This is a genomic window from Winogradskyella aurantiaca (assembly GCF_003362725.1).
GTDB lineage: Bacteria > Bacteroidota > Bacteroidia > Flavobacteriales > Flavobacteriaceae > Winogradskyella_A > Winogradskyella_A aurantiaca.
Window position 1 is genome coordinate 115344 of sequence record NZ_QKTV01000007.1, and the last position, 57671, is coordinate 173014.

The 57671-nt window shown below is 37.1% G+C and carries 46 protein-coding genes (2 of these 46 cut by a window edge); 29 read left to right on the forward strand and 17 right to left on the reverse strand.

Annotated features, from left to right (window positions below; translation table 11 throughout):
- Positions 1-267, forward strand: partial view of a metal-dependent transcriptional regulator gene (locus tag DN064_RS12065; protein WP_115462916.1) — the 3' end only. It extends 390 nt beyond the left edge of the window; 267 of the gene's 657 nt are visible here — the last part of the coding sequence; its start codon lies beyond the left edge, outside the window; the stop codon is at positions 265-267.
- On the opposite strand, the gene DN064_RS12070 is transcribed toward DN064_RS12065, so the two are convergent.
- From DN064_RS12070 to DN064_RS12095, 6 genes are all read right to left on the reverse strand, one after another.
- Complete coding sequence (locus DN064_RS12070) at positions 264-1262, reverse strand: PorP/SprF family type IX secretion system membrane protein (RefSeq protein ID WP_115462917.1); 999 nt, start codon at positions 1260-1262, stop codon at positions 264-266. The genes DN064_RS12065 and DN064_RS12070 overlap by 4 nt on opposite strands.
- A 19-nt stretch (positions 1263-1281) precedes the next feature.
- The gene (locus tag DN064_RS12075; RefSeq protein WP_115462918.1) at positions 1282-9423 is read right to left on the reverse strand and encodes a T9SS type B sorting domain-containing protein; all 8142 of its coding nucleotides are present in this window, start codon (positions 9421-9423) and stop codon (positions 1282-1284) included.
- A gap of 62 nt (positions 9424-9485) precedes the next feature.
- Positions 9486-12080 (reverse strand): PorP/SprF family type IX secretion system membrane protein, encoded by a 2595-nt coding sequence (locus tag DN064_RS12080; protein ID WP_115462919.1) that lies wholly within the window; start codon positions 12078-12080, stop codon positions 9486-9488.
- Positions 12081-13520 (reverse strand): T9SS type B sorting domain-containing protein, encoded by a 1440-nt coding sequence (locus DN064_RS12085; RefSeq protein WP_115462920.1) that lies wholly within the window; start codon positions 13518-13520, stop codon positions 12081-12083. It lies immediately after the preceding gene.
- A gap of 179 nt (positions 13521-13699) precedes the next feature.
- On the reverse strand, positions 13700-14968 hold the full coding sequence (locus DN064_RS12090) for a hypothetical protein (protein WP_232827486.1): 1269 nt from the start codon (positions 14966-14968) through the stop codon (positions 13700-13702).
- A gap of 283 nt (positions 14969-15251) precedes the next feature.
- Complete coding sequence (locus DN064_RS12095) at positions 15252-15701, reverse strand: hypothetical protein (protein WP_115462922.1); 450 nt, start codon at positions 15699-15701, stop codon at positions 15252-15254.
- 204 nt (positions 15702-15905) lie between these two features.
- On the opposite strand from DN064_RS12095, the gene DN064_RS12100 reads away from it, so the two are divergent.
- Positions 15906-16517 carry a hypothetical protein gene (locus tag DN064_RS12100; protein ID WP_115462923.1) on the forward strand — a complete coding sequence of 204 codons (612 nt, stop codon included), beginning with the start codon at positions 15906-15908 and terminating at the stop codon, positions 16515-16517.
- 303 nt (positions 16518-16820) lie between these two features.
- Positions 16821-17399: a DUF4136 domain-containing protein gene (locus tag DN064_RS12105; RefSeq protein ID WP_157962308.1), complete on the forward strand. Its 579-nt coding sequence runs from the start codon at positions 16821-16823 to the stop codon at positions 17397-17399.
- Between the two features lie 24 nt (positions 17400-17423).
- Here the strand turns inward: DN064_RS12105 and mnmE are convergent, their stop codons facing one another.
- Positions 17424-18812, reverse strand: a complete 1389-nt coding sequence (mnmE, locus tag DN064_RS12110) for a tRNA uridine-5-carboxymethylaminomethyl(34) synthesis GTPase MnmE (protein WP_115462925.1) — start codon at positions 18810-18812, stop codon at positions 17424-17426.
- A gap of 132 nt (positions 18813-18944) precedes the next feature.
- Here mnmE and DN064_RS12115 point away from each other — a divergent pair, with 132 nt between their 5' ends.
- Complete coding sequence (locus DN064_RS12115; protein ID WP_115462926.1) at positions 18945-20105, forward strand: TlpA disulfide reductase family protein; 1161 nt, start codon at positions 18945-18947, stop codon at positions 20103-20105.
- Here DN064_RS12115 and DN064_RS12120 read toward each other — a convergent pair.
- Complete coding sequence (locus DN064_RS12120) at positions 20102-20755, reverse strand: rhomboid family intramembrane serine protease (RefSeq protein WP_115462927.1); 654 nt, start codon at positions 20753-20755, stop codon at positions 20102-20104. The genes DN064_RS12115 and DN064_RS12120 overlap by 4 nt on opposite strands.
- A gap of 59 nt (positions 20756-20814) precedes the next feature.
- Between DN064_RS12120 and DN064_RS12125 the strand changes: the two genes are divergently transcribed.
- Positions 20815-21711 carry a lysophospholipid acyltransferase family protein gene (locus DN064_RS12125; protein WP_115462928.1) on the forward strand — a complete coding sequence of 299 codons (897 nt, stop codon included), beginning with the start codon at positions 20815-20817 and terminating at the stop codon, positions 21709-21711.
- Here DN064_RS12125 and DN064_RS12130 read toward each other — a convergent pair.
- Together DN064_RS12130 and glmM are read right to left on the reverse strand one after the other, a co-directional pair.
- Complete coding sequence (locus DN064_RS12130; RefSeq protein ID WP_115462929.1) at positions 21708-23204, reverse strand: aminotransferase class V-fold PLP-dependent enzyme; 1497 nt, start codon at positions 23202-23204, stop codon at positions 21708-21710. The genes DN064_RS12125 and DN064_RS12130 overlap by 4 nt on opposite strands.
- Before the next feature lie 34 nt (positions 23205-23238).
- Positions 23239-24627: a phosphoglucosamine mutase gene (gene glmM / locus DN064_RS12135; RefSeq protein ID WP_115462930.1), complete on the reverse strand. Its 1389-nt coding sequence runs from the start codon at positions 24625-24627 to the stop codon at positions 23239-23241.
- A 68-nt stretch (positions 24628-24695) separates the two neighbouring features.
- On the opposite strand from glmM, the gene DN064_RS12140 reads away from it, so the two are divergent.
- Genes DN064_RS12140 through DN064_RS12165 form a run of 6 tightly spaced genes read left to right on the forward strand, consistent with a single transcriptional unit; the run spans position 24696 to position 32594 of the window.
- A complete protein-coding gene (locus DN064_RS12140) occupies positions 24696-25295 on the forward strand; it encodes an acyl carrier protein phosphodiesterase (protein WP_115462931.1) in 600 nt (199 codons plus the stop codon).
- Positions 25292-26986: a gamma-glutamyltransferase gene (ggt, locus tag DN064_RS12145; protein ID WP_115462932.1), complete on the forward strand. Its 1695-nt coding sequence runs from the start codon at positions 25292-25294 to the stop codon at positions 26984-26986. Before DN064_RS12140 ends, ggt begins: the two co-directional genes overlap by 4 nt.
- A gap of 54 nt (positions 26987-27040) precedes the next feature.
- Complete coding sequence (locus DN064_RS12150; RefSeq protein ID WP_115462933.1) at positions 27041-30280, forward strand: S41 family peptidase; 3240 nt, start codon at positions 27041-27043, stop codon at positions 30278-30280.
- A gap of 40 nt (positions 30281-30320) precedes the next feature.
- Complete coding sequence (locus DN064_RS12155) at positions 30321-30989, forward strand: DNA alkylation repair protein (protein ID WP_157962309.1); 669 nt, start codon at positions 30321-30323, stop codon at positions 30987-30989.
- Positions 30986-31885 (forward strand): ATP-grasp domain-containing protein, encoded by a 900-nt coding sequence (locus tag DN064_RS12160; RefSeq protein WP_115462935.1) that lies wholly within the window; start codon positions 30986-30988, stop codon positions 31883-31885. Before DN064_RS12155 ends, DN064_RS12160 begins: the two co-directional genes overlap by 4 nt.
- On the forward strand, positions 31875-32594 hold the full coding sequence (locus DN064_RS12165) for a hypothetical protein (protein ID WP_115462936.1): 720 nt from the start codon (positions 31875-31877) through the stop codon (positions 32592-32594). Before DN064_RS12160 ends, DN064_RS12165 begins: the two co-directional genes overlap by 11 nt.
- Here the strand turns inward: DN064_RS12165 and DN064_RS14180 are convergent.
- The gene (locus tag DN064_RS14180) at positions 32589-32771 is read right to left on the reverse strand and encodes a hypothetical protein (protein ID WP_157962310.1); all 183 of its coding nucleotides are present in this window, start codon (positions 32769-32771) and stop codon (positions 32589-32591) included. The genes DN064_RS12165 and DN064_RS14180 overlap by 6 nt on opposite strands.
- Before the next feature lie 53 nt (positions 32772-32824).
- Entirely contained in the window at positions 32825-33349 is a 525-nt protein-coding gene (locus DN064_RS12170; RefSeq protein WP_115462937.1) for a hypothetical protein, read from the reverse strand.
- Positions 33350-33671: 322 nt separating this feature from the next.
- Here DN064_RS12170 and DN064_RS12175 point away from each other — a divergent pair, with 322 nt between their 5' ends.
- From DN064_RS12175 to DN064_RS12260, 18 genes are all read left to right on the forward strand, one after another.
- Complete coding sequence (locus DN064_RS12175) at positions 33672-34019, forward strand: hypothetical protein (RefSeq protein ID WP_115462938.1); 348 nt, start codon at positions 33672-33674, stop codon at positions 34017-34019.
- A gap of 143 nt (positions 34020-34162) precedes the next feature.
- Positions 34163-36991, forward strand: a complete 2829-nt coding sequence (gene uvrA, locus DN064_RS12180) for an excinuclease ABC subunit UvrA (RefSeq protein WP_115462939.1) — start codon at positions 34163-34165, stop codon at positions 36989-36991.
- 4 nt (positions 36992-36995) lie between these two features.
- Entirely contained in the window at positions 36996-37682 is a 687-nt protein-coding gene (locus DN064_RS12185; RefSeq protein WP_115462940.1) for an LOG family protein, read from the forward strand.
- A gap of 4 nt (positions 37683-37686) precedes the next feature.
- Entirely contained in the window at positions 37687-38964 is a 1278-nt protein-coding gene (locus tag DN064_RS12190; protein WP_157962311.1) for a hypothetical protein, read from the forward strand.
- A complete protein-coding gene (locus DN064_RS12195; RefSeq protein WP_115462942.1) occupies positions 38961-41792 on the forward strand; it encodes a gluzincin family metallopeptidase in 2832 nt (943 codons plus the stop codon). The genes DN064_RS12190 and DN064_RS12195 overlap by 4 nt, the downstream gene beginning before the upstream one ends.
- Before the next feature lie 150 nt (positions 41793-41942).
- Positions 41943-44354 (forward strand): alpha-ketoacid dehydrogenase subunit alpha/beta, encoded by a 2412-nt coding sequence (locus DN064_RS12200; RefSeq protein ID WP_115462943.1) that lies wholly within the window; start codon positions 41943-41945, stop codon positions 44352-44354.
- A 109-nt stretch (positions 44355-44463) separates the two neighbouring features.
- Positions 44464-45318: a polyphosphate kinase 2 gene (gene ppk2 / locus DN064_RS12205; protein ID WP_115462944.1), complete on the forward strand. Its 855-nt coding sequence runs from the start codon at positions 44464-44466 to the stop codon at positions 45316-45318.
- Positions 45315-46151, forward strand: a complete 837-nt coding sequence (ppk2, locus tag DN064_RS12210) for a polyphosphate kinase 2 (protein WP_232827487.1) — start codon at positions 45315-45317, stop codon at positions 46149-46151. Before ppk2 (DN064_RS12205) ends, ppk2 (DN064_RS12210) begins: the two co-directional genes overlap by 4 nt.
- Positions 46152-46476: 325 nt before the next feature.
- The gene (locus DN064_RS12215) at positions 46477-47382 is read left to right on the forward strand and encodes a helix-turn-helix domain-containing protein (protein WP_232827488.1); all 906 of its coding nucleotides are present in this window, start codon (positions 46477-46479) and stop codon (positions 47380-47382) included.
- A gap of 100 nt (positions 47383-47482) precedes the next feature.
- Complete coding sequence (locus DN064_RS12220) at positions 47483-47980, forward strand: DoxX family protein (RefSeq protein ID WP_115462946.1); 498 nt, start codon at positions 47483-47485, stop codon at positions 47978-47980.
- A 4-nt stretch (positions 47981-47984) separates the two neighbouring features.
- Positions 47985-48374, forward strand: coding sequence for a hypothetical protein (locus DN064_RS12225; protein ID WP_157962312.1), 390 nt, complete (start codon positions 47985-47987; stop codon positions 48372-48374).
- A 3-nt stretch (positions 48375-48377) separates the two neighbouring features.
- The gene (locus DN064_RS12230) at positions 48378-49274 is read left to right on the forward strand and encodes a GIN domain-containing protein (RefSeq protein WP_115462948.1); all 897 of its coding nucleotides are present in this window, start codon (positions 48378-48380) and stop codon (positions 49272-49274) included.
- 165 nt (positions 49275-49439) lie between these two features.
- Complete coding sequence (locus DN064_RS12235) at positions 49440-50096, forward strand: hypothetical protein (RefSeq protein WP_115462949.1); 657 nt, start codon at positions 49440-49442, stop codon at positions 50094-50096.
- A complete protein-coding gene (locus DN064_RS12240) occupies positions 50083-51150 on the forward strand; it encodes a sensor histidine kinase (RefSeq protein WP_115462950.1) in 1068 nt (355 codons plus the stop codon). Before DN064_RS12235 ends, DN064_RS12240 begins: the two co-directional genes overlap by 14 nt.
- Positions 51147-51839 (forward strand): LytR/AlgR family response regulator transcription factor, encoded by a 693-nt coding sequence (locus DN064_RS12245; protein ID WP_115462951.1) that lies wholly within the window; start codon positions 51147-51149, stop codon positions 51837-51839. Before DN064_RS12240 ends, DN064_RS12245 begins: the two co-directional genes overlap by 4 nt.
- On the forward strand, positions 51839-52327 hold the full coding sequence (locus DN064_RS12250; RefSeq protein ID WP_115462952.1) for a hypothetical protein: 489 nt from the start codon (positions 51839-51841) through the stop codon (positions 52325-52327). Before DN064_RS12245 ends, DN064_RS12250 begins: the two co-directional genes overlap by 1 nt.
- Entirely contained in the window at positions 52324-52908 is a 585-nt protein-coding gene (locus DN064_RS12255) for an outer membrane beta-barrel protein (protein ID WP_115462953.1), read from the forward strand. Before DN064_RS12250 ends, DN064_RS12255 begins: the two co-directional genes overlap by 4 nt.
- The gene (locus DN064_RS12260; RefSeq protein WP_115462954.1) at positions 52908-53375 is read left to right on the forward strand and encodes a nuclear transport factor 2 family protein; all 468 of its coding nucleotides are present in this window, start codon (positions 52908-52910) and stop codon (positions 53373-53375) included. Before DN064_RS12255 ends, DN064_RS12260 begins: the two co-directional genes overlap by 1 nt.
- A 102-nt stretch (positions 53376-53477) precedes the next feature.
- On the opposite strand, the gene DN064_RS12265 is transcribed toward DN064_RS12260, so the two are convergent.
- From DN064_RS12265 to DN064_RS12285, 5 genes are all read right to left on the reverse strand, one after another.
- Positions 53478-54026 (reverse strand): 1-acyl-sn-glycerol-3-phosphate acyltransferase, encoded by a 549-nt coding sequence (locus DN064_RS12265; protein WP_115462955.1) that lies wholly within the window; start codon positions 54024-54026, stop codon positions 53478-53480.
- Position 54027: 1 nt separating this feature from the next.
- On the reverse strand, positions 54028-55110 hold the full coding sequence (locus DN064_RS12270; protein WP_232827489.1) for an iron-containing alcohol dehydrogenase family protein: 1083 nt from the start codon (positions 55108-55110) through the stop codon (positions 54028-54030).
- A 77-nt stretch (positions 55111-55187) separates the two neighbouring features.
- On the reverse strand, positions 55188-55892 hold the full coding sequence (locus tag DN064_RS12275; RefSeq protein ID WP_115462956.1) for an HAD family hydrolase: 705 nt from the start codon (positions 55890-55892) through the stop codon (positions 55188-55190).
- Positions 55883-56611 carry a 3-deoxy-manno-octulosonate cytidylyltransferase gene (kdsB, locus tag DN064_RS12280; RefSeq protein WP_115462957.1) on the reverse strand — a complete coding sequence of 243 codons (729 nt, stop codon included), beginning with the start codon at positions 56609-56611 and terminating at the stop codon, positions 55883-55885. Before kdsB ends, DN064_RS12275 begins: the two co-directional genes overlap by 10 nt.
- Before the next feature lie 32 nt (positions 56612-56643).
- Positions 56644-57671, reverse strand: the 3' portion of a protein-coding gene (locus DN064_RS12285; protein WP_115462958.1) for an ATP-dependent DNA helicase. Its footprint extends 403 nt past the window's final position; the window shows 1028 of its 1431 coding nt (coding positions 404-1431); its start codon lies off the right edge, out of view; the stop codon is at positions 56644-56646.

The following is a 57671-nucleotide window of genomic DNA, read 5'->3' on the forward strand; positions in this document are numbered from 1 at the left end:
CCAGATTCTAATGGCCAATGGACCACTGTTGAAAAAAAACTATTATCTGAGTGTCATGAAAATGATGAAGGCTCAATTATCGGTGTAAAAGATTCATCTGCTGATTTTCTTCAATTACTTGATAAACGTGAAATCGCCATAGGATCTCGTTTTGAAATCCAAAGTATAGAAAGTTTTGACGGGTCCATTAACATTTTAATGGATGGAAAGCCAATGCTTCTTACCAATCAATTAGCAAACAACTTATTTGCATCCGTTAGTAACTAGTATTTACTGCGTGATCTTGTACAAGGACAATTACTAATATTACGTAACAGGTTAATACCAATAGTTACCGAATGTGTTCCTGAATTATAACCAGCCAAATCATTTGTGGTAAATTGATAAGCATAAGCAAAGTAGAACCAATCCTTACTTACTCCTAACATTGGACCAATATTAAGCGGTGTAAACAGTTGATCATTTAAAAATCGATATGAGATTCCACCCCAGAAGTAGTTATCGTTTCTCATAAATTTTCGAATCTTAAAGTTTAAATCTGTGGCAGACCTACCATCACTAGCAAAAAGTTGATAGAATATTGAAGGTTCATACTCCACTCCATATTTTTTGTTCGTTCCAAACGTATACCCTGAATACAACTGAACATTTAGCAAGAGATTAGGTTCAAGAACCCTTAAGGCTTCATCAAAATTTTTATCCAAAATATTATTGGCATTAAAACTTAAGAAAAAGGCTTTCCAACGGTATAAAAAACCAGCATCAAAATTGACATTGGTTGTGCTTCTGTTATCAGTCACATAAGGATCTATAACAGGGTTTTCGATGGTTGTATTAAAATTTTCAATGGCAATTCTAAAACTATTTAAGTTCACCGATAATCCTAAAGACAAGTACTGTTCTGTAATTTCGTCAAGTGTCAAGTGGTAGGCATAACTAATTTTACCTCCACTTTGCTTGGTATTACCATTACTATCAGTATAAAGAGAAAGTCCAACTCCCATCTGATTTCCAACTCTAAAATCGCCATAAAAGGCAGAATTATCAGGAGCGCCTTTAATACCAACCCATTGGGTTAGTCCATTAACTCTAATTTTTAAATAATCACCAATACCTGCAAATGTGGGTGACACAACAAAATTATTGTCAGCCAGGTACTGTGTAAATACTGGAAGGTTAAGCTCTTGAGCACTTATTTTTGGTCCGGCTATCAAGAACCCAAGCAATACCAGTGTTTTGGGTTTAAGTAGGTTATTAAACATGGTTCTGGGGTTTTATATTTTATCTGTATAGGGTAAAATGCCCTACAAAATCTCTGTCATCATTACTATCGTTTAAACGGACAACATACCAGTAATCGCCAGTTGGTAACTCTCGACCATCATAAGTACCGTCCCATTTTTGGTTTACATTTAAACTAGCCACTTTACGGCCATATCTATCGAAAATATCAAATTCCAAGTTTTGGTATTGAGAGGCACAACCTGGCCCCCATTCATCTTGAACGTTATCACCATTTGGGGTAAAATAGTTGGGGATACAGATATCTACATACTCAATGGAAATGGTAGCACTCACTTCACAGCCATAACTATCTCTTACCGAAACAGTGTAAACCCCAGATTCATAGACAATAAAGGTATTTGTGCTACCATATGATTCTCCATTTAAGTAATATTCATAAATTCCTGAGCCTCCTTCTACAGAAGCAATTATTTCGTTGGTGTCACCTTCTTCCAATGCTATTTCAAGCGGCATAATTTCGTCAATATTGAAAAACGGTGTGGATTGCACACATCCGTTAGTGTGTCTAATATCTATATATTGATCCCTACCAATTCCAACATTTGTAAATACTGGATCCGTTTGGAAAGGCCCGCCATTAAGTGAAAAATCCAATTCGCTCATGTCTACATTAGAATTCTCAAGAGACACGGTTACGATATTCCCAACTGAATTATTGTCACAATTAATAACCACATCTACTAATGGATTGATAATAGCCGGTTCTGGAAAAGTGATGTTCCATTCTGAGGTACAACCGGCGGCATCCATGACATAGACTAAATGATCACCTCCGGCAAGATCTGTAAAGTCAAATTCTGTTTGGGTGGGAGCCCCAGTAAGGAAAGGGCCATCAGGATTATCGAGACTTACACTGTATGGTAATGAACCACCCGATATTTCAATACTAAATTCTCCGTTTTCATCACCAGAACAAATTTCTGGGAATATTGAATTGGGAACAATCGATAAAATTACAGGCTCTGGATTTACAATAGTTGCATCCAATAGCTCAAAACAACCCAGTTCGTCTTGCACAATAATTTGATAGTCGCCAGGTTCTAAATTATCAAATACCGGCTCATCAAAAAACTGATCTAATTGCGGAGATATGGCATATTTTATAATACCTGTTCCTCCATTAGCTGTAATCTCTATTATACCATCATTTAAACCACTACAAGTAATATTAGAAACATTGGTATTGGCTACTAAAGCATTATCAGGTTCTTGTATATCTACTGGAATTGATACAGTCTGACAATCACCACTAGATACATAAATTTGATAAATGCCTGCTGGCAGTTCTGTAAAGACACCTGGTGCTGCTATAGTACCCGCTGAAATAGCATTTCCTGCGGCATCCTGAAGTTCATAAGTATAGTTACCCAATCCCCCTTCGGCCGTAGCAATGATTGCGCCAGTACTGTCACCTGCGCAATTAACCGCGGAATTAGTGGTATCGAGCACAACCTGAAGCGGCACCAATTCGTCTATTGTAATTTCATTTGATGCACTGGCAACACAACCATTGGCATCACGAACAAAATATTGATAGGTTCCCGGTGTAGCATCAAAACTCACTGAATTTGAAAATGTACCTAGTACATTACTAAAAGAAGCATCATTACTGTACTCATATGTTCCGGTTCCACCTGTAGCACTTAATGTTAACTCAGTGTCTGTAGAACAAGTTTGTCCTCTGGAAACAATTAAATTAGACATCAATTGATTTGGTTGATCAATTACGATATCAATAGATTGATAAACACAATTATAAGCATCTGAAACTAGTACCTGATACGTGCCAGCGGACAGATTTGAGAATACTGGAGTGGTTTGCGGACCTGAAGAACTTATGGTTGGTGACAGCATATTTAGAGTGTAGGAGTAATTGCTCCCCTGACCACCAGTTACATTAGTAATTTCAACAACTCCATTGTCATCGTTATAACATGACAGCAAATTAGAATTTGCCGCCACATCAGCAGATATTGCAGGTGGTACATTTAAAGTTATTTGATCGGTCGCCGTACACCCTTGAGCATCCCTAACCGTAACGGTATAAGTTCCCGATGTTAAATTGCTAAAGGTTCCATTTGCAGAATAAGGCGCAGATACTGGACCAGAAAGTTCATATTCATAGTCTGTTGTTCCACCTGATGCTATTGCCACAATGGTTCCACTATCGTTATAACAGGATACTGAAGAGGTCTCCTGTAAATTTAAAATCACAGCCGATGGTGGAGAACTTATGATTACTGTTTCATTAGTAGAACAGAACGGACTTTGGGTTTCAGTCATTACTACCTGGTAAGTTCCAGCTTCTAATCCTGAAATCAATTGTGGGTTAGTTGTAGTACTCACTGATACTGGACCAAGAATAGAGGCATTACTTGAATCGTATAACTCGTATATATAAGTCCCAGAATACCCAGATACGGACAATTCCAAACTACCATCCAAACCAGCAAAACAACTTACTGGATTAGGATTTAATTGTATAGCAGGGTCTTGAGCTTCAGGCATAACAATTTCCGTAAAGGATGTACAGCCAGTATCCAGATCGTTTATATTGATGGTATAGACTCCAGAAGGCACACCAGAAAACACATTGGCCGAAATTGTTATGGATGGATTTGCTGGACTAATAGTATAACTATAATTCCCACTTCCCCCGTTAGTTGTAACTACTATAATTCCATCATCATTATTACAAGTTGTTCTATTTGTAACTTCAGGAATAAACTCTAATGGCACATCGATATCAATACTTTGAAGATTGGTACACCCATTAGCATCTCTTATTTCAACAGAATGAGAACCTGAATTAAGGTCTGATATAATGTACGGTAATGTTACATTTACAAATGCTCCACTGTCTAAACTTATTTGATATGGACCTACTCCAGAACTTACCAAACTCACTTCAACTTCAAATTCACCGTCATTTACTAAACAATTATCAAGTGTTGTTAGAGCAAATTGGGGTTCTGGATCTGAATTAACAGATTGATTCAATCGAACCTCACAACCATTAGCATCCATCACAACTATATCCCAATCTGTTGAAACCATGGGATCAACTAATAGGGTATTTTGATTACTAAAATCAGCAGGTACAGGACTAAATCCTGGAAGTCCAACAGCATAGTTATAAGGTGCCGTTCCACCATTTGCACTAATAGTTACCAGAGCATCATTTAAACAATTGGCGTTTACAGTACCTGAGACAGCTGCTAATAAGGCTTGTATTGGTTGACGAATAACAAATGGTAATGAAGTGGTACATTGTGTACCATCATCTTCTCTAATCATTAACGTATAGGTTCCAGCGGCTAGTCCACCTAAGGAAGCAGAAATGTTTGATCCTGACAATCCATTTGCAGTGCCTGTTACTGCTGGAACAAGTGATGTATTACTGAGACCATCAAGGATTTCATAGGTAATGCTAGTAACAGAGGGATCATAATTGGTGATTGTAAAATCAACTGCCCCGTCCATACTACCAAAACAACTAACATCAGTAATCGTATTTGCTGAAACATCAATAGGTGATAAGACTGGTGTTGTAACTTCTATAATTGAAAAACAACCTCCAGCATCTTCAACCTGAAATTGATATGTGACACCATGATCTAAACCAGTAAACGTTTGAGTGGTATTAGGGGTTGGCCCAACGGTTGTTGCTGGTTGTCCATAAATCATATAAATAAATGGCCCTACACCAGATACTACTTCTATCTCAACATTGGCACCAGCTATACAGGTTCCAGAGGATGTATTCCCTAATAAGGAGATATTTGGAGGAGTTTCAATTCTAAGAAGGTTACTCAGAAACTCACAACCATTGGCATCAACAATAGAGATATAATAATCACCAAAGTTTAAATTATTGAATGTATGACTTGTATTACTATTATTATTAGAGCTGTTTATTGGATTAAATGCAGCATCTAATATGGTATAATTAAAAGGAGAAACACCACCAGAGTTAATTGTAACATCAATACTGCCAGGTATGTTAGAATTACATTGAATTGGATTACTTACAATGCTCGCATCTATAGGTGTAGGGTTGTTTAATACAATTGAACCACTAGCCTCACATTGGTTGGCATCTCTAACAATATAATTATATGTATTGGCATCTAACCCTGAAAATATATTGGTACTTACAAATGTTGATCCTCCATCTAAACTATACTCAAAAGGCGCTTGACCTGTTAAGGTATTTAAAACAATAACACCATTAGAATCATCAGTACAATTTGGGTCTTGAGCATCAATAGATAAGGTAACCTGTTCTAAAACATCAATCACGACAGTTTGAGTAGTCGCGATGCAACCATTACTATCTGTAATTTCAAACTGATAGGTGCCACTTCCTGAAGACGTATAACTAAAAGTTGATCCTGTAGTTCCTAAATTGGTATATGTCCCACCATTAACTGATACGGCATAAGTATAGGGCGAGGAACCACCAGTAATGGCTCCATCAATCACTGCATCAGGAGAAACTGAACAGTCCAAAGACTTGTTTAAAACACTGCTAGCAGAAAGCTCTGGTAGAGGAAGAATCGTGTAGGATTCTATATATGTACAATCATTAGCATCTCTCACCTGGATGCTGTAAGTTCCTGGAACTAAGCCAGTGAAAATATTTGAAGATTGATAGGAGGTTGCATAACCAGAAGGACTAGTGATCTGGTATTCAAGTGGTGCCACCCCACCTACCGTATTAGTTACGGTTAAGTCAATTGTATTAGACGGACACAGTAATGGACTATTTGAAAACTCCATATCTGTTGGAGGGTCTAACGGGTCAAGAGTAATATCACCAACTATTTGAGCACATCCTGTTGCATCCTGTACCCATACTTCATAGAATCCTGCATTTAAGCCAGAAAATATTGTACCTGCTTGGAAGTTGACACCATCCAAACTATAACTATACGGTGCTGAGCCACCAGAAACAGATGAAACCGAAATAACCCCATCTGTAAGACAACTGTAAGAACTAGTTAAATCAATTGCTGCTGTAATTGGGTCTGGTATACCTATGGTAATAATATCCGTATTGGAATCACAGAATGAACCATCGATACTGGACTGAACAATAACCTCATAATCACCAGCTGAAAGACCCGTAAAAACATTACTATCAACGAAGGTCAAGCCGCCATCAATACTGAACTGAAGCGAATTACCATTAGCGTTAGTAACGTTAATAGAAATGGTTCCTATTGGTGAGCCTGAACAGTCTAAATTTGTCGATGAGATTGTATATTCTGGAGGTAAGATTGGATCAATAGCAATACTCGTTACAGTACTACAGTTATTCGCATCAACTACCTCAACCGAATAAGTTCCAGCTGTAGAAACTTGAATAATAGGGTCTGTTTGAAAATCGCCATTCCCATTGACAAAATAAAAATAAGGAGGCGTTCCGCCTTGTGCATACACAGTTAATTCACCATCCGTACAATTTAAAGGCTCAGTTATGGCCATTGTGGCATCCAATGTAGGTGGTTGAATAATTTCAATATCCTCATTGGCCATACAACCATCCTCAGTTGACACATTAACAGTGTAGATACCGGGTGACAAATTCTGGAATGTATAGTCATTTTCATTGATAGGCCCAACAGAATTAACCAATGTAGCCCCTTGATAAATTGAAAAGAAATACTGCGGTCTTACCTCATTAGCTGCGAGATAAATACTTCCAAAATCGTTATAACATAATGGCTGTTCAACGGTTGAGGACATGCTAAAGTCTTTATCCAAAATCTGAATATCTGGAACGGTAAACACACATGGACTATTAAGCACACCTATTTGTCTGATATAAACCGTATAAAGCCCTGCTACTGAAATTGGGAAAATAGGACTGGATTGGTAAGAAAGTCCATCAAGACTGTATTCATATCCAGAAGGAACTCCCCCTACTGCAATTTCACCTAGTGTGTCACAATAAATATCTCTAGAAGTAGCATTAGGATTCAAAAGGTTTTGATAAACATTGAAGTAAAACTGATTAAAACACCCACCTTCATAATTTAAGGTTAGCCTAAACTGACCTGATGTATCAATTGTAAAATCAGGTCCAGTACCTACTTGATTCCAGGTACAGGCCCCATCTTCATTAGCACATTGAGAATTTAGAACTGCAGGACATGAAGTCTCATCCAACTGCTCCCATATCATTGAGGTTGTATCAGTTATGCCAGTAGCAATTGATCTAATATCGTTAGCACCACAAAGAAAAATATAGGGTAATTCCTTACCATCATTAGGACAAACCACCACCTGATCTGCAAAAGGAATTAAAGGGTTGGTGACACCAGCTCCAAATGTAATGACGTCAAATTCCTGAACAATTGACTGACAAGGAGCGATTGCGGTATTAAACGAATAATATGTTCCTGGACTAGTAACTGTGAATGTTTGACCTGTACCAAGTACAGGGGAGCCTGTGGAACTATTTGACCAACTATAAGAATCATAACCATCTGCTGCTGTAATGGAAACACTATCACCACATAGAATAATTTCTTCACTAAATACACAATCATCAAGATCTGCAAGAAAATTTGTTGCCTGCGGTGATATGAGACATCCCGTATTTGAATTTAAACTTGGATCATCAGTAATCTGAAAGTTTGGATTATAAAAACCATTATAGGTTGCAAATGCTTGGTTATTAATAATATTGGAACAGGCATCTGCTAACTGCTGACAGGTTTCAACCGTTTGCGCTTCAATTCTAATACTGTATAAAGGGTCATTTTCTTCAACTAAAGAATCATCAATAGCAAATATCAATTCTCTCGTTACTGGATTATAGCTTGACACCGTCACACCATCAGGAAGGACAAGATCATTGGGATGATCGTAAATAATATTTATGGGTAGGATATCTCTAATTTGAAAATTAGTGGCATTATCATTTCCAACGTTTTGAAAACTTATAACATAATTTAGGGGTTGATTAAGTCCAACTTCCTGCCCCCCAATATCAGTTCCTGTTTCATCTTCAACGATTTTGGTAAGAACAATATCCGGTTCAATAATATCAACAGCAAAAGCGAAGAAATATGGAAAATAAGTATCACCTTCGGTCTCAAGTGTAATAGTGGCCGAAGTGGCATCATTTGCAATTACGGTATTGCCAGGATTAGGCACAGCAATCACACCAGTATCAAATCCTAAGGTGTTAGCACTGTTGGGGGCTCTATCATCTACAGGTAAGGCACTTAATTGTGTAACCGAACTATTGAAAAAATTGGTCTCTGGTCGATCAGCTGTGGAAAGATTAAGCCCGTTAAGTTTTAGCTGATCTCCCAATATTGGACTATCCCCTTCTAAAGTGGCAAAAGCAAAATTAGCACGCACTGGGGCAGGTGCAGGTACGGTTCTAAACCCATCAACAGGAATATCCAAAGTAGGGTTATTACCTGCCACACTTATGGCACTAAAACCATCAAAACTTGTTATGGACTTTCCTGGTAAAGTTGGATCTTCAAAGACAATGAACAAAGACCATCCCGCTGATTCACCAGTTCCATTATAAGGATCATAGGTAGCTGATTCACCCTGAGCAGAGGACACATTAGCTACTGTATAGGTACCAAGATCATTATTAAATCCTGTAACAATGTTAGTCACATCAGCAAAACAGGCATATGAAAAACTATTTCCCCCATCGACCGAAGATCCATTAGCATCATAAATAACTGTTCCCTGTATGTCAACATAACCTCCCTCAGGCCCTTTAAATTTGATGTCTGTAATAGGTTCATCACCAGGGTTGACGGCACCCCAATATAGTCCGGCATAAATAATCCGATAACAATTTGGATTAGGAATGGTCAAGTCTGCGCTGGACGAACTAAATGTTGAGGCGTCAGTGTCTATATCAATGTATTGCATATCTACATTGTGATTATAAACAGAGAGGTCATTAAAGGCATTATTATCTGGTCCTAAAATGTTGTTACCAATTAAGATAATATCACCTTTTACATCCTGATTAAATCGAGGAGTAAATGGCTCGTAGTTTTGTCCTTTGGCCTGAAAGACAGTTACGAGTAATATTACGAGGCTAATAATAGCCTTAAAAGTAGGTTTGTTCATGGTCGATTTGTTTTTACAATAACAGTTCATTCGGGGCAGAATTACTACGTCATTTGCTTAACTTATTTCATTGATTTATTTTCAATTTTTATCATTGATAAATTCTTATTTAAACTCGTCTCATTATTACCTGCCATTGCTTCATTCGCATCCTTAAGATTTGAAAACTTCTTACTGTATATATAGTACTTACTGGTGTTTACATCATAAAAGAAACTAATATTCTTTTCTCCGCTTTTAATAGCAGCCCTTAGAAATTCGTCTCGTTTGTTCTTATCTGAGTGAACAGCCATAACCAAATAATACCCATCTTCATTGTGCTTGACATCCTTCAATATTTTTATAGTTCCACCGTTGGTTTCACCATAATCCAACGGATCGTTACTATTCGCTTCTAAGTCAATTCTTGTACTCTCTTTAATACGTCTTAGGTCCGCCATATCCTTAGCATAGCGATCCTCTTGATTATCAAAGGCCGCACGCTTAATGCGTCTTTTGCGTTCTATTTCGGTAGCTTGCTTAATTGAATCCAATTCAAACATCAAGGCCTTTTTGACTTCTTCGGCTTTCCTTTTCGATTTTTGAACGATTAAAATTTCATCCAGATAAATCATATTCATCTCATCATCATCTGATGAATATTCCTTCTTGCGCTCATCGTACAATTTTTGAAGCTCGACCAATCGCTGTTCTTGAGCAGCGATGGTTTTATCGATTTCAAATGTTAGCGACTCTAGTTGAGCATTTTGTTCAGAAGTACTTTTAAATGGTTTTGGAGCTTTATATATTCCTTGCTCACTTAAATCGTTTTCTTCTTTTAAATCTGCCAGATCTTGTTTTCTATTATCAACTGTAGCTTCTAATTGAGATAAAAGATTTTCCTGTTCATCTGATATTTGCTTGCTAACAGTTTCCACCTCATTTTTCATTTCATCCGGAGTCATGCCCGGAGCCAAATCAGATTTGGTCTTGCTTTCTTCTGCTTCAGCGGCTAATAGGGCAGCCATGGCTTTTTGCTGACGTTCTACTCTTTCTGCTTTTAACCTTTCTAACCTCTTGGCTTCTTCTGCTTTGGCTATTGCCGCTAAGTCTTGTGCCTCCTGCTCTGCTCTTTGTCTTTCTAGTTCAGCTATTCTTTCCTCCTCTTGTCTTCTTTCTTCGGCCTCAGCAGCAGCAAGAATTGCTAAAGCTTCTTTACGACGCTTTTCTTCATTCTCTTTTAAGCGTGCTAGTCTGGCCGCTTCCTGCGCTGATTCTTCCTCAGCTCTAATTCTGGCCTGTTCTTCGGCCAATCGACGTGCTTCGTCTTTGCGCTTTTCTTCTCTTAATCTGTTTTCCTCAGCTTCCGCTGCTGCTAATGCAGCCAGAGCCTCCTGACGACGTTGTTCTTCAGTAGCTTTCAACTGAGCCAAACGTTGTTCCTCTTCCTCCTTAAGTTGTTTGGCTTTAAGTTTGGCAAGAGCTTCTGCCTCAGCCTTTTCCTTTGCCAGCTCTTCTGCTTTTTGTTTAGCAGCTTCTATTTCCAATTGACGCTGGTTAATAGTGTTTTCTTCAATAGAATCAGTAGTACTGATGGCTGTTGTCGTTAATTCGGTAGTTTCAGTTAAAGCCGCCTCACGTTGTTGTTGGCGTGCTTTAGCCCTTGCCGCTATTCTTGCCCTAGTGGCCTCGTCCGTCTTATGATATTTAACCCGTTTTCGTTCCGGGATAATAGAAGACATTTGCATGTCATCACTGTATGAATAACGATTTTTATTTTTAAAACGATAGGCCAAAGTGATCTCATGAGAACTACCGAGATTTATTGAATTGGTAATTCCATTTTCATAATTATATTCAATAGCAATACCTTTTAAAAGATTTGCACCAATACCAACAGAAATACCATTTTGAGAATGATAACCTAATTGACCCCAGATTCCTTTTGGAACCGTAAGCATCACCAACCCTGAAAGAACTACGTCTGAATTCTTAAATTCGGACCTTACTAGTCCTGAGAATCTTGAGTTGTCAAAGAAGCCTCCACTCTGCAAAAATCCAGTATACATTAAGTGAGCCTGGAGTCCCTGCTCAGGGTCGTCCTCAACTAAGTTTGAATTAGTGAAATTATATAAGGTGTAATTTCTTAAGGTAAGACCCACATCAAGAAATCGAGTACCATAATTAATCGATGGATTAAATGTCATTAGAAAATTGGAGGGAACATTGTTCAATGAAGGATCAGGCAATGTTGAAATAACGTTACCTGTATTAATTCCACTTTGATAAAACGCAAGATTGGCACCAAAGGTCAAATTATTATCATATGACAGTGGAACATTGTATGCGTAATTTAATACACCACCAAATGTTGTTAAAATCCCATAATTTCTTTGGAACAGTGAGATGCCAGCAGCAGATCGTTCATTAATTCGACCGCTGTAACCAAATACATATGAAACTGGTACATTCTCAAACTGCACCCATTCACGCTTATTTGTAAAGCTAAGGGTTTTGTTTTCTTCTCTAACGAACGTAAAAGTTGGACTTAAAGCAAATCTGTTAAAAGTCAAGGAATTTCGTACTGGTAAACTATAAGACACAACACCATCACCTTGGGACCATACAATCCCTGGAATAAATAAAATTATGATGATATGTAATAGCTGTGTTCGCATCTATTTTATAATCGTAATAGTCCCTTTTCTGGACGATTGACCTGTTGGTGTAATAATATAATAATAGACAGGGTTGACCTCTTTAAATTCAATGGGTTCTAAGGGCCAATTATTCTGATAATCATTAGTCTCAAACACAAGTTTTCCCACAGGGTCAAGAATCTGAACCAGTGTATTTGTGCCAGTTGTATATTGCAGAGGAATTATCCAGGTATCATTAACACCGTCACTATTGGGACTAATTAGATTAGGAATGGCATCTACATCTGGAAAGGCCTCCATCACCGTAAATTGAAATTGTTTTGTAGCATTACAATTTTGAGTTTGAGTAATCTCTACGGAATACACCCCTGTTTGGCTTATTTCTATAAATTCTGAAACTTCGTCTAAAATTGGCTCCCCATTTAAAGTCCATTTGAATTCGGGATTAAGAGCATCTGTTGTTACGGTTACCCATATATTCTCATCTTCCTCGAGAACAACAAATTCTTCTGTATCGATTGTAGCATTGAACCCAGAGGCTTCGAGTTCAATTGTAGCATCAGCACTACACTCCCCTAGATTAACATTCACAGAATAGGTGCCTGATCCATCGGTTTCAAAAGTCTGATTTGTTGCATTTGGAATTAAAACTCCATCCTTAAACCATTGGTATTGTTCACCGTTTATGGCGCTAAGAGTAGTCATACCATCAGATGCACAAAATGGGTTACCAAGGCTGGAACTTATTTCAAACTCATTAGAGTTACTGGCTTCGGAAATAGTGACTCGATTTGAGAACGAATCGGAGGTACAAGAACCATAATTAGTTTCAACGAAATAGGTACCTTCCTCTTCAACCAATAATGATTCGCCACTAGCAACAAATACCGCTGACGTATTACTTGTTTCTTTATACCAATTAAACGTAAGGTTTGGATAGTTGAGCGGAGAGTCATTTAAGGGACCACCTGGATTGTCAATTGTTAACAGATAACTTCCATTAGGGCAAAAAACCCCTGTATCTATTAAATTATTGATACTAAAAGGTGAGTCCTGACTCTTATAATAAGCTGCAAATTCTTGAGAATTTGAACTCGTTGCTGCCGGTGAAGTCGACTTAACTCTTACTTTATAATTTTCTCCACCAACATCCTGTGGCAAGGCAAAACTAATATTAGCCGGAGAAGACACAATGGATCCTGGGCTAGAACTGTAAACTTCAATGGCATTATCAAATGATCCTGAGGCATCTGATAATTCCAAAATAAACCGATTGGATGATGAAAGAGCGTTTTCAGGACTAAAGGAAAAGCTAACATTATAGGTATTAAAGTCTGTACTTGCGCAGGCCTGTGTAAAACCAAGTGTCGGTGTACTAATGACCACCTGGGCATTAATGTTAACTATTTCACAAGTAAAAACTAAAAGTACGAGTACAATTTTTATAGCTTTTATCATCTTTCCATTCTTAAAATTTCGACAAGCAGTACCAGCACTTCAACAAATTACTATTGTGAGTGGGCGCTCTGAGCTGCACAAAATCGTTTAATTATCGAGATTCAACAATTCAAAACCTGAAGAGGGCTTAACCAGTTTTGAATATCAGTGTCTGACACTAAATTTGATCTATTAGAAGTTTAATCTCCTATATCGTTTGTTGCCATAATTTGATTGATTCGTAATCTAAAATCTGGACGTTTTCTATTAAATATGTCAATAAAGGTTTCGGTGTCTAATCCTTTGGAATACACATTAAAAAAAGAGGGGTTTCCATACCAGTTTTCCAAATCGTCGTTATTAGCAAAATTTTCTACGAAAATATTTCCGTTGCAATTATTAAAATACATTTCTGAGAACTTTATACGATCCAAACTCTCCTGATTCACTTTCACTTTCTGGTCGAACATAACAGCAGGACTAAATCCTGAAATTACAGTTCTAGTCATATCTAATCCAGCGTTTGAACCAATAAAAATAGCCTCCTTTATAAGGCCCTTTTCAATATCGCCACTTAAATCTTCAGTCTTATTTATAATGGTCAGGTTTGAAGCAACAACATTAGTTCCGGGTTTAGAAAAATCAATTTCAGATTCATTGTCATAGGATATAATACGCATAGATCTTGAGCCACTACTATGTGAAGCATATGGTGATCTAACTGCTAAAGTATTAGACATATCAATCTGGGCACCATAGTTAAAAGCAAAATCTAACTCAGATGATTTATGAGCAACGACATTGTTCATTTCAAACTCACCACCCCATACTTCAAATGCTGTTCCCCCAGAAAAGCTAATCATAACATGATTAACAAGGGTTGTTTTTCCTAGTCCTGCAGCTGTAAAAGAAGGTCTATACAGACCGCGATTTATCCGTGTTCCGGCATATTCAATTCTAACAAATCGGATTATTCCTGAATGACTATATGCATTGGTACCACCAAAGTTTAGGTTAGAGTAATAATCTGGTGATAATTGAGGAAAGAGACCAGCAGCCGACCCATTTCCAAATTTATTGGTTGGAGCATCGCCGAGTATTACTAAACCGCCCCAGTCACCTGGTTTTTTTCGGTTCCTATTTGATGTAAACACAATTGGATCAGTCTCTAATCCATCAGCAACAAGCGTTGCTCCCTTTGCAATGATAAGCGTTCCTTTGGTTTCAAAGTCACCAAGAACCACAGTTCCTGGTTCAATGGATAAAGTAGCATTATTTGTAACAAATACATTACCTACCAATAAATACACATTACGCTTAAAGAGTTTTGTGTCTTTATTAATGGTACCTGTTAGAATTTCAGTGGCCTCTCCATAGTCATTGAGTTTCGGTTGAAATTCAGTCCAATTATTCAACCAATTATTTACTCCAAAGATCCCCTTCTCTTGTTGAGAAAAGGCTGTGGCCATACATAAGCAGTAAATAAGAAAAAAATGAGTAATTGTTTTCATAAGTAGTAATTATAGTTTTAAGAATTGGGGTTCCTGTTAACATTCAGATCAAATATAGGCATAAAAACCTCTAATCGGTATATTTTTTCGTTGTAAGGGATAATTATGTAAGAATAAGAGCACTTATAAAAAATTGATCAAAATTGACCTTTAAGTTATCACTTGTATTTCAAATAGTTAGGATTACAAACTAAAAAAGCCAGGTTTTACCCTGGCTTCAACTTAACCTGAATCACTTTGCTTAATTAGCAAATTGATCATACTCGTGAAGCGCTTTCAAAGTTTCCTCATAGAACAAAATGGCCGCTATCAATTTATTAGTATCAGAATATGGTAATATGATATCTTGAAATTCTGAAGTTGCTTCTATATAACTTTCAGTTTCTTCGTGTTGCTTGTCTAAAGCTTTTCTATTATCACTATCCTTGGGTATACCTAAACTCTCCATGGTCACACCTGGCTTTGTGGCAAAGGCAATATTTGGAAGGATTTTGATCAGACTTGAAATACGTTCTTTATACAAAGTCAAAAGTTCCCCTTTAGGCATCCGTTCAAGATCGTCTATGTTGTGATATTTTTTAATCTCAATAGCATCCATAATGATGCTTTTAGGTTCTTTCCGTTTCTGAGAAAAACAACTATTACCTACTAGTAATAAGCCGAAACACAGAATACATACTTTCAGTTTCATGGTTATAAATTTGGGGTTACGGATCAAATCTATGTAATTTGACGTAATAATCCGCATTTAATCGATAAAATGCATACTTTTTCTAATTTTCAAGGATTTTTCCTACGCGATGACATAACTAGTATTATAATTACTGTTAACTTCTGAATATATAGCTGAATCCACTTGTTTTAAGTATTTTAGAAACTCCATTGAACTCATACAATGAAAAGACTCCTTTTTCTATTAGGTTTTTGTTACAGCTTTAGTCTTCTTGGTCAAGAAAATCCAAATAAAGAGGAGAAACTCCCACCCTACCAGGATTCTATTTATTCGTTTCAGAGTCGATTAAATATGCTGGACTCCAAAAAAGCAATTGTCATTAATACTGATCCCATAACCGAAACCAAAACTATAACCAAGACACCCGTCATAGACCAACCGAATACCAAAGGAAAAACCATAGCCTTTTTAAAAAAATATACCTCTGCCTCCGTATATAAATACTTTAATGGTGGGTATTGGCTCATATCATCTGATACTATTCAAGGATATGTTACTAAAGAAAATTTAAATGAGGATGGCGTTATGGAGTCGACCATTTACAATTTTCGATTGAAGAAGCTGACTGAAGAGTTTGGTAAAAAAAACGCCATAAAAATACTCGACAATCGCATTTGGTATGGAATGACCAAGGAAATGACTCGTGAAAGTATCGGCGAACCATTAACCATAACTAAGGTTACCGGTTATTATGGATTGAGGGAACGATGGAATTATAAAGACCAATATCTTATATTCGAAAATAATTTTCTGTTGACATGGAATTACCTTTAAGAACCATTCTGTCATTTACCTATTTACTTAATTATGGAAATATATTTAAAGATACATTTTCAAAAGAACGAACCCATGTTGGCTAATTCACTGTCAATTTAGGAGGTCGTAAAATTGAACTGCACATTTTTATTTATACATATTATGCCGTAATCTTATAGATAATCAACCAGTTATAACTCCATATTCAGTAATTTCATTATAAATTGATATTTAAATTTTATAAACTGTAATTACACTGCGCCAAGTGATTAACATTGTATTTGTTGCTCGGTGACGATCGAACCATTAATTATTAAAAAAATGAAAAAGATTCTATCTAAACTTATAATTCTCTCCAGCCTTATCATATTCAACTGTTCATCTGTTGTTAAATCCAAAAAGTTTACAGATAACAACATGAATGATTATAAGACCTATGCCTATTTACCAGATACCGATATGAGCAGTTCAGAATTTAACCGGGCTGATGATGCACCAGCCAACGAATCAGCGGTTGCAACATTAAAAAAGCGTTTGAATGAACGAGGCTACACCATGACAACTAATAATCCAGATTTGGTTATCATCATCTCTGAATCAATAGGAATTGATAGTAATCAAAAACTGGAAGGCAGAAGTAATACTGCGGCAGCCAGTTCATCGAGTAATGTCCCTTACAGCGGTTCTTCAGCTTCAACTAGTAGTACCAGATCCTCTAGCAATACTGCGAATAGCAGTAGACCTTATCAAACTGGGAATATGGCAATTGAAGTGTTCGACAACAAAACCAAAGAATTGGTATGGATTGGTTTGGTTAAAGACTATAAAACAGATATAGCCACTACTAATTTACCAGAAAGTATGGTCAATGCTATTTTTGATAAACTTCCGAATAACTAACAGTATTTGACGTTATGTCAAATACTACTTACCAATACAGAAGTTAGCAAATATATTCCCAAGCAAATCATCATTTGAAATTTCACCTGTAATTTCGCCAAAGTGGTATAGCGCTTGTCTTATATCTATTGCTATAAGGTCACCAGACAACCCGCTTTCAAGACCAAATTTCACCTTTTGGATTTCCTCGAGCGCTTTCAACAACGCATCGTAATGACGCGTATTTGTGACGATTGTTTCATTATTTCTTAAAGCACCTGTGTTAATAAGCCTCAATAATGACTGGGTTAACAGTTCAACCCCATAACCTCTTTTTGCTGAAATAAGAATCATATCATTAATCGCATTCTTAATTTGCAAAACTTCAATATCTGTGAGGCTATCAACCTTATTACCAATAATTAACAAAGGTTTTTGAGGGTATTTATTCTTTATCTTTTCTATCTCAACGTTAATATATTTTGAGTCTCTTACCGCTTGCTGTACTTCAAATAAATAAACAATTACTTGAGCCTGATCAATTTTCTCAAAGGTCTTTCTTATCCCTATAGACTCTACAACATCGTGAGTTTCTCTTATTCCTGCTGTATCAATGAACCTAAAACTCACTCCACCAATTGAAATTTCGTCTTCAATTGTATCTCTTGTTGTACCAGCGATATCCGAAACTATAGCACGTTCTTCATTTAACAGAGCATTCAATAAGGTTGACTTACCTACATTAGGTTCTCCAACTATAGCAACAGGCACACCGTTTTTAATAACGTTGCCTACGGCAAATGAATCAATTAAACGTTTAAGCACGAATATGATTCGATCTAGTAATTCCTTAAATTGGGACCGATCAGCAAACTCCACATCTTCCTCAGAGAAGTCCAATTCCAGCTCAATAAGACTCGCAAAATTCATTAATTCCTGTCGTAAAGAAGAAATTTCAGAAGAGAACCCACCTCGCATTTGTTGCATAGCCACCTGATGCGATGCAGCACTGTCACTTGCTATTAGATCTGCTACGGCTTCTGCTTGACTCAGATCCAATTTACCATTTAAGAAGGCCCTTAGTGTAAATTCACCAGGATTAGCCATGCGACAACCTCGCCTCAAAAACAACTGAATAATTTCCTGCTGAATAAATGTGGAACCATGGCAGCTGATTTCAACCACGTCTTCACCTGTATACGAATTAGGGTTTTTAAAAACTGACACCAATACCTCATCCAATTCCCTTTCATTATCTATTATATGTCCAAGATGTATGGTATGTGTGGATTGTTGACTTAATTTCTTCTTTGATACGGATCTAAAATGATCATCTACGAAAGTTATTGCTAAGTTCCCCGACAATCTAATAACAGCAATCGCACCAGAACCAGAAGCTGTTGCTAGGGCTACAATTGTATCGGAATGTTGCATAAGACTTGTTTATGCAAAAATATGCGAAATCTTTGTACGCTAAAGCACCAAAATTTTTGAATTTAAGATAAGTTTTACATGATTTTACTACCTCTTCCTATATTTGCAATTCAAATTAAAAATTAGCCTGCTATGAAGTTTATTAAATGGTTGATCCCTTTCGCATTAATTGTTTTGGTCTCTTGCCAAGACCAACAAAACACGGGTTACTCAATTGCAGTTGAATCCATTAAATTACACAATGGACTTCGTTCCTATATAAAGGAATTTGATGAAAGAGGTCGTGAGGTTGTAAGAGATACGGCTGTTGCCATGAACAATAGTCTTGAGTTTAAGGGAGAAGTAGAATATCCAAAAATCGTCTTCCTAAGTATTGATGGCACTGTTGGTCAGTTGATGCTTTTTTTAGAGAATACGGATATGTCTATCGAATTAGACACTCTAAATATTGCTAAATCTAAAATAAGCGGATCTCAATTAAATGAAGAGCTAGCAACATTCAACCAGGAAATTGTTGAGTTGCGCATGTCTTTACAACCTTATGTCGTTGCATTTAGACAAGCGAGACGCGATGGGGATCAAGTAAAAGCGGATTCACTTCAGACCATTATGGAAGATATCAGCTTAAAATCATTATATTTTCCATTAGAATACGCCAAATCTAATCCTAGTAGCTATGTAAGCATGTATGTAGTTGATTCTCAAATAGGGTCAAATGCTCAACTAAATTACGAGGATTACAGTGCTGCATATGAGGCCTTAGACAGTAGCCTTAAGTCTACCGTTGTGGGTAAGCGCATACAGAAAAAGCTAGACATAGAACGTCAAAAATTTGAAAGAGAAAAGATAACTTCTATCGGGGCAACTGCACCTGAATTTAAAGGTCCAACTCCTGAAGGTGGTGAACTGGCCCTATCTGAGGTATATAGTAAAGGGAAGTATACGATTATTGATTTTTGGGCTGCCTGGTGCGGACCTTGTCGACGAGAAAATCCTAATGTGGTAAGAATCTATGAAAAATATCATGACAAAGGTCTGGAAATAATTGGGGTATCCCTTGATGGAAACAGAAATCAAAAAGATCCAAAAGACGCATGGATAAAAGCGATTGAAGCTGACAGATTAAATTGGAATCACGTTTCTAATTTACAGTATTTTGGCCCTATTGCCCGTCAATATAATGTTAATGCTATTCCAGCCATGTTTATCGTGGACAATACAGGAAAAATTGTCGCTAAAAATCTTAGAGGCCGCGCACTTGAGAATAAAATTGAAGAGTTGTTAGGTTCCTAAGACAATTTACCAGTTTTATGTAAAAAGTATAACACCACTATTGGCACAGCCAATAAAAGTGCATAAGTCAAATGCGTCTCAAGAATTTGAGGTTTCATAACTAAAGTTAAAAAATAACCTCCAACAGCCCCACCAAAGTGGGCGTCATGCCCAATGTTTCCACTCCTGCTTTTCATGCCATAAATAGAGTATAACAGGTAGGCTACACCAAAAATGTATCCCGGAATTGGTATGGGAATAAAGAACAAGTACAAACTCATTTCTGGACGTATAAGAATAGCGGCATATAAAATGCCTGTAACAGCCCCACTAGCGCCTATGGCGCTGTACCAATACTCATCTTTATGAAAGAAAAAAGAAAGAAGGTTCCCAACGATGAGGCTTCCTAGGTAAATAAGTATAAAATTAAAATTTCCAAGCCCCTGTAATACTACATCAGCAAAGAAATACAGCGTAATCATATTAAAAAGTAAATGGGTAGTATCAGCATGCAAAAAGCCAGAACTGACCATACGCACCTGCTCTCCCCGTCTAATTGCGCCAATATTAAATTTAAACTTTTCAAAAAAAAGTCTATCGTTAAAACCTTTAAAAGACACCAAAACATTGGCAGCAATAATGATAATAGTAACCAATCCTACATTATACATTTACTATACTGTATTTATTATTAGAGTTATATTTGTGCCTGCAAAATTAACATAGTTTAATGCAACTTATTGTTTATATACTTGTTTATCCTATTCTTTGGTGTATTTCCATACTCCCCTTCAGGTTGCTGTACATCATTTCAGATTTCTTATACCTCGTAATCTATAGGATTGGTAACTACCGAGTTTCTACTGTAAAAGCAAATTTAAAGATGGTATTTCCAGACAAGTCTGAACAAGAAATAAATAGCATTATCCGCAAGTTTTATCATTTTTTATGTGATATGATTATGGAAACCATCAAATCCATGACCATATCTAAGGAAGAATTGAAGAAGCGATTTTCCTATGAAAATTTAGAACTCATAAAGGACCTGGAAACCAAAAACAGAAGCATTGTACTACTTTGTGGCCACTATGCAAGCTGGGAATGGATCTTTTCGTTACAATTACATGTTAAGTACTCCGGTTACGCCGTTTATAAGCAGCTTAGTAATAAATACTTTGATCGATTAGTCAAGCGTATTAGAGCTCGTCATAATAGTTACTTAATGACCATGAATGATACCTATAAGGTAATGAGTGGTGTGCAAAAACAAAATGAGAAAGCCATCTATGGATTTGCAGCAGACCAATCGCCAATGATGGGGAAAAATCTTTACTGGAACACATTTTTGGGTATTAATGTACCCATGTATACAGGTGCTGAAACACTAGCCAAGCGTTTTGACCTTGCTGTTGTATTTATGAACGTAAACCGTTTTAAACGTGGATTTTATAAAGCGTCATTTAAAGTGTTAACGGAACACCCGAAAGAAGTTGATAATTACAAGATTACGGACAGTTACTTCGATTTACTTGAAGATCAAATTAATAAACAACCCGAATATTATTTGTGGACGCACAAACGCTGGAAACACCGAGATAAAGCTCCCAAAAAGTTGGTAAACAATTAAAACTCAAACCAAGAATCCACCAACTTATTTTCCTCAACTAGTTCAGTGGTCTGATAGATGAACTCATTTGATTTAGGATCGTACTGATAATCCTCAGCCCAAAGTTTGTGGTGTTGGGCCAACTCAATTAAACTATCGCAAACGAACTTAATTTCTTCATCTGTTGTGGTGGGATGAATAGACATACGAATCCAACCTGGTTTTCTAACAAGATCTCCTATCGAAATTTCTTTTGTTAACTCATGGGATGTTTCATAATCCACATGAAGCAAGTAGTGTCCATACGTACCAGCACAACTGCAGCCTCCACGCGTTTGAATACCAAAACGATCATTAAGTAGTTTTACTGCTAAATTGTAATGAAGATCGTCTATATAAAAAGAAATAACTCCAAGTCGATCTTTGTGTTGTTTAGCAAGAATATGAAGATTTTCTACAGTTTCTAATCTGCTAAAAATGTAATGAACCAATTCATGTTCGCGCTCCAGAATATTGTCGACACCCATTTGCTCTTTAAGCTTGATGGCAAGAGCAGTCTTAATGGTTTGAAGAAAACCTGGTGTACCCCCATCCTCACGTTCCTCAATATTGTCAATGTACTTATGTTCTCCCCAGGGATTAGTCCAACTAACGGTACCACCACCTGGACAATCAGGAATCATATTGTTGTAAAGCTTCTTGTTAAACACAAGCACTCCAGACGTTCCTGGTCCACCTAAAAATTTATGTGGCGAAAAGAATATAGCATCCAAATAAGCCTCTGGATCTTCAGGATGCATGTTGATGTTGACATAAGGCGCAGAACAAGCAAAATCCACAAAACACACGCCACCATGTTGATGCATTAGTTTGGCGATATCATGATATGGAGTTTGAATTCCAGTTACATTAGATCCCCCAATTACCGACGCAATTTTTAGCGGCCGCTCTTTGTAGGTCTCTAGAAGCGTTTCCAATTGATCTAAAGAGAACAATCCTTCTTTCCCAGGAGGAATGACTTCTACTGTGGCAATCGTTTCTAACCAGGATGTTTGATTGGAATGATGCTCCATATGTGTCACAAACACCACAGGCCTTAGGTCATCAGGGATATTAGTGTATTGGCGTAAATTCTCTGGAACTTTAAGACCTAGTATACGCTGGAACTTATTAACAACGCCAGTCATACCGTTTCCGGAGACGATTAAAACATCATCCTCATTACAGTTGACATGATTTTTAATAATATCTTTTGCCCTATGATAAGCTTTGGTCATTGCCGTACCTGATACTGTAGTCTCAGTATGTGTATTAGCTACAAACGGTCCAAAATCCTTCAATAATTTTTCCTCAATAGGACCATATAAACGACCAGACGCTGTCCAGTCTGTGTAAATAATACGCTTATTGCCGTAGGGCGATTGAAATTCCTGTTCCTGACCGATAATATTTCTGCGGAATTTATCAAAATACTGCTCCAAACTAACAGTTCCTGTATGGTCTTTCTTGGGCATCAAACTTTATAGATTTTGTTGCTTGGCAAAGATACTAATTCTCAGATACCGCCTTGATTTCAGAAATAATTTTATCTGCTAAGGTATCTGCTTCCATCTGGCTTCCTGCCTCCGTATATATACGAATAATGGGTTCAGTATTGCTTTTTCTTAAATGCACCCAAGAGTCTTCAAAATCAATCTTAACCCCATCAATTGTTGAAGGATTAGACGATTCATAGGCTTTAGCCATTTCTTTTAAAATAGCATCAACATCTAGGTTTGGAATCAGCTGAATCTTTTTCTTGCTCATAAAGTACAAGGGATAAGAAGCTTTAAGCTCGCTAACAGACATTTTCTTTTCAGCTAGTAAACTCAAAAACAAAGCTATACCCACTAAGGCATCTCTTCCATAATGTAAATCCGGATAAATAATACCTCCATTACCCTCACCACCTATAACAGCGTTAGTATCCTTCATCATTTTAACCACGTTGACTTCCCCTACAGCACTTGCTGTATAAGAACCACCGTGAGACTCGGTCACATCCTTCAACGCTCGTGTTGAACTCATATTCGAAACCGTATTTCCTGGAATTTTACTCAATACATAATCAGCACATGCTACCAGTGTATACTCTTCCCCAAACATGTCGCCCTTTTCATCCATAAATGCCAATCGATCCACGTCAGGGTCCACTACAATACCAAAATCTGCTCCTTCTTTTATAACGGCTTCTGACAAATCGCCAAGATGTTCTTTTAAGGGTTCTGGATTGTGTGGAAAATCACCCGTAGGGTTACAATACAATTTAACACAATGCACTCCTAACCGATCTAGTAACAAAGGCACTGCAATCCCACCAGTAGAATTAACACCGTCAAAAACTACTTTTAAATTGGCCTTATCGATGGCTTTAGCGTTTACTAAAGGTAGTTTCAATACCTCATCTATATGCATATCTATGTAAGCTGCATTTGTCGTAATCTTACCTAAATTATCCACTTCTGAAAACTCCGAAGCATCTTGTTCAGCTATCTTTAGAATGGCCTCACCTGCCTTACCATCAAGAAATTCCCCCTTTTCATTTAATAGCTTCAATGCATTCCATTGTTTTGGATTATGACTGGCAGTTAGAATAATACCACCGTCAGCATGCTCCATTGGAACAGCAACTTCAACTGTTGGGGTTGTTGATAAGCCAAGGTCAACCACGTGAATTCCCATTCCAACTAAGGTATTCATTACCAAATTTTGAATCATTTCACCAGAAATCCTGGCATCACGACCAACTACAACTCTGTAATTATCCTTTTGCCTGTATTGCTTTAGCCATGTACCATAGGCAGCTGCAAACTTAACCGCATCAATGGGTGTTAAATTATCCCCCACTGAACCACCGATTGTACCTCGAATCCCAGATATAGATTTGATTAAAGTCATAAAAATCAATTTTGGCAAATATAATTAGTTCGTCCTGTATTGTGATTACGAATTTGTAAATTCGACCTATGAATTTTCTGGCTCATATCTACTTGTCTGGTTCCAGAGACCTTGTTAAACTTGGAAATTTTTCTGCAGATGGCGTGAGAGGAAAAGATTATCTAAACTACCCTCTTGAAATGCAGGTTGGTATTTTACTGCACAGAGCCATTGATACCTTTACAGATGAACATCCACTTTTCAAGAAAAGTAGCAGAAGGCTATACAGTAAATACAGTCATTACGCCAGAGTCATCGTTGATATTTTTTACGATCATTTTCTAGCCAAAAACTGGACGGATTATTCAAAGGAACCTCTTAATAGCTTCGTACAAGATTTTTACAATTTAGTCAATGCAAATCTGTCCTTATTACCTCCTAAGTTTCAAAACTTGACCCCTTACATGATTTCAGGAAATTGGCTAGAAGGTTATGCCGAATTGGAAGGTATAGCCTCTGTTTTGGGAGGCATGGACCGCAGAACGCAAATGAAATCTAAAATGTCCTTGGCAGCAGAGGATTTAGTAGAATACTATTCAGAATTCCAAAAGGACTTCACCCCTTTTTTTAAAGAACTAGAAATATTTTCAAATAACCATCTTAAAGAATTAGAAGCACACTACTTATGAGAACAACAATTTTAAAACTCTTCCTCTGTACAATCTTATTAACGATTTTCAATTGTGACAGCCGGTCCAAAGATGATTTCGGGGTTATAGCAGAAAGTGCCATGGTGGTCAGTGCCAGAGAAGAGGCCTCAAAGATTGGAGTTGAGATTATGAAAAAGGGAGGAAACGCCTTTGACGCAATGATGGCAACAGAATTAGCTTTGGCGGTAGTACATCCCTCAGCTGGTAATATTGGTGGTGGAGGTTTCCTTGTTTTTAGAATGGCCAATGGTGAAACAGGAGCATTGGACTATAGAGAGAAAGCACCGAGAGCAGCTGAAAAAGACATGTATTTAGATTCACTTGGACAAATCATTAAAGGAAAAAGCACTATTGGAGCTTATGCCATTGGCGTACCAGGAACAATTGCTGGAATTTTTAAAGCGCATAAGCGCTATGGTAAGCTAAGTGTCGAGGAGGTCATAACACCTGTGATTGCGCTTGCCGAGAACGGTTTTTCAATTACTGAAAAACAACAAGCACGATTCAATTCTTATGATAGTATTTTTAAAGTAGTTAATGGCAAAGACATCCTATTTGGCTCTCAAACAAAAGCTGGAGATGTATTAGCAAACCCTGATCTTGCAGAAGCATTAAAATTGTTAATTAGTGAAGGTGCTGATGCCTTCTATTCAGGTACTATTGGGGAGGCCATTGTAGATCGAGTTCAATCGAATGGAGGTATTATAACCCTGGAAGATCTTATGGAATATGATGCCGTTTGGCGAGATCCTGTTGAATTTGAGTATGACAATCTGAAAGTCATTTCCATGTCTCCACCTTCATCGGGTGGCATATGCCTTCAGCAACTGATGGGTATGATTGAACCCTTTGACCTCGATAAGTATGACCATAATTCTTTGAAGGCCGTACAGGTCATCACGGAAGCTGAAAAACGTACTTATGCCGATAGAAATTTTTTCCTTGGAGATCCTGATTTTATTGATATTCCAGTTAAAGAAATGACTAGTGCGTCTTACCTACAAAAACGTATGGAAGATTTTTCATTCGAGCAGGCTACTCCCGTAAATGACATAGCACATGGTGCCATAGCAGGTTATGAAAGTGAGGAGACTACCCACTACTCTATCGTTGATCCCTATGGCAATGCCCTAGCAGTAACCACTACCTTAAATGGAAGTTATGGCTCCAAACTCTTTGTAGATGAGTTTGGGTTTTTCCTCAATAATCAAATGGACGACTTTAGCAGTAAACCTGGAGAACCTAATTATTATGGCCTCATTGGTGCCGAAGCTAATAGCATTGAAGGCGAAAAACGCATGTTATCCTCAATGACACCGACCATTATTGAGCGCGAAGGTGAGTTTTGGATGAGTGTGGGCACACCTGGAGGTTCGACCATCATCACATCGGTATTACAAACTATCTTAAATGTGCATGAGTACAACATGACCATGCAGCAGGCAGTATCCGCTCCGAGGTTCCACAACCAATGGTTACCCGATGAAATAAGAATAGAAACTACTACCTTTTCTAAGGCTATGATTGATAGTCTTAGAGCCAAAGGATACCCCATTGATCTTAATCGTATCAGGGATCTTGGACGTGTGGATGGCATCCTTAAATTGGACGACGGTGCTTATGAGGGAGGTGCTGACCCAAGAGGTGATGATACCGCTGTGGGCTTTTAACTTATTCGTATATTTAATGTTCGATTTAATAATCGACCAAATTTTTTAAATCTCATGAAATACTTGTTCTCCCTGGGTGCAATGTTTGTTACCCTTTTATCCTTGAGTCAAGGTACTCAACTTCTAAGACAACCAACACTGCATGGTAATGACGTTGTTTTTGTTTATGCCAATGATCTTTGGAAAGCTTCGGTATCTAGAGGAACCGCCATTAGACTAACCAGTGATGATGGTTATGAATCAAGTCCTCATTTCTCTCATGATGGGAAAATGATAGCGTTTACTGCGCAATACGATGGCAACGTTGATGTTTACGTCATGCCTTCTGAAGGTGGAGAACCCAAGCGATTAACCTACCATCCAGGTGGAGATTTTGTTCAGGGTTGGACGCCCGATGGGAAGGTTTTATTTCGCTCTGGTCGCGAGAGCAGACCCACCCAAACCAATAAGTTCTATACAGTTTCTGTAGATGGAGGTCTTCCAGTTTCCTTGGGTATCCCAAGAGCTGCTTATGGGGAACTCTCCAAAGACGGGTCTCATGTAGCTTACACCCCCATTACTGGTTGGGATGAAGAATGGAGAAACTATAGAGGTGGTCAAGCCATGCCAATTTGGATCGTGAATATGAAAACCAAAGACCTGATTAGAACCAATCAAGCTGATGGGGAGCGTCATATGGACCCTGTTTGGCTAAATGGGGTGGTGTATTACCTATCTGAACGAGATTACACTATGAATATCTGGTCATTTGATCCCGAATCAAAGGCTGAAAAACAAATCACCTTTCATAAAAAATTCGATGTTAAAAGTCTTGATGCTAGCGCCGATCAAATAGTATATGAACAAGGCGGTTATTTGCATGTATATAACCCATCAAACAACGCAACTAAGCAACTTAATATCACCGTAAAAGGGGATCTTAGTTTTTACAGAAACCGTTGGGAAGATGTTTCTGCTAGACAATTGAGCAACCCCAATGTTTCACCAAATGGCAAGCGAGCCATTTTTGAACATAGAGGGGAAATATTCACCATTCCAAAAGAAAACGGTACTTGGATGAATTTAACCAATACACCAGGTGTAGCAGACCGAAGTCCCATTTGGTCTCCTAAGGGTGATAAGGTAGCCTGGTTTTCAGATAAAAGTGGAGAATACCAATTGGTGATTGCCAACCAGGACGGAAGTAATCAGCAATACATAGCACTACCAGAGCCTACGTTTTACTTTCAACCAGATTGGTCACCTGACGGTACTCATATCGCCTACACTGATACGCATTACAACATCTGGGTGGTTAACTTAAGTGTAAAATCCGCCAAAATAGTAGCCACAGATCGTTATGCCCACCCTAATCGATCAATGAATCCTGAATGGTCACCAGATAGTAAATGGATAGCCTACGCCAAACAGCAAGAGAGTCATTTTAAATCCATTTTTGCATACAATATAGATAGCGGTAAGACGCTTCAGCTCACGGATCCTATTGCCGATGCCATTACACCCGTATGGGATGAATCTGGGAAATATCTATACACACTTGCAAGCACCAATTATGGCCTGCAAACGGGATGGTTAGACATGAGTTCTTATGATCCTCAAGTAACTCGAAGCCTGTACGCCATTGTCTTAAATTCTTCAGATAAGGCACCGAATCTTCCTAAGAATGATATGGAAGAAATAAAGAAAGACACTAAGGATGATAAGAAAGATGATAAAAAAGAAGGTTCAGGCGTAAGTGTAACCATAGATGAAAACGGCATTTTTGATCGAGCCGTAGCTTTAGATTTACCAAGTAGAAACTATGCCGCCTTACTAAAAGGTCCAAAGCATAAAGTTTTTATTGCAGAAGCCATTCCGAATGAAAACGGATTTAAGGTTCACCTTTACGACGTTGAAAAAGAAAAACCATCTGACTTCGCTAGAAGTGTCTCGCAAATGGTGGCTTCTAGCGATAGAAAAACAGTCCTTCTAAATCAAGGTGGTAAATGGGTTATGACCGGGACCAAAGCTGGCCCAAAACCTGGTAAGGATATTTTAAAGGTTAATGCCAAGATAAAACTAGATCAAAAAGCAGAAGCACATCAAATTTTTAAAGAAGGATGGCGATACATGCGCGACTTCTTATATGTAGACAACGTACACGGAGCACCGTGGGATGAGGTGTATTCCTGGTATGCACCTTGGATTGATCATGTGAGACATAGAACCGATCTCAATTATGTTGTAGATATTATGAGCGGAGAAGTTGCTGTAGGGCATTCCTATGTCTCTGGCGGAGATTTTCCAGATGTAGACTTTGTGCCAGTTGGTTTGTTAGGCGCAGATTTAGAGACTTCCAATGGAAGATATAAAATCACAAAAATATATTCTGGTGAACGCTGGAATCCTGGTGTGGATGCCCCTTTGGCTATGCCTGGTTTAAACATTAATGAGGGTGACTATTTGGTTGCCATAAATGGTGTTGAATTAACAGACGAAACCAATCCTTATGAACTACTGGAACAAACAGCTGGACGTGAGATTACAGTTTCTGTTAATTCAAAAGCTTCCATGTCTGGAGGAAGGGATGTTTTAATTAAACCTGTACGAAGCGAGCGTCAACTCAGGAGTATTGACTGGGTGGAAGGAAATCGCAGAAAAGTGGACGAATTATCTAATGGTAAACTAGCCTATGTGTATGTACCTAACACGGGAGGTGGTGGCTTTACTTCCTTTAACCGATACTATTTTTCACAGCAAGAGAAGAAAGGTGCAGTTATAGACGAACGAAACAATGGTGGGGGTTCAGCTGCCGATTATATGATTGATATTATGTCCAGAGAATTATTTGGCTATTTCAATTCCAAGGCTAATGACAACAGACCCTGGACAACGCCAATGGCTGGAATTTGGGGACCTAAGGTGATGATCATTAATGAACGTGCTGGATCTGGTGGTGACCTCCTACCCTATATGTTTAAAATGAAAGGGATTGGACCACTTGTTGGCACCAAAACTTGGGGAGGATTAGTAGGGACCTGGGACACTCCGCGATTTATAGATGGTGGTCGCATGGTAGCGCCAAGAGGTGGTTTTTATGATGTAGATGGTAAGTGGGCTGTTGAAGGCGAGGGTGTAGCCCCAGACATTGAAGTTATTCAAGATCCTAAATCCGTCATTCAGGGCAAGGATCCTCAATTGGAGAAAGCGGTCAATGAAGCCTTACGATTACTTAATGGTAATGAGTTTGAGTTGCAACCAGAGCCAGCAGCACCAATTCGATGGAAACGCCCTGAAGGGTATAAAAACGATTAACAGTTTAACCCTGAATATAACTTCAGGGTTATTTTTTGAGATGGACTTTTTACAAGAATTACAAATACAACTCCCATCTGCCGCTAATCCCAAGAATGCAGAGCCAATAAAGGCTTATATGAAACATAAGTTTCAATTTCTAGGAATTAAATCTCCGGATCGTAAATTGATCTTAAAACCACTGGTCAATTCTCACAAAACTGAATTAATTAACCATATTGATCCCATAACTAAATCGCTCTACTCATTGACTGAACGGGAGTTCCACTACTGTGCCATGGAAGTGTATTCCCGATTTAAGAAAAAGCATTATCAAGTCACAGATATTAACACCATCAGCTTTTTGATTACAACGCATTCCCACTGGGATTCTGTTGATTTTATAGCCAAGCACATCTATGGTCAGTATTTGTTAGAACACCCCAAAGAAACGCTACCAACAATTCAGGAATATGCCAACAGTACCAATATGTGGCTTAATAGATCGGCTATTTTGTTTCAATTGGGATATAAGAATCAAACAAATGCTGACTTGCTGTTCGCCCTTTGTGAACAGCATAAAGAATCAAAGGAGTTTTTTATTCAAAAAGCTATTGGTTGGGCTTTAAGAGAATATGCCAAGGTCAATCCTACTGCGGTATTAGACTTTGTTGACAAGACTCCACTTAAACCACTAAGTAAAAAAGAAGCCATTAGAAGACTTATATGACCTACGACCTTATCATACTAACGGACCATCGCTATTTAGAGGACAGCAACGACCCCTACAAGCACAATGTATTTTACGAAGATGAGCTTGTATTAAAAGCTAGTCAGAAATTGGGCCTTCAGGTTACCAGAAGAGCTTGGGATGATGAAACAGTGGACTGGTCTCAGACCAAGTGTATTCTGTTTAGAAGTACCTGGGATTATTTTGATCGCTTTAAAGAATTCTCAGGCTGGCTGAATAAGGTCAAGACTCAAACCAAACTTATCAACTCAAGAGAACTGATTCATTGGAACATAGACAAGCATTATCTAAATGATTTATCGGCTAAAGGAGTGCATATTCCAGATACCATTTTCATCAAAAAGGGCGATACCCGAACTCTTCATGAAATTCATTTAGATCAAAAATGGAATAAGACGGTACTAAAACCATGCGTTTCTGGTGCAGGAAGACACACCTACCTCTTGAACTCAGATAACCTAGTAAAGCACGAAGCTATCTACAAGTCGTTGATCTCAGATGAAGATATGATGATTCAGGTTTTTCAGCAAAACATTGTGGATCAGGGAGAACTTTCCTTGATGTTATTTAATGGAGAATTCACTCATGCCGTACTTAAAAAAGTTAAGTCTGGTGATTTTAGGGTACAAGATGACTTTGGAGGTACTGTTCACCAATACACCCCATCCCAACAAGAAGTAGAATTTGCACAGAATACTATAACTCAATGTCCTGAGCTTCCAGTTTACGCTCGAGTTGATATCTTTTACGACAATAATCATAATTTAGCATTGGGAGAACTGGAACTTATTGAACCTGAATTATGGTTCCGATTAATGCCTTCAGCAGCCGAAGTTTTGGCCAAACACTTAAAAAACTTGATTGATGAAACTTAAACGTATCCTTAAAATAATTGGAGGACTTATTGTATTCTTTACGCTACCAACCTTACTCCTTTTTGGTTTTATGTATTTGAAGTACAACACCCCTTTGCCTGAAGGAAAACAAGGTCCAGAAGCGGATCAATTAGCTACCAAGATGCTAAAATCGCTTAATGAAACTGCCTATCTCAACACCGATTATTTAGAATGGACCTTTAAAGGTATTCACAATTACAAATGGTATAAGTCTGAGGCTAGCTGTGAGGTTTCCTGGGATGATTTTACCGTCATCCTGGATTTAAAGGACCATGATGACTCAAAAGTATTTGTTGCGGGCACAGAGTATAATGGGATTGAAAAGCACGATTATATTCATAAGGCAGAAGCGTACTTTAACAATGATTCTTTTTGGTTGGTAGCCCCCTATAAGGTGTTTGATTCAGGTGTGGAACGACGCCTGGTTATCACTGAAGAAGGCCAAGAGGCGCTTTTAGTCACCTATACCAGCGGTGGTACAACACCTGGCGACTCTTACCTTTGGCATTTAGATACAGATGGCAAGCCTAAAAGCTACCAGATGTGGGTAAGTATACTGCCTATTGATGGTTTAGAGGCCTCATGGGAAGGTTGGATTACTTCCGAAAGTGGGGCGCAATTACCCACCTTCCATAAATTACTTTTTCTCGGTCTTGACATGGGTGACGTAAAAGGGCTAAACTTATAGACTGATGGTGTCATCTTCGTTTAGATCAGAATCAGAATATTCTTCCTGATACTCAATTTTAAGCCTTGTATCATGAACCATTCGGTCCTCTTCTAAAACTACATTGGAAACACCGAGCATCCAGGCAACTAGTATGAGCTTTAACAGGTTAAGGAATCGTTTAATAAATAACTTCACATATAATATCTATCAAACATGGCTCCATATAGTAATATATGACTGATTGTCTGCTATTTACTTCGCTGACCGACGAATTGTTGCGTTTTCAACTTAAACAGAATATTAAAGCTAGTTAAGCTCCCGTAACTTCTAGTGATGTATTGCTGGAGGTCAATCTTTGATTGTTCATCAAGATCACTAGAATTAATTTTCTGCTCCATAACCCTTAGGCGATCTCTAACCATAGTTATCTTGTGGAAAAAGGTGTCTATGGGCATTTCCTTATTCTGAAGATTGGGGTCGCCAGGTTCCAGAATTATCTTTCCACCCTTCCATTTATCCGCAATGGAAATAACTTCACTAACGTCTGACCATTTTTTCAAAATATCGCGTAAGCTCTTTTCAACCTCATAAAAGCTAACTGTGTCTACTTCGTCTTCTGCAGCTTCAATAACTTCAAAAGTATCATCAAGTTCCAGTGTCTCTAATCCGCCATCAATAAAGGTGACCCAATAATGTCTTGAAGTAACGTTTGTGACGACGCCTTTGCCATATTCCTTATGATTAATTCGTGATCCTATTCCTAATAATTTCATTGTATTCTTTTTTGGTTGTTCTAAAATAAAGATTAATAAAAATTAGCCATACATATTTTACCAAATTCTATCTTAAAACTCTCTTGTTGAATTAAAATGTTTTTATAACATTAACAACACTTTAAATGATATACTAGTAATTGGATGTTGGCTTAATTCAATTATTAAGATGTGCTAAATTGAGATTCAATTTATAAAAGTAAAAAACTAAATCTCTTCAGTAATAAGAGGTTTATTCTGCTCTAAAAAAATCAAAACAACTTATAATAATTCTATTATTTTCAATAATTTTACAGTATTCTCATTTTAAGTTTTATAAATTATGAAAAATGTAATTTTAACTCTAATAATTTTTATATTCTCAATTAATGTTAGTTCTGGTCAAAATCCAACTGTGGGCCAAGAATTGATTATTAACAATCCAAATTCTACACAATATCGCTATATTGATTTTCCAAAACTTAATACATTAGTAAAACGAGGTAAATTGGCCAATTACAAAAGCGTCTATGGCAATGAAGTCATAATCGACGAAGTTGTAACTGAAGATTCAGGAGATGTTTATGTGATATTAAAGAAAAAAGATGGCTCAAAATTCTTCGGTTATTTAACATCTGTTAAAGCAAATTATTCTAAGGCTTTAGATTCTGAGGAGCTTATGGGTAAGTAAATATTCTTGAATTTTTAATAGTTTTATAATGCTCAGCTTTTGCTGAGCATTATTTTTTATTCAGCTGGTTGCGAGTCAACTTTGTTCTTTAAAATCGTACCTTTACAGCTTTGCAAAATTGTTCCATCAGCTGATAAATTGTTATGATTTCACATGATGAATCTATTGAGGTAAAGGGTGCTCGAGTGCACAATCTCAAAGACATTGATGTTTCCATTCCCAGAGATAAATTGGTTGTTATTACTGGTTTGTCAGGAAGTGGTAAATCCTCTTTAGCTTTCGATACCATATACGCCGAAGGACAACGGCGCTATATTGAAACTTTTTCGGCCTATGCCCGTCAATTTCTTGGAAATCTAGAACGACCTGATGTGGATAAGATTGATGGTCTTTCTCCAGTTATTGCTATTGAGCAGAAAACAACAAGCAGGTCTCCACGATCCACTGTTGGTACCATTACCGAGATCTATGATTTTTTCAGACTACTTTACGCGAGAGCCAGTGATGCCTATAGCTATAATACAGGGGAGAAAATGGTTAGTTATTCAGATGACCAGATTAAGGATTTAATCCTTAGAGATTTTGAAGGTCAACGGATCAACATCCTGGCACCCGTTGTGCGTTCTAGAAAAGGTCATTACCGCGAATTGTTTGAGCAAATTGCAAAGCAAGGGTTTGTTAAAGTTAGAACAGATGGGGTTACGGTTGATCTTGAAAAAGGGATGAAACTGGACCGGTACAAAACACATGATATTGAAATAGTTATTGATCGCCTAGTTGTTGAAAATTCTGAGAATACAACAAAACGCTTACTAGAATCCATTAATACGGCCATGTATCATGGAAACGATATCTTAATGGTATTAGACCAAGACACGCAAAAAGTTCGCTTTTTTAGTCGGAATCTGATGTGCCCGTCCTCAGGGATCTCCTACCCTAATCCAGAACCTAATAACTTCTCTTTTAATTCACCAAAGGGAGCCTGCCCTAAGTGTAATGGAATTGGCGAGGTATATGAAGTGAATGTTGATAAAATAATTCCAGATACAAACCTCTCAATTGCAAATGGCGCCATAGCTCCTCATGGAGCTCAAAAGAAGAGCTGGATTTTTAAGCAGTTTGAAACAGTTGCACAGCGCTATGACTTTAGCCTTAATGATCCATGGAAAAAAATTCCAAAAGACGCTCAGCACGTCATCCTGTATGGAGGAAAGGATAAGTTTTCTGTCGAGAGTAAGTTATTAGGGGTTACGCGAGATTATCAAATAGATTTTGAAGGCGTGGCAAACTTCATTAAAAATCAACAAAAATCGGATTCTACATCCTTGGTCAGATGGGCAAGAGAATACATGGACAAGGTAGCTTGTAATGAGTGCGGCGGATCCAGATTAAAAAAAGAATCTTTACATTTTAAAGTCGCTGGTAAAACCATTGCAGATGTCATCAATTTTGATATTTCAGAATTATATGATTGGGTCTTAGGCTTAGATAAAGAGCTTAGTGACAAACAATTGCAGATTTCATTAGAGGTATTAAAAGAAATAAAAAGTAGGATCCAATTTTTATTAGATGTTGGCCTCAATTACCTAACACTGAATCGAAGTTCTAAATCCCTATCTGGAGGTGAGGCACAGCGGATACGATTGGCTACTCAAATTGGATCTCAATTAGTAGGGGTACTATACATTCTTGATGAACCTAGTATTGGATTACACCAAAGAGACAACGAAAAGCTAATCAACTCCCTCATTTCCCTGAGAGATGTTGGCAATTCAATAATTGTTGTGGAACACGATAAAGATATGATTGAACGCTCAGATCATGTTATTGATATTGGCCCACTAGCAGGAAACCACGGTGGCGAAATAATAAGTGAAGGTCCGCCAAAAAAGTTGTTAGAGCACGATACGCTAACTGCGGATTATTTAAATGGAAAAAAAGAGATTGCGATTCCTAAGTCCAGAAGAAAAGGAAATGGTAAGTTCCTTGAATTAAAAGGTTGCACCGGAAACAACTTAAAAAATGTCTCGGTAAAATTTCCTCTTGGGAAAATGATAGGTGTAACTGGCGTTTCGGGGAGTGGTAAATCTACATTAATTAACGAAACCCTCTACCCCATTCTTAATGCACATTATTTCAATGGTGTTAAAAAACCAATGCCCTATAAAAGCATTAAAGGATTAGAACATATAGACAAGGTCATTGATATTAATCAATCTCCCATTGGACGGACACCAAGAAGTAATCCTGCTACGTATACAGGTGTATTTAGTGAGATTAGAAGCTTATTTTCTAAAATACCGGAAGCCATGATTAGAGGCTACAAACCCGGTAGGTTTAGCTTTAATGTCGCTGGAGGGCGATGTGAAACCTGTCAAGGTGGTGGGCTAAAAGTCATTGAAATGAACTTTTTACCAGACGTTTACGTAGAATGCGAAACCTGTCAAGGAAAACGTTTTAACAGAGAAACTCTGGAAATACGCTATAAAGGAAAGTCCATAAGTGACGTCCTGAATATGACCATTGAAGAGGCCGTTGTATTTTTTGAACACATTCCTAAAATTTATCGAAAGTTGAAAACCATAGAAGATGTTGGTTTAGGCTACATTACCCTAGGCCAGCAAAGCACCACACTTTCTGGTGGTGAGGCGCAACGAATTAAGCTTGCCACAGAGCTAAGCAAGCGTGATACGGGAAATACTTTCTATATTTTAGACGAGCCAACTACAGGTCTCCATTTTGAAGACATTAATGTTCTAATGAAAGTACTTAATAAATTAGCAGACAAAGGCAATACCGTATTAATTATCGAGCATAACCTTGATGTAATAAAAATGGTAGATTATATAATTGATATAGGATACGAAGGTGGCAAAGGTGGTGGCGAAATAGTTGCTAAGGGAACACCTGAGCAGCTCATCAAGGATAAAAAAAGTTATACTGCCAAATTTCTAAATAAAGAACTGAACTAAAGTCATGAGAAAGCAATCAAAATTAAAAAGCTGGAATGAGATAAAAACCAATGATTCCTGGGCCATATTTAAAATCATGGGAGAATTTGTAAATGGCTTTGAGTCCATGAGTAAAATTGGCCCTTGTGTTTCCATATTTGGTTCTGCCAGGACAAAGCCTGATCATCCATATTACCAGTTAGCTGTAGATGTAGCAGAAAAAATTGTGGATCATGGCTACGGGGTCATTACTGGAGGTGGACCAGGAATCATGGAGGCCGGAAATAAGGGTGCTCATAATGCAGGAGGAACTTCGGTTGGGCTCAATATTGAATTGCCTTTTGAACAACACGATAATCCATATATTGACCCAGACAAGGTGCTTGATTTTGATTACTTTTTTGTTCGTAAGGTAATGTTTGTCAAGTATAGTCAAGGGTTTGTGGTCATGCCAGGTGGTTTCGGGACTTTAGATGAACTGTTTGAGGCACTAACATTAATTCAGACCCACAAAATTGAAACCTTCCCAATTATATTAGTGGGAAGCAAATTCTGGGGTGGCATGATTGATTGGATTAAATCTACCTTGGTTGATGAAGGCAATATAAGTCCAAAGGACTTAGATCTCATTCATCTGGTTGATACTGCTGATGAAGTTATTAAGATATTGGACGGTTTCTATACCCAATATGCCCTTAGCCCAAATTTCTAAAATCATGCGATTACCTTTGCTTAAGAACTTTGCTATACTTATTTGGATTTGTTTTTTTCCTTTATTGCTCTCAGGACAAACGGAGTTTAAAGTAATGTTTTACAACTTACTTAATTATCCTGAGGAGGATGCAGTTGAAAACAGGGAACAAGATCTGCAATTAATCCTAAGCGATTACCTCCCCGATTTATTTTTAGCATGTGAGCTTAACAATGAATCCGGAGCTAATACCGTACTTGATTTATTACAAAATTCGGTCTCAGACAAGTTTGCCATGGCCAACTATGTCAATAATACATCAGATGATCTTTCGGGCAATGAAAATGAACTCCAAAATCAATTGTATTATAACTCCACGAAATTTGTTTTAATAGATCAGGATGAAATTCCCACTAACATACGCGATTTCAATGTTTACAGACTACAATTGAATACCATAGACAGAGACACCAACCCTGTAGAATTTTTAGTGGTGGTGTGCCATCTTAAGGCCTCTAGCGGTAGTACAAATGCTCAGATTAGGTTTGAAATGGTTCAAGAATTAGACAACTATTTAAATACAATTCCTTCAGATACGATGGTGCTTTTAGGAGGAGATTTAAATTTGTATACAGCTTCGGAATCGGCGTTTCAGGAGTTGCTTGATGGCTCAAATAATATTGTATTTGCAGACCCACCGAACCGCATTGGGAGTTGGAACAATAACACCAATTTTATTGATGTATTTACGCAATCTACCAGAACACAAACCGGACTTGGAGGCGCAACAGGCGGTTTTGATGACCGTTTTGATTTTATATTGCTTTCTGAAAATATGATGAATTCTGCAGAGGTGACCTATAAAGCTGATTCCTACCAGGTATATGGCAATAATGGTGTTGTATCCTGTTATAACAGGCGTATCAATTCTTCTGATTGCGCTGGGGATTTGTACTCATCTGAAATTAGAAATGCACTTCATAATTTTAGTGATCACCTTCCGGTTACATTAACATTAAATTCCGATGCTGAGTTATTGTCTAGCAGCGACATAGCAATGCAAGAGGAACTAAAATTAGAAAAGACCATAGTTAACGAAGAACTGGTAATCTTCAATCAGTTGCCAGAACTTCTTTCCGAGACATTTACAATTTCAAATACCTTAGGACAAAACGTTATTTTAGAGTTAAAACTCAAATTAGGCGCAACCATCGTCCCTACAGAGAATCTTACTAATGGAATATATTTTCTAACATTGGATTCTAATCCATCGGTTTCCAGAAAATTCGTTGTGGTACATTGAAAAGATTTCTGCTTATCCTTTTATTGATAGTTTCTTTTGGTTCAGTTTGGACTCAAAACCTGATTGATATAAAAGCAGAACTCATTCCAGATTCTTTAACTATAAGAATCAAACAGCGTATAAAATATCAAAATACCACCTCAGACACACTTAAAACTATTTATTTAAGTGACTGGAACAATAGCTACAGTACTAAAACCACCCCTCTAGCCAAAAGGTTTGAAGAAGAGTTTAGCACACGTTTTCATCTGGCAAAAAATAGAGAACGTGGATTTACGGTCATCACCTCACTTAAAAATCAGAAACAAGATGATCTTGACTTCCATTATTTAAAAGATCATCCCGATGTTTTGAAAGTTGAGCTCAAAACTCACTTATTACCTGGACAATCATATGATATTAGCTTGCAATATATTCTTCGAATCCCTAGTTCACGATTTACGGGTTATGGTGTTAATCTTAACAAAGACTTTAACCTCAAGGATTGGTACATTACCCCTGTAGTTTATAATGGAAAGTGGAATTATTATAGCAACAAAAATCTAGCTGATTTGTATGTTCCAATGCATGACATCAAACTAGAACTCACCCATCCAAGCAGTTACCAAATCATTACTGAGCTAGACCTTATAGATAATGAATCTAAAGGCGGCTCCCGAACAAGCATATTTGAAGGTAAAAACAGAGTAGATAACTTCATGGCCATTACTAAAGTGCCAAGGTACCGTTTTGTTGGTACTGACGACTTTATAATTATATCAGACATTTATGAACAGAATTTATCACCTCAAAACAAGGTTCTACTTACCGATAATATCACCCGATTTCTAACTAAAAACCTTGGTGATTATCCCCATAAAAAATTAGTGGTGACCGAGTTGGATTACGAACGTAACCCCTTGTATGGGTTGAACCAACTACCTAACTTTCTACAACCTTTCCCAAATCAATTACAGTATGAGTTAAAACTACTAAAAACGGCATTAGAGAAGTACTTGGACAACGTTCTACTTCTAAACCCTAGAAAGGACTATTGGTTAAGTGAAGGTATTCAGATTTATTTTATGATCAAATACGTAGAAGAATACCACCCAGATTCAAAATTCCTAGGCAATTTATCCAATGCTTTTATAATAAGGTCTTCTCATGCCGCCGATCTTGGTTTCAATTTCCAATACTTCCTGTATTTCATGGAAATTGCACGAAGGAATAATGATCAACCCTTAACTACATCAAAAGATTCACTCATTAAGTTCAATTCCAATATTGCTGGGAAATATAAAGCTGGTTTGGGATTGAAGTATTTAGAAGGGTATATGGAAACCATAGATTTTGATATCCTTCTCAAAACTTTTATTCAAGAGTATCAACTGAAAGCGTTAAATTCTGAGGACTTTGAGACTTACGTCAAAAAGCAAACTCCCAAAAACATTGATTGGTTTTTTGATGAATATGTGGACTCAAGGGTAAAATTTGACTTCAGGATAAAGGACCTTGAGGTTTCCGAAGATTCGATTAAAATTACCATAAAAAACAAGCGGAACAATACAGTGCCTGTTCAACTTTACACGTTGCGTAATGACTCAGTAATAAGTAAAACATGGGTTGATGGTTTTAAGGGATTAAAAACCCTCACGATACCTAATGACAGTATAGAGCGAGTGGCTCTAGATCATGAACGAATTATCCCAGAATTTAATCAACGCGATAATTACAGATCTACAAAAGGATTCTTCTTCAACAGAAAACCTGTACAACTGCGTTTGTTTAAGGATATTGAAGATCCATATTACAACCAAATGTTTATTATGCCCTTGGTTGAGTTTAACAACATTTATGACGGTTTAACCTTAGGTGCCAGATTCTACAATAAAAGTATCTTAAAAAAACGGCTTAATTACAGTATTGCCCCGCAGTATGCCTTCAATTCAAAAACTATAACTGGCGGAGGTTCTGTGTTTTACACCCACAATATTGAGGATAGTAATTTATTTGATATCACCTATGGAATTGGCGGAGGTTATAGGTCTTTCGCACAAGATGCATTTGTTACGTCAATCCAACCTAGAATTCGTTTTATTTTTAGGGATAACGATGATTTCAGATCAGACAAAAGAGATATACTTCAATTGCGTCTCGTCAGTATCAAAAGAGACTTGGGGCCTGATGCCGTTATAAAATTGACAGATCCTGATTATGATGTTTTAAACCTTCGCTATGTAAAGTCCAATCCGGGGATAATAAATTATTCCAGATTTTTTACAGATTTTCAAGTTGCAAAGGAATTTAGCAAACTTTCATTCAATTATGAGTACCGCCATCTTTCAAAGAACAATCGTAATTACGGTATTAGATTTTTCGCTGGTGTCTTCTTAAATAATGACACCGATCCCAACTCCGACTATTTTAGTTTTGCCTTAGATAGACCCACCGATTACTTATTCGATTTGAACTATTTAGGAAGATCAGAAGCGTCAGGATTTTTTAGTCAGCAGATTATCATAGCAGAAGGTGGTTTCAAATCTCAGTTAGAACCAGCCTTTGCCAATGAGTGGATTACAACTGTCAATGGTACCACCTCCATTTGGAGGTACATTCAAGCTTATGGTGACCTGGGACTTGTTAAGAATCGAGGTGTTAGGCCTAAAGTTGTTTATGGTACAGGTATAAGAGTCGTTTTAGTCGAAGACTTTTTTGAGGTATTTTTTCCTGTGTATTCTAACTTGGGTTGGGAAATTGCACAGCCTAATTATGGCCAAATGATACGTTTTATGTTTACCCTGGAACCCAAAGTTTTACTACGCTTGTTCACTCGAAAGTGGTATTAACATATTCGTACTGAAATGTTAATTTTTAACTTTAAATTATATTTTATTTAATTATTCGCCTTCTTTTTTAAGATATATTCAATTTTATAACATACTCCACTCTTGTAAATCCCCTTCATGTTCCGTAATTTTGCAACACAAGAGCGGCACATGAAAACGAATTCCAATACCAAATCAGAAATTACATTCCAAGACTTTAAAAAAGAAGTACTCCAGGACTACAAAGTAGCGGTAACCAGTCGCGAGTGTAGTTTGCTTGGAAGACGCGAGGTCTTAACTGGGAAGGCTAAGTTTGGAATTTTTGGAGATGGAAAAGAAGTACCGCAAATTGCCTGGGCCAAAGCCTTTAAAAATGGTGATTTTAGATCCGGGTACTACAGAGATCAAACTTTTATGATGGCTATTGGTGAATTAACAATCGAGCAATTCTTTGCCGGCTTGTATGCCAACACCGAACTATCAGAAGAACCAATGTCTGCCGGAAGGCAAATGGGTGGTCATTTTGCCACACATAGTTTAGATGAAAATGGGGATTGGAAAGATTTAACCGCTCAAAAAAATTCCAGTGCCGACATATCTCCAACAGCTGGACAAATGCCAAGACTCCTTGGTTTGGCCCAAGCTTCAAAGATTTACAGAAATGTAACTAGCACAAATTCTAAAAAATTCTCTAAAGAAGGTAATGAGGTGGCCTGGGGTACTATTGGAAATGCTAGTACTAGTGAAGGATTATTTTTTGAGACTATTAATGCAGCAGGAGTACTTCAAGTTCCAATGGTTATTAGCATTTGGGATGATGAATATGGAATTTCTGTGCACGCCAGACACCAAACCACAAAAGAAAATATATCTGAAATTCTAAAAGGATTTCAAAGAGACAAAGATACTAATGGGTATGAGATCTTTAGAGTAAACGGATGGAATTATCCAGAGCTCATCGATGTGTATCAAAGAGCTGGGAAAATTGCCAGAAAAGAACACGTGCCCGTCATGATACATGTTCAGGAGCTCACGCAACCTCAGGGTCATTCTACCTCTGGTTCTCATGAACGTTACAAGGATAAGAATCGTTTAGCCTGGGAAATAGAATATGATTGTAATGCTCAAATGAGACAATGGATTATTGACAATAATATTGCTGCGGAAGACGAATTAAAAATTCTTGAAAAGGACATTAAGAAAGCGGTTAGAGATGGTAAAAAGGCAGCTTGGTCAACTTTTATCAATCCTATTCTTTCTGAACGTACTGAAGCCGTTGCAATACTGGAAGCTTTAGTAGCAAGTAGTCCTAATGGTATATTTATTGGAAAGCTCATTACCGACTTAAAGGCATTGGAAGAACCTCTGAGACGCGACATCATATCAATGTGTAGAAAAGCTTTACGTTATGTTCTGGGGGAGACAACACAAGAAAAAGCTAATCTTCAGAATTGGATAAATAACTATTTCTCTAAGATTCAACCCAAATACAGCTCTCATTTATTTAGTGAAGGCCCTCAATCTGCTTTAAATCAGGACGAGGTTAAGCCAACCTATAATGAAGACTCACCCATGGTAGATGGCCGTGTCGTGCTAAGAGATAACTTTGAAACTATCTTTAACAATCACCCAAATGCTTTGGTATTCGGTGAGGATTCTGGTCATATAGGTGATGTTAATCAGGGTCTAGAAGGTCTACAAGAAAAATTTGGAGAGCTGCGCATATCGGATGCTGGTATTCGTGAAGCTACCATTCTGGGGCAAGGTATTGGAATGGCCATGCGCGGTTTACGCCCAATTGCTGAAATTCAGTACCTGGATTACTTGCTGTATGCGCTTCAAATCATGAGTGATGATTTAGCCACAGTGCAATATAGAACACGTGGTCGCCAGAAATCTCCGGTAATAGTCAGAACAAGAGGACATCGCCTAGAAGGCATTTGGCACTCTGGATCTCAAATGGGAGGAATATTAAATCTAATACGAGGTATCCATGTACTAGTACCTAGAGACATGACAAAAGCTGCTGGTTTTTATAACACGCTTTTAGAAAGTGATGAACCGGCACTTATCGTTGAATGTTTAAATGGTTACAGGCTAAAAGAACAACTACCTTCTAATCTAGGAGAGTTTAAAACCCCAATAGGAGTTGTTGAAACAATTAGGGAAGGTGAAGATATTACACTTGTATCTTATGGTTCTACTCTACGCCTAGTTATGGAAGCTGCCAAAGAATTGCAAGCTGTTGGCATTGATGCTGAAGTTATTGACGCGCAATCCTTACTACCATTTGATTTAAACCATGATATTGCTTCAAGCATTTCCAAAACCAATAGGTTAATGGTAATTGATGAGGATGTCAAAGGTGGTGCCTCAGCATATATTTTGGATCAAATATTAAATGTACAGAACGCTTATCAGTATCTTGATAGTCAACCTAGGACATTGACTGCTAAGGCCCATAGACCAGCTTATGGTACAGATGGTGATTATTTTTCTAAGCCTTCTTTAGAGGATATTTTTGAGGAAGTTTATAACCTCATATCAGAAAGCAATCCCGAGGATTTTCCAATTCTCAGATAATTAGAAAAAACAGGTCATGTGCCTTGTTCATTCTTTTTAGACTGACCAATGTCATATGTTTTAGCTAATACTTAGCCTAACTTTAACTCTTCAGTTCTAAGTTAGTCCTATGATTACAGAAGAGTTATTAAGTACTTTCAGAAAGAAGTCAGATTTTGTCAATTATCTGAAGCTACACCAACAAGAGTACCCATCATTTAAAGCTGCACTTACTAAAAATATCTATGAGAATGAGCTTCTACCGCTTCAAGCCGAACTAGTAGAATTTCAGCGTTGGGTGCAAAAAGAAAACAAAAAAATTGCTATTATTTTTGAAGGACGTGATGCCTCTGGTAAAGGTGGTACAATTAAACGGTTTAAGGAGCATTTAAACCCAAGAGCAATGCGGGTTGTGGCTCTTAACAAACCCACCGAGATTGAGAAGAGTCAATGGTATTTCAATCGCTATATAAAAGAACTACCAAATGCTGGTGAAATAGTCTTCTTTGACAGAAGCTGGTATAACAGAGCGGTGGTTGAGCCAGTCATGGGCTTTTGTACACCAGAGCAATACCAAACTTTTATTATTCAGGTACCTGAATTTGAGCACATGCTTTACGAGGCTGGTACCATTCTTATAAAGTTCTGGTTTTCGGTTTCAAAGGAAGAGCAACAACGACGATTTGAGAAACGACTTAATAACCCCTTAAAGAAATGGAAGTTTAGTCCGGTAGATGAAAAAGGACAGGAATTGTGGGACGATTTCACTACCTACAAAAACCAGATGTTTTCTCGAACTCATAATGCTTTTAGCCCATGGGTAGTGATAAAAGCCAATGATAAAAAGCAAGCACGGCTGGAAAGTATCAAGTATGTTCTAAGCCTTTTTGATTACGAAAACAAAGGAAACAACTACAAATCCATCCTCCCCGATCCTAATGTTGTGCAACGCTATTTTAGAAACACCATACAACTCGATAGATGATGAATAGTGATTTAAACCTTTCGACAAAAGACCTACAAATACTCAATTCCAAAAAGGGACTTGAAGCCCTATTAAGACTTAAGCGATTCGACATAAGAAAGGGTGTCAAGAATGTCAAATACGAAAAACGTCTTGAGAAATTACAGGAGGAGATGCTGAAGCTTCAGCAATGGGTTTCTACCAACAACAAGAAAATAGTGATCTTATTTGAAGGCCGAGACGCAGCAGGAAAAGGTGGTGCCATTAGAAGAATTATTCAACACCTGCCACCAAGAGCAATAAAAGTTGTTGCCCTTCCAAAGCCCAATGAAACAGAGATTGGGCAATGGTATTTTCAACGCTATATAAACCAGCTACCAAATAATGGTGAAATTGTGTTTTTCGACAGAAGTTGGTACAACCGAGCTGTTGTTGAACCTGTAAATGGCTTCTGTTCAAAATTGGAATACGATGTATTCATGGGCCAAGTTAATGAGTTTGAAAAAATGATTCAGGATTCGGGAATCATACTATTAAAACTTTACTTTTCTATTACCAAAAAAGAACAGGAAAGACGTTTTAAGGACATTGTACAATCACCTACTAAAAAATGGAAATATAGTGCTGTTGATAGGAAAGCCTTATTACTTTGGGATGATTACACAAGTTTTAAAGAACTGATGTTCACCCATACCCAAAAATCAGCACCATGGAAAATTATAAAAGCCAATAAAAAAACCACTGCCAGGATACGCGCCTTAGAATATATTTTAAAGCAAATCCCCTACGAGGTAAAAGATCTGGAACGAATTAAACATCATACTTTCAAGTCTATTTTAGAAGGTAGAAATTAAGCTTTCATTCATATTGGTATTTAGCTCTCGAATAATTTTATAACTTGGGCTATGTACAATGTTTCCCGATTTTAACCAACATAGTTTACCACTTTTAATTCTTGTTGTTCAAGGTTTAGTTTTTGCAACCTTATTATTAAGTCATTATATCCGAAAAAAGAACCATTCCGATTTATTTCTGGGCCTCATTCTAGTGTTAACCTGTTATTTTCAAACGTGTTATACCATTGGTTTCATGGGGTGGTATAATGCATTTAGAACAACCAAAATCAATTATTTTTTAATAAATATCGGGATAGCTCTTGCCCCATTGATTTATCTCTATGTGAAGTCTATCACTCAAAGTAATTTTAGTTTTAAAAAGAAATATTTCTGGTTTTTTGTACCAACCTTTCTGGTTGTACTTTATCGGCTGTCTATTTTTACGTACGACGCGTTGCAGCCAGGGTTTCATGAAACTCAGAATGGGGTACTTAAAATTGATTTAGACGAGCGTTATGCGCAATCCATAATGTGGTATTTTGAAACTCCATGGATGTTGTTGTTTCTTGCATTTACCTTTCAATTATTTTTTGATTATAGAAAAAAGATCAAGAATTATTTTTCAAACACTTACAAATTAGAATTAAATTGGATCTTATCATTTCTTATTCTTTTTGCCTTGTCATTTGTTTATGGGACAGTTCAGGACATCATTAGTGAACTGTATACAGAATTGCACTACGTACAACGATGGTGGCTCAATTTATTTATGGCATTAATAACCCTATATGTTGGAATTAGGGGGTATTTTACAGACACCACCAAGCTCAACAAACTTGACTTTTCTTTTTCGCCTAATGCAAATGCTATTCCTGATACTGACAATACAATTAATAATAATCCTGTAAATGTTTCAGATATTAATACGGTCCGTTCTTTAATGGAAGACGACAAAGCCTACCTGAATCCAGAATTAAACCTTCAGGATTTGGCTAAAATGGCCCAAATGACCCGCGCACAATTATCTGGAGTCATCAATTCTGGATTTCATCAAAACTTCAATGATTTTGTCAACTCATATCGTGTTAATGCCTTTAAAGAAATGCTTAAAAACAACAAACAAGAACAGCTATCATTGGTTGGTATTGCTCATGAATGCGGGTTTAATAGCAAGGCTACTTTTAACCGAGTGTTTAAAAAAATAACCAACTATTCACCTAGCGAATATTTAAAGTCTCAGCTAAATTGAGACGTCTCAAATCGTATTTAAGACCTCCAAATACAATATAAGTCGTTCACCGAGCGGTTGATCCGCAATTTTGTGTCATCAAATTAAAACTCACAGAACGATGACACGATTAAAAACTTTATCACTACTCATTTTAAAACCAGTTGAGCTATCCAATTGGTTATCTGAAATTATTACCGCCTTACCAAGAATCATTTGCGGGTTTGTCCTTACCTCTAGTTTTGGATCCGACAAGTTTGGTATGCCCTGGACCGCAGACAGCCAAAACTTAAGTTTATTTGAAGTATCTGCCTGGTTTCCTGGAGATGTTGCCGCATACGGTGGGTTATTTGCAATGTTCCCTGTATTCTTTGCTTGGATGGGAGCTTTTAGTGAAGCTGTAGGTGGTCTTTTTGTCATGTTTGGATTTAAAACGCGAATCTTTTCATTCTTAATCATGTGCACCATGCTCGTGGCCATTTTTATGCAAAAATGGGGTCAACCTCTATGGTCCATGCTTCCTGCACTAGGTTTCCTTTGGGTATCACTTTATAGCTTAGCACTTGGTTCTGGGCGTCTTGGATTGGATTACATTATTTCTAAAAAACTTAAATCATAAACTCATGAAATCAATAACACACATTTTAATTATAATTCTCGCGTTGTCCTTCACTAATTGCGTTCAGGAAACACATCTAAAAACAGTCACCTTTAAAGTGGACATGCGCCAAGTTGATAATCCGTCTCAAGTTGGAGTTAGAGGTAATTTTACAGAGAACTCTTGGAACGACACCCTTCTGATGAAGGATAACGATGCGGATGGTGTAAATGAACTAACCATCGAAAAGAAGACAGCTATCAACGGAATAGAATTCAAGTTCGTTAATGCACATGATCAGTTTGAACTTAAGGATCAAAACAACAGAAGTATTCAATTTGAATACAAGCCTGAAATGATCGTCTATGAGGCCGTATTTAACAAATCAAAAGGAACACAAACATCAATTAAATAAACAATGAAAAAACTATTCTATTTGCTTGTACTTGTTGGAACAACCAGTCTTGCTCAAATCAAAGGAAACAAAAACATTGAAACCAAAAATTATGAAGTCTCCAACCTTGAAGTTGTAAAAGTCAACATTTACGCCAAGGTAATTATAGATCAATCCGCCCCTGAAGGAATTACAATAACCACAGATTCTAATTTATTTGAATACTTTGATACAGAGGTTATAGATGGGGTTCTTAATCTCGATCAGATCAAATGGATTTCACCTTCACAGGATGCAAAGATTGTTATTGGAGCACCAAATCTTAAACGGGTAGAACATAGCACCCATGATTCCACGAAAATTGTCAATATTAATAATGATGCCTTAAGTATTCTTGCTACCGTCGGAAATATTGAGTTAGAAGGAACCACTAAAGAGTTAAGAATTGGATGCGAACTGGCGACAGTAGACGCTTCGAATATAGTGGCTCAAGAAGTTTATGTCAACTTATGGAAATGGGGAACTGTCAAAGTAGGACCTGTTAATAAACTATCGGGCGAGGTGTCCAACGATGGAAAACTATTATATACTCAAAAACCATCAATAATGGATGTTAAAACCAAATCTTCAGGAGTTGTTTTACCTTTAGAAGAATCCTATTCCCTTAAAAATCCAGAGGCTGTCTATATTAGATTTAAAATCAAAAATAATAGCGATGATCGACATAATTTTAAAGTAGTAGGACCCAAACCTGAAGGAGGGAAATTTGGTTATGGATTTCCAATGAACCCCAATGCAATTAGAAAAGAAAACTGGACAGTAGGCACAAAAATTTATAAGGTTAACGGACTGGGGTTCAAAAAGCTCATTAGGGCTATTGAACTTGAAGACGAAGGCAAAACGGTGTCATTATTCAATTGAATCAACCGTTACTCTGAAGAAACCATCATTTATCCATGATGGTTTTTTATTTTTATGCCAAAACACAATGATAAGTGTACGTCATGAGTTGCCTTGTGTTTGTCGAAAAAACTTTAAAGAGATTGCCAATTGAATGACTTTAGCTAAGAATTTAAATCACAAATCATGAAAGCAAAATTGTTCATTCCTTTATTAGCCATTTTTTTACTTAGCTCCTGCATCGTTAAATCTTTGCATCCGTTTTATCCTAAAAATAAAGTTTCATTTAATGAAAAACTCGTTGGAACCTGGCAGGATTCTAAAAAAGGTAAATGGGAAATTGTATCCTTTAAGACAGAATGGCTAAAAGAAACCAAACCTTCTACCAAGCTTACTAAGGAGGATAAAGAAGAGTATGAAAATTATAAAGATGGTTATATAATAAACTATATCAAAAAAGAAAAAGAAGGGCTCTTCATAGCCATGCCCTTCGAGGTTGATGGAGACTTATTTCTGGACTTAACCCCATTTTATTATGAGTCTGACGACCTCAATGGCTTAGTGGCTCAACATTTATTTAAAACCCACTCTGCGGCCAAAATTGAATTTCAAGACAATGGAGGAGTTCATATAAAATTTCTAAGTGAAGAAAAAGTAAAACCCTTATTCACCAACAATCAAATTCGACTTAAACATGAACAATCTGGTGTTGATGATGACCTACTTTTAACTTCTAAAACGGAGGAATTATATGAATTCTTAAAAAAATTCAATAGTTCTGATATTGAAGGTCGATGGGACGAAGATGTATATAAACTTAGTAAGCTAGATGCAAAACCTTAAGTTGAATCAATATCTAAAAGTTAAGAACAATCACAGTCCACTGTTATTTAACAGTGTACTGTGGTTTTTGATTTATATTATATTACTGTTTGTATTTACCAAAGGAACGCGCCCTATCAAGGTGGATTTTGTTTACACAGCCTTGTTCCTATTATTTTTGATGCTACCTGTTCTTGCTAATTTTTATATTCTCATTCCAAAGTTCTTAAAGACCGAACGTTACTTGGCATTCACCCCGCTGTTTATTGCTAACTGGCTGTTTTTCTCACTTTTAACAGTTATGTGGCTCAATCCAGTACTCAACCTCTTTTTTTCAAATTTGTTTTTTATCTCCTACCCCACAGGGATAAATATTTTTATTATATCATTAGTGGTTCTAGTTGCTACTACTCTCATTAAACTTGCGGAGGATTGGTTTTACTTTAATACTAATGAAAACGAACTTCTAAAATTAAAAAACAGACAGGTCGAAACTCAATTGTCGACTCTTAAAGCTCAAATCAATCCACATTTTCTATTCAACTCATTGAATGTTATCTATGCCTTGGCCCTAGAGAAAAACGAAAAAATTTCCAATAGCATCATTCAACTCTCTGATATTCTTAGATATGTCCTTTATGATACAAATGTGGACCGCATTTCTATAAGTAAAGAAATTGAACTGTTAAAGAATTATATTGAGTTCCAAAAGGTACGCCAGCACGATCAGCACAAGGTTGAATTATCAATTGATTTAAAAAATCTTGATTATCAAATTTACCCAATGCTGCTGTTACCTTTAGTTGAAAATGCCTATAAGCATGGTGATTTAGACAATCTACAAAACCCAGGTTATATAGCCATTTCAATTCACCAAAATAACAAACAATTTAAGTTTGAAATAACAAACAGTTATTCGGACCATAAGAATCATAACATGTCCGAATCTTCAGGAATAGGACTAGAGAATATTAAATCCAATTTGCAGCTCATTTATCCAGGCTTACATGAATTTATTATTCAAGAAACAAAAGATACTTTCACAGTTAAGATGATCATAGCAAGCACATTATGAATCAACCGACCTTAAAATGTATTGTTATTGATGATGAAATCGCATCTCAAAAAGTAATTGAGCATTTTATTTCTGAAACAGAGGTATTAATCCATTGTAAGTCTTTTTTAAACCCTAAGGAAGCTTATAAATATCTGCAATTAAATAACTCCATAGATCTTATTTTTCTCGATATTAATATGCCTGAACAGCATGGTCTAGAATTTTACAAAAGTTTAAGTTCAGCACCACCAGTTATTTTTACAACAGCATATCCTCAATATGCCGTTGAAGGCTTCAATGTAAATGCCATAGATTATTTGCTAAAACCAATTCCTTACGAACGATTTTTAAAGGCTATTAAGAAAGTACTTGACCAGAGGTCGAATAAAAAACGGGAAAAAACATTTCTAACTATTAAAGAGAATAAAACCATCCATAAGGTACATCCGGATGCCATAATTTACGTTGAAGCAGCCAGTGATTATGTTAAAGTCTTCACTGCTGACAGGTTCATTTTAACGCATAGTACATTTTCAAGTTTCATTGAATCATTGCCCGATTCTTTTTTAAGAATACACAAATCTTATTGCGTCAATACTGAGTTTATTTCAAAACTTTCTGGTAACAGAATTGAAGTCTCAAATCATATTTTGCCCATTGGGCAAACATATAAATCAAAAGTTCTTAACTTTCTAAATATAGAGTAATGCCCACAACATCCCTTTCCGATATTAAAAAAGAGATCAAACATCTCAATTCAAACGAGCTCAATGAGCTCTGTTTAAGACTTGGTAGGTTTAAGAATGAGAATAAAGCCCTAATTACTTATGAACTCTTTTACAAAGGAGATGAAATCTCATTTATTGAAGATATCAAGGAAGAATTATTAGGGTATTTAGCGGTAATTAATACCGATAGCTATTTCTATATGAAGAAGACCATTAGAAAGGTTTTAAAACAAATTCGCCTCTTCGCACGTTTATCAAGAGAGAAAACAACTGAACTTGAACTTTTGATATTTTTCTGTGAAGAATTGAATAAACTTGAACCGTCCATCCATAAGAATAAATTGCTTTCCAATTTATACCGAAGACAGGTTATTAGTATTGAAAAGAAACTAACGGGGGTGCATGAAGACCTTCAGTTTGATTACATGCAACAATTACAACCGCTTAAAATGAAAATCAACGAATGAAACTTTTGCGCCTGACAGTTTTTACTCTGGTCTTATCCTTAAATCTTTGTGCTCAAAACTATAAATGGTTTGTTAACCTCAACTACCCTATTACCATTGACAAGAACTTTATTGGCGAGAATTATACAGGATTTATTGATTTAGGACTTAGGTATTACTTGGCAGAGTTTGAATATTTATCTTTAGGAGCCTCATTTAATACCAGTATTCTAGCTAATAATGACAATCTAGATATTACTTCATTAGGAAACTACAAGGCCATTGCCTTTGGGTTACAACCTAAAATCACCATCCTAGGAAAAATTCCAACATTAGAAGTTTTGCATCCTTTTCTTGGCGTCGGTTATTCATTCTATTTGTTTAGTATCACGGGGGTTAATCCAGGGTTAGGCATTGTGGAAAACGGTGAGACATTAAGTGGCCTCTCCTTTAATGGTGGTTTTGACATTGATATCTCCGATCATGTTATTATCCACCTTGAATATTACTTTACCAGACTGCAGCGAAGTAACTTAGTACCAGATACCAGATACAACAAGAACATTAATTTGGTTAAATTAGGTGCTGGATACAGATTCTAATGGACAATATCATACATAAGTTTTATACGGCTTTCAATAATCTAGACGCTGAAGGCATGGTAGCCTGTTATCATGATGACGTCTATTTTAAAGATCCGGCGTTTGGTGTCTTGACGGGTATCAAAGCTAAAAACATGTGGAGAATGCTAGTGGAATCTCAGAAAAACAAAGACTTTAGCGTATATTTTGACAGTATCAAATTAGATAACGAAAAAGGCTCTGCTCATTGGGAGGCCAAATACACCTTTTCGCAAACGGGAAGGCCAGTTCATAATATAATGGAGGCCAATTTTGAAATTAAAGAGGGCCAAATCATAAAACATGTAGATCATTTTAATTTACATCGATGGGCAAAACAAGCTTTTGGTTTCAAAGGGGCTTTAATTGGTGGAACAGGTTATTTTAAAAACAAACTTCAGCAGCGCACTAATAAACTTTTGGCTCAGTATGAAAAAAAGCTGAAATAATAACAAATCAGCTTTCTCTAATCTATGTTTCTTTTTAGGGACCTCAATGGTTTACTTTATGTTTCATAGCATTAATTAAATATCAAATGCCATGCCAAAATTCTACGAATATTCAGGTACTTTTCCTTTAACCCCCCTGAAAAAACTGTAAATAGTTTTGAAATCAGCTTCCATATCATCGGTCGGATAAAAAGGTTCAGATACAAGGTTGCGCTTATTTTCAAAATCCAGAGTGAACATAATTATTGGAACACCCGCAGCCTTGGCGATATAGTAAAAACCTGTTTTCCATTCCTCAACTTTTTTACGAGTTCCTTCTGGAGCAAGAGTAAGCCTAAACTCTTCTTCGTTTTCAAATAGCTTCACTATCTGATCCACCATATTTCCTTTAGTGCCTCTGTCTACCGGTTTGCCCCCAATAGATCTAAAATAATAACCAAATGGCCAGATAAATAGTTCTTTCTTTCCTATAAAATTAGTTTTTACACCTGTGATTTTTCGCAATAGCAAGCCAATATAGAAATCGTGCCAACTGGTATGGGGAGCCGCTATTAATACAGCTTTTTTTACAATATCTTTGGAAAAATTAGAATTCCCCTCAATATTCCAACCTAATAATTTAAAATAAATCCATCTGGCTAATGCACGCATATTACATTCTTCGATATAATTGATGTAGGTCCGTTCTTGATACCTTACGTTTCCAATTGGGTCCTAAAGCATTTTCCCATAATGGTTCTAATCCTAAAGACACGTCAATCATTGTGTTTATTTCCTCGTCAATTAAGTCCTTACAAATATTTTTTGGAAGTTCAATACCATGTTTGGTCTTCATCTCTCTAAAAATCTTCAAATCCTCTTTATAAAAATCATCTAATTGATCAAAGACTATACAATTGCCGATACCGTGTTTGGTACCAAGCACATAAGAAAGACCATAGCTAAGTGCATGTACAACACCAACCTGTGAATAAGCTATACTCATTCCTCCGTGCCAAGAAGCCATCATTAACATCTCATCTGATAGCTTTTTGTCAACGGTATCAGAAAGAAAGACCTCTTTGCAGAGCTCGTAAGCCTTTTCACCGTAGCTTTTACTAAATGTATTTAAATATGTGCCATTTAGAGACTCTACGCAATGAATAAAACAATCCATGCCAGTATAAAACCATTGCTGTTTTGGTACATCTTTTATAAGTTCGGGATCCAGAATCACCTGGTCAAACGGTGTAAAATCACTATTGATTCCCAATTTTTTATCTGGTCCTGTAAGCACAGTCGTCCGTGACACCTCTGCACCTGTTCCTGAAATTGTAGGGATACCAACATGGTAAATGGCTGGGTTCTTAACCAAGTCCCAACCCTGATAATCCTTAGCTTCACCTTTATTAGTGAGCATAATAGAAACAGCCTTAGCTATATCCAAAACACTACCACCGCCTATTCCTATAATTCCTGATGGTCTATCTTTATGAGTTAAAATAATCTTCTCAACTAACTCATCCACCTGAGACGTCTTTGGTTCTTCATCAGTTGAAACATATACCATCTCATCGGAATAAGCTAGGGGAATACGCCCTGTAATCCAGGCGTTACCCTTAAATACATCATCTACTATAAAAATAAATGGAGCTTTATCACTAATGCGCTTAACTTCTAATAGCTCCGAAAGCTGATTGAAACATCCACGTCCAAATACGACTCTGGAAACCATTGGATAATTTTTATAACTCATGTATGATAATTCTTATGCTAAAATAGGGACTTACTCCCATTAATTACCTTTCAATTTATTTTAATTACAGGATGCCATCACATTAAAAATTCTAAAATTTCGTCTGCAGATGACACCGTTTTATAATTGTGGTCTTTTAAATCCTGATCTCTTACCTTCTCATGTTCCCACGTAGTATGAAATGGTATGTGAATGGCTTGTGCTCCAAGTTCTATAAGAGGTAAAATATCTGATTTTAAAGAATTTCCAACCATTAAAAAAGAACGTGGTGTTATATCTAGATGATCAAGTAATCTGGCATAATTCTCGGGCTGTTTTTCACTGAGAACCTCAATATGATGAAAGTATCCTGATAATCCGGATTTCTCCAGTTTTCGTTCTTGATCCAAGAGATCCCCTTTGGTGGCCAGAATTAATCGGTACTTTTGAGATAACTCTTTTAATACCAGTTCAATACCAGGAAGCAACTCTACAGGTTTATTGAGCATCTCCTTGCCAATATTAATGATAGCCTCAATTAGTTTAGGTTCTACCTTGTAATTGGTGAGTTCAAGACCCATTTCAATCATAGAGAGCATAAACCCTTTGACACCATATCCATAAATAGGTAAGTTTTGAAGTTCTTTTTTGAACAACTCCTGATCAATTTTATTAGGAGTCTCATATGATCTGAATAATTCTGCAAACTGTTCTTCAGCCTCACGAAAGTAAGTTTCATTGACCCAGAGCGTATCGTCTGCATCAAACCCAATTACCGATATATCTGAATAGTCTATTTCCAAAGTCTACGTGCTTTTTCTAAATCTTCAGGTGTATCAATCTCAACACCTTGTACAGTGGTTTCTACCATTTTAATTCTCCTGTTATATTCTAAATACCTAATACATTCAATCTTTTCTGTGGCTTCTAGCATTTTCATAGGCAAAACGGCAAAATCCAAAATAGCCTGTTTCCTAAATGCATAAACTCCTTTATGTTTAAAATATCTGGTATTATCATCTTTGGCCCTTGGATAAGGTATAGGGCTTCTAGAAAAATATAACGCAAAATTGTCTTCGTTGACAATGACCTTAACCGTATTTGGATTTATTATCTCATCCTCATCGGTTATTTCTACCATCAAGGAAGCCAGGTCAATATTGTGGTCGTGGTCATCTTCAAAAACCAAAAGCAATTTGGCAAGACTTGCTTTTTCAGTAAACGGCTCATCACCTTGAACATTTACAACCACATCACAAGGAACATTAGCCACAGCCTCAGCGATACGATCACTGCCTGACTCATGCTCTTCCTTACTCATAATACATTTACCACCGTTTGAAGTAATTTCGTTAAAGATAATCTCGCTATCGGTCACTACATAAACCTCACTAAATAACTGGGTCTTTACCGTAGCCTCGTAGGTTCTTAAAATAACTGTTTTTCCGGCTAAATCTTGCATTAGTTTCCCTGGAAATCTTGAGGCTGCATAGCGTGCCGGGATCATTGCAATACAATTCATAATTTGTGTAATGTATTAATCAAAAATAATCTTTATTCCATAAAAACATCATCTGAAAATCCAATGAGGTACAGTTTAGCCTGAGCCCTTGTAACGGCGGTATACAACCAACGCATATAATCTCGGTCAAATCCATTTGGTAGGTAGGGCTGTTCTACAAAAACAGTATTCCATTGACCTCCTTGGGACTTATGGCAAGTAATGGCATAAGAAAACTTAACCTGTAATGCATTAAAAAATCGGTTGTTTTTTATACTTAAAAACCGTTTGTAATTAGATTTCACATCCTGGTAGTCTTCTGCAACACTTTGATACAGTCTATTAGATTCTTCATAAGACAATGAAGGCGATTCAGATTCAATGGTATCAAGAAGCAAAACGGTCTCAATTGGTTTCATTCTGGGGTAATCCACCATACGTATCTTGACCTCGGCGAATTTAAAACCATATAGATCTTTGATACCAAAAATCTCAAGTACTTCTATAATATCGCCATTGGCAATAAATCCTGCCTCAGAGGTTGGTTTAACCCAAAAGTAGTTATTCTTAACAACCATTAAGTAATCGCCAGCAGAGAGATAGTTATCTCTAAATAATATACGTTCTCGAATTTGTTTATTATACAGGTTTGCCCTTTTGTTACTTCTAACAATAATTGCCGTATGCTCATGCCCATGATTGGAATAGGCTTCATTGATAGCATCCATAATTTCATACCCATCTACCAATCGTACGATATCGGCAAATGGGTTTAGATCAAATTTGAAGCTCTCATAAAATTCATTATTTAGGGTGTCTCTTATTAGTGTAGCATTAGCCAGAATACCAGAAGACTCTGTCTGTCTTACTACTTCGGTAAGTGCCATTTTTTGAACTGTCTTATTATAATTGAGCTCTAACAAAGAGGGATTAAGAGCTGGACTAACATCCAACCTCACTGGAGGTAACTGGGCTGTGTCTCCAATTAATAAAAGCCTGCATCTAAAGCCGGAATAAACATATTGCAACAAATCGTTTAACAAAGAACCATTTTGATACAATGTACTTTGTGATTCAGAAT

Coding starts and splice junctions, on each gene's coding strand:
- DN064_RS12070 (WP_115462917.1), bottom strand. CDS start 1,262: ATGTTTAATAACCTACTTAAACCCAAAACACTGGTATTGCTTGGGTTC.
- DN064_RS12075 (WP_115462918.1), bottom strand. CDS start 9,423: ATGAACAAACCTACTTTTAAGGCTATTATTAGCCTCGTAATATTACTC.
- DN064_RS12080 (WP_115462919.1), bottom strand. CDS start 12,080: ATGCGAACACAGCTATTACATATCATCATAATTTTATTTATTCCAGGG.
- DN064_RS12085 (WP_115462920.1), bottom strand. CDS start 13,520: ATGATAAAAGCTATAAAAATTGTACTCGTACTTTTAGTTTTTACTTGT.
- DN064_RS12090 (WP_232827486.1), bottom strand. CDS start 14,968: ATGGCCACAGCCTTTTCTCAACAAGAGAAGGGGATCTTTGGAGTAAAT.
- DN064_RS12095 (WP_115462922.1), bottom strand. CDS start 15,701: ATGAAACTGAAAGTATGTATTCTGTGTTTCGGCTTATTACTAGTAGGT.
- DN064_RS12100 (WP_115462923.1), top strand. CDS start 15,906: ATGAAAAGACTCCTTTTTCTATTAGGTTTTTGTTACAGCTTTAGTCTT.
- DN064_RS12105 (WP_157962308.1), top strand. CDS start 16,821: ATGAAAAAGATTCTATCTAAACTTATAATTCTCTCCAGCCTTATCATA.
- mnmE (WP_115462925.1), bottom strand. CDS start 18,812: ATGCAACATTCCGATACAATTGTAGCCCTAGCAACAGCTTCTGGTTCT.
- DN064_RS12115 (WP_115462926.1), top strand. CDS start 18,945: ATGAAGTTTATTAAATGGTTGATCCCTTTCGCATTAATTGTTTTGGTC.
- DN064_RS12120 (WP_115462927.1), bottom strand. CDS start 20,755: ATGTATAATGTAGGATTGGTTACTATTATCATTATTGCTGCCAATGTT.
- DN064_RS12125 (WP_115462928.1), top strand. CDS start 20,815: ATGCAACTTATTGTTTATATACTTGTTTATCCTATTCTTTGGTGTATT.
- DN064_RS12130 (WP_115462929.1), bottom strand. CDS start 23,204: ATGCCCAAGAAAGACCATACAGGAACTGTTAGTTTGGAGCAGTATTTT.
- glmM (WP_115462930.1), bottom strand. CDS start 24,627: ATGACTTTAATCAAATCTATATCTGGGATTCGAGGTACAATCGGTGGT.
- DN064_RS12140 (WP_115462931.1), top strand. CDS start 24,696: ATGAATTTTCTGGCTCATATCTACTTGTCTGGTTCCAGAGACCTTGTT.
- ggt (WP_115462932.1), top strand. CDS start 25,292: ATGAGAACAACAATTTTAAAACTCTTCCTCTGTACAATCTTATTAACG.
- DN064_RS12150 (WP_115462933.1), top strand. CDS start 27,041: ATGAAATACTTGTTCTCCCTGGGTGCAATGTTTGTTACCCTTTTATCC.
- DN064_RS12155 (WP_157962309.1), top strand. CDS start 30,321: ATGGACTTTTTACAAGAATTACAAATACAACTCCCATCTGCCGCTAAT.
- DN064_RS12160 (WP_115462935.1), top strand. CDS start 30,986: ATGACCTACGACCTTATCATACTAACGGACCATCGCTATTTAGAGGAC.
- DN064_RS12165 (WP_115462936.1), top strand. CDS start 31,875: ATGAAACTTAAACGTATCCTTAAAATAATTGGAGGACTTATTGTATTC.
- DN064_RS12170 (WP_115462937.1), bottom strand. CDS start 33,349: ATGAAATTATTAGGAATAGGATCACGAATTAATCATAAGGAATATGGC.
- DN064_RS12175 (WP_115462938.1), top strand. CDS start 33,672: ATGAAAAATGTAATTTTAACTCTAATAATTTTTATATTCTCAATTAAT.
- uvrA (WP_115462939.1), top strand. CDS start 34,163: ATGATTTCACATGATGAATCTATTGAGGTAAAGGGTGCTCGAGTGCAC.
- DN064_RS12185 (WP_115462940.1), top strand. CDS start 36,996: ATGAGAAAGCAATCAAAATTAAAAAGCTGGAATGAGATAAAAACCAAT.
- DN064_RS12190 (WP_157962311.1), top strand. CDS start 37,687: ATGCGATTACCTTTGCTTAAGAACTTTGCTATACTTATTTGGATTTGT.
- DN064_RS12200 (WP_115462943.1), top strand. CDS start 41,943: ATGAAAACGAATTCCAATACCAAATCAGAAATTACATTCCAAGACTTT.
- ppk2 (WP_115462944.1), top strand. CDS start 44,464: ATGATTACAGAAGAGTTATTAAGTACTTTCAGAAAGAAGTCAGATTTT.
- ppk2 (WP_232827487.1), top strand. CDS start 45,315: ATGATGAATAGTGATTTAAACCTTTCGACAAAAGACCTACAAATACTC.
- DN064_RS12220 (WP_115462946.1), top strand. CDS start 47,483: ATGACACGATTAAAAACTTTATCACTACTCATTTTAAAACCAGTTGAG.
- DN064_RS12225 (WP_157962312.1), top strand. CDS start 47,985: ATGAAATCAATAACACACATTTTAATTATAATTCTCGCGTTGTCCTTC.
- DN064_RS12230 (WP_115462948.1), top strand. CDS start 48,378: ATGAAAAAACTATTCTATTTGCTTGTACTTGTTGGAACAACCAGTCTT.
- DN064_RS12235 (WP_115462949.1), top strand. CDS start 49,440: ATGAAAGCAAAATTGTTCATTCCTTTATTAGCCATTTTTTTACTTAGC.
- DN064_RS12240 (WP_115462950.1), top strand. CDS start 50,083: ATGCAAAACCTTAAGTTGAATCAATATCTAAAAGTTAAGAACAATCAC.
- DN064_RS12245 (WP_115462951.1), top strand. CDS start 51,147: ATGAATCAACCGACCTTAAAATGTATTGTTATTGATGATGAAATCGCA.
- DN064_RS12250 (WP_115462952.1), top strand. CDS start 51,839: ATGCCCACAACATCCCTTTCCGATATTAAAAAAGAGATCAAACATCTC.
- DN064_RS12255 (WP_115462953.1), top strand. CDS start 52,324: ATGAAACTTTTGCGCCTGACAGTTTTTACTCTGGTCTTATCCTTAAAT.
- DN064_RS12260 (WP_115462954.1), top strand. CDS start 52,908: ATGGACAATATCATACATAAGTTTTATACGGCTTTCAATAATCTAGAC.
- DN064_RS12265 (WP_115462955.1), bottom strand. CDS start 54,026: ATGCGTGCATTAGCCAGATGGATTTATTTTAAATTATTAGGTTGGAAT.
- DN064_RS12270 (WP_232827489.1), bottom strand. CDS start 55,110: ATGAGTTATAAAAATTATCCAATGGTTTCCAGAGTCGTATTTGGACGT.
- kdsB (WP_115462957.1), bottom strand. CDS start 56,611: ATGAATTGTATTGCAATGATCCCGGCACGCTATGCAGCCTCAAGATTT.